This window comes from Pseudomonas sp. DrBHI1, assembly GCF_002205115.1.
In the GTDB taxonomy this organism is placed as follows: domain Bacteria; phylum Pseudomonadota; class Gammaproteobacteria; order Pseudomonadales; family Pseudomonadaceae; genus Aquipseudomonas; species Aquipseudomonas mosselii.
In genome coordinates this window covers 122,210-174,282 of record NZ_NIBE01000069.1, presented here as the reverse complement: position 1 = coordinate 174,282, position 52,073 = coordinate 122,210, and the positions used below count along the sequence as shown (strand labels likewise).

The 52,073-nt window shown below is 64.3% G+C and carries 48 protein-coding genes, 1 tRNA gene and 1 pseudogene (1 of these 50 cut by a window edge); 27 read left to right on the top strand and 23 right to left on the bottom strand.

The features are described 5' to 3' along the window. From CC207_RS16230 to CC207_RS16215, 4 genes are all read left to right on the top strand, one after another. A partial coding sequence (locus CC207_RS16230; protein WP_088852392.1) for an efflux transporter outer membrane subunit occupies positions 1-1,440 on the top strand: 1,440 nt, incomplete at its 5' end. Continuing rightward, on the top strand, positions 1,437-3,614 hold the full coding sequence (locus tag CC207_RS16225) for an FUSC family protein (protein WP_028689550.1): 2,178 nt from the start codon (positions 1,437-1,439) through the stop codon (positions 3,612-3,614). The genes CC207_RS16230 and CC207_RS16225, both read left to right, overlap by 4 nt. Next, a complete protein-coding gene (locus CC207_RS16220) occupies positions 3,604-3,804 on the top strand; it encodes a DUF1656 domain-containing protein (protein WP_028689551.1) in 201 nt (66 codons plus the stop codon). Before CC207_RS16225 ends, CC207_RS16220 begins: the two co-directional genes overlap by 11 nt. 10 nt (positions 3,805-3,814) lie before the next feature. After that, positions 3,815-4,675 (top strand): HlyD family secretion protein, encoded by an 861-nt coding sequence (locus CC207_RS16215; RefSeq protein WP_028689552.1) that lies wholly within the window; start codon positions 3,815-3,817, stop codon positions 4,673-4,675. A 101-nt stretch (positions 4,676-4,776) separates the two neighbouring features. Here the strand turns inward: CC207_RS16215 and CC207_RS16210 are convergent, their stop codons facing one another. Continuing rightward, a complete protein-coding gene (locus tag CC207_RS16210) occupies positions 4,777-5,235 on the bottom strand; it encodes a universal stress protein (protein WP_028689553.1) in 459 nt (152 codons plus the stop codon). Positions 5,236-5,430: 195 nt separating this feature from the next. Here CC207_RS16210 and CC207_RS16205 point away from each other — a divergent pair, with 195 nt between their 5' ends. The 4 genes from CC207_RS16205 to CC207_RS16190 all read left to right on the top strand — a co-directional run bounded on the left by CC207_RS16205 (position 5,431) and on the right by CC207_RS16190 (position 10,723). Beyond that, complete coding sequence (locus tag CC207_RS16205) at positions 5,431-6,366, top strand: LysR family transcriptional regulator (protein ID WP_028689554.1); 936 nt, start codon at positions 5,431-5,433, stop codon at positions 6,364-6,366. 294 nt (positions 6,367-6,660) lie between these two features. Continuing rightward, positions 6,661-8,202, top strand: a complete 1,542-nt coding sequence (locus tag CC207_RS16200) for an MFS transporter (protein ID WP_028689555.1) — start codon at positions 6,661-6,663, stop codon at positions 8,200-8,202. Between the two features lie 26 nt (positions 8,203-8,228). Continuing rightward, positions 8,229-9,290 carry an HlyD family secretion protein gene (locus tag CC207_RS16195; RefSeq protein WP_088852391.1) on the top strand — a complete coding sequence of 354 codons (1,062 nt, stop codon included), beginning with the start codon at positions 8,229-8,231 and terminating at the stop codon, positions 9,288-9,290. Continuing rightward, the gene (locus tag CC207_RS16190; protein WP_088852390.1) at positions 9,287-10,723 is read left to right on the top strand and encodes an efflux transporter outer membrane subunit; all 1,437 of its coding nucleotides are present in this window, start codon (positions 9,287-9,289) and stop codon (positions 10,721-10,723) included. Before CC207_RS16195 ends, CC207_RS16190 begins: the two co-directional genes overlap by 4 nt. 71 nt (positions 10,724-10,794) lie before the next feature. Here CC207_RS16190 and CC207_RS16185 read toward each other — a convergent pair whose 3' ends face one another. From CC207_RS16185 to yaaA, 15 genes and pseudogenes are all read right to left on the bottom strand, one after another. Beyond that, the gene (locus CC207_RS16185; protein ID WP_088852389.1) at positions 10,795-11,607 is read right to left on the bottom strand and encodes an SDR family oxidoreductase; all 813 of its coding nucleotides are present in this window, start codon (positions 11,605-11,607) and stop codon (positions 10,795-10,797) included. A 29-nt stretch (positions 11,608-11,636) separates the two neighbouring features. Beyond that, positions 11,637-12,101: a hypothetical protein gene (locus CC207_RS16180; RefSeq protein ID WP_028689559.1), complete on the bottom strand. Its 465-nt coding sequence runs from the start codon at positions 12,099-12,101 to the stop codon at positions 11,637-11,639. A 156-nt stretch (positions 12,102-12,257) separates the two neighbouring features. Then, positions 12,258-13,712 (bottom strand): mannose-1-phosphate guanylyltransferase/mannose-6-phosphate isomerase, encoded by a 1,455-nt coding sequence (locus CC207_RS16175; protein ID WP_028689560.1) that lies wholly within the window; start codon positions 13,710-13,712, stop codon positions 12,258-12,260. 35 nt (positions 13,713-13,747) lie between these two features. Next, on the bottom strand, positions 13,748-14,395 hold the full coding sequence (locus CC207_RS16170) for an alginate O-acetyltransferase AlgF (protein ID WP_028689561.1): 648 nt from the start codon (positions 14,393-14,395) through the stop codon (positions 13,748-13,750). 20 nt (positions 14,396-14,415) lie between these two features. Further along, the gene (locus tag CC207_RS16165) at positions 14,416-15,567 is read right to left on the bottom strand and encodes an alginate O-acetyltransferase (protein ID WP_028689562.1); all 1,152 of its coding nucleotides are present in this window, start codon (positions 15,565-15,567) and stop codon (positions 14,416-14,418) included. Positions 15,568-15,577: 10 nt separating this feature from the next. Further along, entirely contained in the window at positions 15,578-17,035 is a 1,458-nt protein-coding gene (locus CC207_RS16160) for an MBOAT family protein (protein WP_062364582.1), read from the bottom strand. 119 nt (positions 17,036-17,154) lie between these two features. Further along, positions 17,155-18,255: a mannuronate-specific alginate lyase gene (locus CC207_RS16155; protein WP_062364580.1), complete on the bottom strand. Its 1,101-nt coding sequence runs from the start codon at positions 18,253-18,255 to the stop codon at positions 17,155-17,157. Between the two features lie 7 nt (positions 18,256-18,262). Then, positions 18,263-19,708: an alginate O-acetyltransferase gene (locus tag CC207_RS16150; RefSeq protein WP_028689565.1), complete on the bottom strand. Its 1,446-nt coding sequence runs from the start codon at positions 19,706-19,708 to the stop codon at positions 18,263-18,265. Positions 19,709-19,721: 13 nt separating this feature from the next. Next, on the bottom strand, positions 19,722-21,278 hold the full coding sequence (gene algG / locus CC207_RS16145; protein WP_062364575.1) for a mannuronan 5-epimerase AlgG: 1,557 nt from the start codon (positions 21,276-21,278) through the stop codon (positions 19,722-19,724). An 18-nt stretch (positions 21,279-21,296) separates the two neighbouring features. After that, positions 21,297-22,775: an alginate export family protein gene (locus CC207_RS16140; RefSeq protein ID WP_028689567.1), complete on the bottom strand. Its 1,479-nt coding sequence runs from the start codon at positions 22,773-22,775 to the stop codon at positions 21,297-21,299. Next, entirely contained in the window at positions 22,772-24,214 is a 1,443-nt protein-coding gene (gene algK, locus CC207_RS16135) for an alginate biosynthesis TPR repeat lipoprotein AlgK (RefSeq protein WP_028689568.1), read from the bottom strand. The genes CC207_RS16140 and algK overlap by 4 nt, the downstream gene beginning before the upstream one ends. Positions 24,215-24,227: 13 nt before the next feature. Next, positions 24,228-25,394 carry an alginate biosynthesis protein Alg44 gene (locus tag CC207_RS16130; RefSeq protein WP_028689569.1) on the bottom strand — a complete coding sequence of 389 codons (1,167 nt, stop codon included), beginning with the start codon at positions 25,392-25,394 and terminating at the stop codon, positions 24,228-24,230. A gap of 34 nt (positions 25,395-25,428) precedes the next feature. Then, positions 25,429-26,910 (bottom strand): glycosyltransferase family 2 protein, encoded by a 1,482-nt coding sequence (locus tag CC207_RS16125; RefSeq protein WP_062364571.1) that lies wholly within the window; start codon positions 26,908-26,910, stop codon positions 25,429-25,431. A gap of 71 nt (positions 26,911-26,981) precedes the next feature. Further along, positions 26,982-28,299: pseudogene (locus tag CC207_RS16120) on the bottom strand (nucleotide sugar dehydrogenase). A gap of 775 nt (positions 28,300-29,074) precedes the next feature. Beyond that, a complete protein-coding gene (yaaA, locus tag CC207_RS16115) occupies positions 29,075-29,854 on the bottom strand; it encodes a peroxide stress protein YaaA (protein WP_028689572.1) in 780 nt (259 codons plus the stop codon). A 149-nt stretch (positions 29,855-30,003) separates the two neighbouring features. Between yaaA and CC207_RS16110 the strand changes: the two genes are divergently transcribed. Then, the gene (locus CC207_RS16110) at positions 30,004-31,122 is read left to right on the top strand and encodes a polysaccharide deacetylase family protein (RefSeq protein WP_088852397.1); all 1,119 of its coding nucleotides are present in this window, start codon (positions 30,004-30,006) and stop codon (positions 31,120-31,122) included. 15 nt (positions 31,123-31,137) lie between these two features. On the opposite strand, the gene CC207_RS16105 is transcribed toward CC207_RS16110, so the two are convergent. From CC207_RS16105 to CC207_RS16080, 6 genes are all read right to left on the bottom strand, one after another. Then, complete coding sequence (locus tag CC207_RS16105) at positions 31,138-32,028, bottom strand: bestrophin family protein (protein ID WP_088852388.1); 891 nt, start codon at positions 32,026-32,028, stop codon at positions 31,138-31,140. Positions 32,029-32,227: 199 nt separating this feature from the next. Continuing rightward, positions 32,228-32,707 (bottom strand): GNAT family N-acetyltransferase, encoded by a 480-nt coding sequence (locus CC207_RS16100; RefSeq protein ID WP_062364569.1) that lies wholly within the window; start codon positions 32,705-32,707, stop codon positions 32,228-32,230. A 137-nt stretch (positions 32,708-32,844) separates the two neighbouring features. Next, positions 32,845-33,390 (bottom strand): type IV toxin-antitoxin system AbiEi family antitoxin, encoded by a 546-nt coding sequence (gene abiEi / locus CC207_RS16095; protein WP_088852387.1) that lies wholly within the window; start codon positions 33,388-33,390, stop codon positions 32,845-32,847. A gap of 502 nt (positions 33,391-33,892) precedes the next feature. Further along, positions 33,893-34,954, bottom strand: coding sequence for a hypothetical protein (locus CC207_RS16090; protein WP_247283588.1), 1,062 nt, complete (start codon positions 34,952-34,954; stop codon positions 33,893-33,895). 312 nt (positions 34,955-35,266) lie between these two features. Beyond that, positions 35,267-36,025 carry a hypothetical protein gene (locus tag CC207_RS16085; protein WP_028689578.1) on the bottom strand — a complete coding sequence of 253 codons (759 nt, stop codon included), beginning with the start codon at positions 36,023-36,025 and terminating at the stop codon, positions 35,267-35,269. 190 nt (positions 36,026-36,215) lie between these two features. Beyond that, positions 36,216-36,300, bottom strand: a tRNA-Leu gene (locus CC207_RS16080). A 109-nt stretch (positions 36,301-36,409) separates the two neighbouring features. On the opposite strand from CC207_RS16080, the gene queA reads away from it, so the two are divergent. The 6 genes from queA (at position 36,410) to CC207_RS16050 (ending at position 42,481) form a co-directional block, all read left to right on the top strand. Next, a complete protein-coding gene (gene queA / locus CC207_RS16075; RefSeq protein WP_028689579.1) occupies positions 36,410-37,459 on the top strand; it encodes a tRNA preQ1(34) S-adenosylmethionine ribosyltransferase-isomerase QueA in 1,050 nt (349 codons plus the stop codon). A gap of 14 nt (positions 37,460-37,473) precedes the next feature. After that, on the top strand, positions 37,474-38,589 hold the full coding sequence (gene tgt, locus CC207_RS16070; RefSeq protein ID WP_023629281.1) for a tRNA guanosine(34) transglycosylase Tgt: 1,116 nt from the start codon (positions 37,474-37,476) through the stop codon (positions 38,587-38,589). 43 nt (positions 38,590-38,632) lie between these two features. Beyond that, positions 38,633-38,968 carry a preprotein translocase subunit YajC gene (gene yajC / locus CC207_RS16065; protein WP_050704350.1) on the top strand — a complete coding sequence of 112 codons (336 nt, stop codon included), beginning with the start codon at positions 38,633-38,635 and terminating at the stop codon, positions 38,966-38,968. A gap of 63 nt (positions 38,969-39,031) precedes the next feature. Beyond that, on the top strand, positions 39,032-40,894 hold the full coding sequence (gene secD / locus CC207_RS16060) for a protein translocase subunit SecD (protein ID WP_028689582.1): 1,863 nt from the start codon (positions 39,032-39,034) through the stop codon (positions 40,892-40,894). A 10-nt stretch (positions 40,895-40,904) separates the two neighbouring features. Beyond that, on the top strand, positions 40,905-41,813 hold the full coding sequence (secF, locus tag CC207_RS16055) for a protein translocase subunit SecF (protein WP_028689583.1): 909 nt from the start codon (positions 40,905-40,907) through the stop codon (positions 41,811-41,813). Positions 41,814-41,932: 119 nt separating this feature from the next. Beyond that, entirely contained in the window at positions 41,933-42,481 is a 549-nt protein-coding gene (locus CC207_RS16050; protein WP_028689584.1) for a glycine zipper 2TM domain-containing protein, read from the top strand. A 90-nt stretch (positions 42,482-42,571) separates the two neighbouring features. On the opposite strand, the gene suhB is transcribed toward CC207_RS16050, so the two are convergent. Further along, positions 42,572-43,390 carry an inositol-phosphate phosphatase gene (gene suhB / locus CC207_RS16045; RefSeq protein WP_028689585.1) on the bottom strand — a complete coding sequence of 273 codons (819 nt, stop codon included), beginning with the start codon at positions 43,388-43,390 and terminating at the stop codon, positions 42,572-42,574. Between the two features lie 151 nt (positions 43,391-43,541). Here suhB and trmJ point away from each other — a divergent pair, with 151 nt between their 5' ends. The 12 genes from trmJ to rlmN form a co-directional block, all read left to right on the top strand. Continuing rightward, positions 43,542-44,297: a tRNA (cytosine(32)/uridine(32)-2'-O)-methyltransferase TrmJ gene (trmJ, locus tag CC207_RS16040; protein ID WP_062364557.1), complete on the top strand. Its 756-nt coding sequence runs from the start codon at positions 43,542-43,544 to the stop codon at positions 44,295-44,297. A gap of 3 nt (positions 44,298-44,300) precedes the next feature. Beyond that, complete coding sequence (cysE, locus tag CC207_RS16035; protein WP_028689587.1) at positions 44,301-45,089, top strand: serine O-acetyltransferase; 789 nt, start codon at positions 44,301-44,303, stop codon at positions 45,087-45,089. Between the two features lie 168 nt (positions 45,090-45,257). Continuing rightward, positions 45,258-45,749: a Fe-S cluster assembly transcriptional regulator IscR gene (gene iscR, locus CC207_RS16030; RefSeq protein WP_028689588.1), complete on the top strand. Its 492-nt coding sequence runs from the start codon at positions 45,258-45,260 to the stop codon at positions 45,747-45,749. A 44-nt stretch (positions 45,750-45,793) separates the two neighbouring features. Beyond that, entirely contained in the window at positions 45,794-47,008 is a 1,215-nt protein-coding gene (locus CC207_RS16025) for an IscS subfamily cysteine desulfurase (protein WP_046854251.1), read from the top strand. A 46-nt stretch (positions 47,009-47,054) separates the two neighbouring features. Then, complete coding sequence (gene iscU / locus CC207_RS16020) at positions 47,055-47,441, top strand: Fe-S cluster assembly scaffold IscU (RefSeq protein WP_011532337.1); 387 nt, start codon at positions 47,055-47,057, stop codon at positions 47,439-47,441. A 28-nt stretch (positions 47,442-47,469) separates the two neighbouring features. Then, the gene (gene iscA, locus CC207_RS16015) at positions 47,470-47,793 is read left to right on the top strand and encodes an iron-sulfur cluster assembly protein IscA (protein ID WP_023630636.1); all 324 of its coding nucleotides are present in this window, start codon (positions 47,470-47,472) and stop codon (positions 47,791-47,793) included. 8 nt (positions 47,794-47,801) lie between these two features. Further along, on the top strand, positions 47,802-48,323 hold the full coding sequence (hscB, locus tag CC207_RS16010) for a co-chaperone HscB (protein ID WP_062575680.1): 522 nt from the start codon (positions 47,802-47,804) through the stop codon (positions 48,321-48,323). A 43-nt stretch (positions 48,324-48,366) separates the two neighbouring features. Further along, positions 48,367-50,229 (top strand): Fe-S protein assembly chaperone HscA, encoded by a 1,863-nt coding sequence (gene hscA, locus CC207_RS16005; protein WP_062364553.1) that lies wholly within the window; start codon positions 48,367-48,369, stop codon positions 50,227-50,229. Between the two features lie 3 nt (positions 50,230-50,232). Next, positions 50,233-50,574 (top strand): ISC system 2Fe-2S type ferredoxin, encoded by a 342-nt coding sequence (gene fdx, locus CC207_RS16000; RefSeq protein ID WP_028689592.1) that lies wholly within the window; start codon positions 50,233-50,235, stop codon positions 50,572-50,574. Between the two features lie 10 nt (positions 50,575-50,584). Next, positions 50,585-50,785, top strand: coding sequence for a Fe-S cluster assembly protein IscX (gene iscX, locus CC207_RS15995; RefSeq protein WP_028689593.1), 201 nt, complete (start codon positions 50,585-50,587; stop codon positions 50,783-50,785). Positions 50,786-50,874: 89 nt separating this feature from the next. Next, on the top strand, positions 50,875-51,300 hold the full coding sequence (gene ndk, locus CC207_RS15990; protein ID WP_023630072.1) for a nucleoside-diphosphate kinase: 426 nt from the start codon (positions 50,875-50,877) through the stop codon (positions 51,298-51,300). Between the two features lie 28 nt (positions 51,301-51,328). Further along, on the top strand, positions 51,329-52,073 hold the 5' portion of the coding sequence (rlmN, locus tag CC207_RS15985; RefSeq protein WP_028689594.1) for a 23S rRNA (adenine(2503)-C(2))-methyltransferase RlmN. 398 nt of this gene lie beyond the right edge of the window; only the first 745 of its 1,143 coding nucleotides appear in the window; the start codon lies at positions 51,329-51,331; its stop codon lies beyond the right edge, outside the window.

Here is a 52,073-nt window from a genome sequence, read left to right as displayed (position 1 = left end):
ATCGCCCCGCAAAGCAATACCCTCCAAGCCAACCAACTGACCACCGACGCCGCGATCCGCGAGGCCGCGCGCGACGCCCACTGGCCGGCCCAGCAATGGTGGCGCGACTATGGCGACCCACAGCTCGACGCCTGGATCGCCCAGGCGCTGGCCGGCAGCCCGAGCATGGCCATGGCCGCCGCGCGGGTGCGGGAAGCCAAGGCGATGGCCGGCGTGGTCGAGTCGGCGGAAAAACTGCAGGCCAATGGCAACGCCACGCTCAAGCGCCACAACTGGCCCGAGGATCAGTTCTACGGCCCGGGCGCGCTGTCCGGCGCCAACACCTGGGACAACAACGCCGCCATCGGCTTCAGCTACGCCCTGGACCTGTGGGGCCGCGAGCGCAATGCCAGCGAGCAGGCCGTGGACCAGGCACACATGAGCGTCGCCGAGGCACGCCAGGCTCAACTGGAGCTTGAGAACAACGTGGTGCGCGCCTATATCCAGCTCAGCCTGCATTACGCCCGGCGCGATATCGTCCAGGCCGAACTTGCGCAGCAGGAGCAGATCGTCGCCCTGGCCAAGCGTCGCCTCGACGGCGGCATCGGCACCCATTTCGAGGTCAGCCAGGCCGAGGCGCCGTTGCCGGAAACCCACCGCCAGATCGACAGCCTCAACGAGGAGATCGCCCTGACCCGCAACCAGCTGGCCGCCCTGGCCGGCAAGGGGCCGGGGGAGGGTGCCAAGCTGCAACGCCCGACTCTGACCCTTGGCGCGCCGCTGAAACTGCCGTCGAACCTGCCCGCCGAACTGGTCGGCCAGCGTCCCGACGTGGTCGCCAGCCGCTGGCAGGTGGCGGCCCAGGCCCGTGGCATTGACGTGGCCCACGCCGGCTTCTTCCCCAACGTCGACCTGGTCGGCGGCCTTGGCTTCATGGCCACTGGCGGCGGCCCGCTGGAGTTCCTCACCGGGCGCAAGTTCAACTACAACGTGGGGCCGGCCATCAGCCTGCCGATCTTCGACGGCGGCCGGCTGCGCTCGCAATTGGGCGTGGCCTCGGCGGGTTATGACGTGGCCGTGGCGCGCTACAACCAGACGGTGATCGGCGCGTTGAAGAACATCTCCGACCAGCTGATCCGCCGCGAGTCGATGAAGGAGCAGGCGCACTTCGCCGCCGAGTCGGTAGCCGCGGCGCAGAAGACCTACGACATCGCCACCGTCGCCTTCCAGCGTGGCCTGACCGATTACCTCAACGTGCTCAACGCCCAGACCCTGCTGTTCCGTCAGCAACAGGTGCAGCAGCAGGTGCAGGCCGCGCGCCTGGCCGCCCACGCCGAGCTGGTCACCGCCCTGGGCGGCGGCCTGGAGGCGGGCAAGGACGTGCCGGATGAGCAGCGTCAGGCCGCACCGAAAACCCCGGCCACCCTGGCCATCTTCGATCAGCCGGACCACGCCGAATGAGCGCATCGAGCTTGCCCCTGCGCTGGCTGCGGAGCCTGGAATGGCGCCGGGGTTTCTTCGCCTGGGCGCGCACCGACGGGGTCACCTGGGTCTACATCTTCAAGGTGCTGGCCGCCGCGTTCATCACCCTGTGGCTGGCCATGCGCCTGGAGCTGCCGCAGCCGCGCACGGCGATGATCACTGTGTTCATCGTCATGCAGCCGCAGAGCGGCCATGTGTTCGCCAAGAGCTTCTACCGGGTACTCGGCACCCTGGCCGGCTCGGCGATGATGGTCGCGCTGATGGCGATCTTCCCGCAGAACACCGAGCTGTTCCTGCCCAGCCTGGCGTTGTGGGTCGGCCTGTGCTCGGCGGGGGCCATGCGCTACCGCACCTTCCGCGCCTATGGCTTCGTGCTGGCCGGTTACACGGCGGCGATGATCGGCCTGCCGGTGTTGCAGCACCCTGACCAGGCGTTCATGGCGGCGGTGTGGCGGGTGTTGGAGATCGCCCTGGGGATTCTCGTCTCGACCTTCGTCAGCGCCGCGATCCTGCCGCAGTCGGCCAGTGCCGCCATGCGCAACGCCCTGTACCAGCGCTTCGGCGTGTTCGCCGGGGTGGTGGTCGAGGCGCTGCGCGGCGACAGCCAGCGCGACCGCTTCGAGACCAGCAACGTGCGCTTTGTCGCCGAGGCGGTGGGCCTGGAGAGCCTGCGCAACGTCACCGCCTTTGAAGATCCGCACATGCGCCGACGCTCCGGCCGCCTGGTGCGGATGAACAGCGAGTTCATGGCCATCACCACGCGCTTCAACGCCCTGCACCGGTTGCTCGAGCGCCTGCGCGCCCGTGGCCCGCTGCAAATCGTCAGCGCCATCGAGCCTGGCCTGGGTACCCTGGCCGAGTTGCTGCAGCCCTATGTAGGCCGGGCGTTGACCGATGCCGACGCGCTGCGCCTGGCCCTGGAACTGGGCACCTACAAGGAAGGCCTGCAGGCCCAGGTGCGCGGCCTGCGCGCCGAGTACCTGCAGACCAACCCGAGCGAGTCCGATCTGCTCGATTTCCACACCGCCTTCGAGCTGCTCTATCGCTTCGTCGACGAGATGTACAGCTATGCCGAGACCCATGCCTCGCTGGCCGTGCACAAGCACGAACGCGAGCAGTGGGACGAGCCCTACGTGGCCCAGACCAGTTGGCTGGTATCGCTGGCCGCTGGCGTGCGCGCCTCGGCGGTGCTGCTGTTGCTGGGCAGCTACTGGCTGCTCAGCGACTGGCCCAGCGGCGCCATGATGACCCTGATCGCCACGGTCACCGTGGGCCTGTCGGCGGCCTCGCCGAACCCCAAGCGCATGTCGTTCCAGATGGCCTGTGGCACGGCGATCGGCGCCTTCGTCGGGTTCTTCGAGACGTTCTTCGTGTTTCCCTGGATCGACGGTTTTGCGCTGCTGTGCATGGTGCTGGCGCCGGTGTTCGTGCTTGGGGCGTTCCTCGCTTCGCGCCCGGCCTATGCCGGTTACGGCCTGGGCCTGCTGGTGTTCTTCGCCATCGGTTCGGTGCCGAACAACCTGACGATCTACGACCCCTACACTTTCATCAATGACTACATCGGCATGGTCATCGGCATGTTCGTCTGCGCCGCGGCCGGGGCGATCATCCTGCCACCCAACAGCCGCTGGCTGTGGAGCCGCCTGGAACAGGAACTGCGCGAGCAGGTGCTGTTCGCCATCGGCGGGCGCCTGCGCGGGTTGGGCTCGGCGTTCGAGAGCCGCACCCGCGACCTGCTGCACCAGGCCTATGGCCTGGCCGCCGGCAAGCCGCAGGTGCAGAGCGAGTTGATGGGTTGGATGTTCACCGTGCTGGAGATCGGCCACGCCATCATCGAACTGCGCAAGGAGCAGGATCGCGCGCCGATCCATCCGGCCTACGCCGAGTCGCAGCCCTGGCGCCAGGCCATCCGCGTGATGGGCCGGGCCCTGGCGCGGCTGTTCCTGCAGCCCAGCGCCAGCAACCACGAGCGCGCCCTGGTGGCGGTGGACCACGCCATCAGCCGCGTGCAGGCCACCGACGAACCCTTCGCCCGGCACTTCGACACCTCGGTGCTGCGCCGGGCGCAGAGCTACCTGCACTTCATCCGTTCCTCCCTGCTTGACCCACAGTCGCCGCTGGCACCGGCGAAAGGAATGCACCATGCCCCGTGAGATCGCCTTCCATGGCGTGTACATGCCCACCATGACCTTGATGTTCCTGTTCGCCCTGGGCCTGGCCTGGGGCCTGGACCGGTTCATCGCAAGCGTTGATGGCTATCGCTTCTTCTGGCACCCGGCGCTGTTGCGCCTGTCGCTGTTCGTCTGCCTGTTCGGCGCCCTGGCGCTGTCGCTCTACTGGTGAGAATCCTGCAATGAAAAAGTTCTTCAGCCTGATCGCCACCCTGCTGGTGCTGGCCGCCGCCGTGGCGATCGGCCGCCAGTTGTGGCTGCACTACATGACTACGCCATGGACCCGCGATGGCCGGGTGCGCGCCGATATCATCAACGTCGCCGCCGATGTGCCGGGCTATGTGGTGGACGTACCGGTCAAGGACAACCAGCGGGTGAAGAAGGGCGACGTGCTGATCCGCATCGACCCCGAGCACTACCAGCTGGCGGTGGACCAGGCCAAGGCGCTGGTGGCCTCGCGCAAGGCCACCTGGGAGATGCGCAAGGTGAATGCCAAGCGCCGCGCCGATCTGGACAACCTGGTGATTTCGAAAGAGAACCGCGACGACGCCAGCAATATCGCCAGCTCGGCACTGGCCGACTACCAGCACGCTCAGGCCCAGCTCGCCGCTGCCGAGCTGAACCTCAAGCGCACGCAGATCGTCGCCACCGTCGATGGCTACGTGACCAACCTGAACATCCACAAAGGCGACTATGCTCGCACCGGCGAGGCGGTGATGGCGGTGGTGGATGAGCAGTCGTTCTGGGTGTATGGCTTCTTCGAGGAGACCAAGCTGCCCCACGTGAAGGTGGGCGATGTGGCCGAGTTGCAGATGATGAGCGGCGAGCGGATCAAGGGGCATGTGGAGAGCATTGCCCGTGGCATCTACGACCGCGACAACCCGCAGAGCCGTGAGCTGATCGCCGACGTGAACCCGACCTTCAACTGGGTGCGGCTGGCGCAGCGGGTGCCGGTGCGGATCCATATCGATGAAGTGCCGGATGGGTTCCTGCTGGCGGCGGGGACCACGTGCACGGTGGTGGTCAAGGCGAGCGCGGAGTGATCCAAGCAGACCATCGCGGGGCAAGCCCGCTCCCACGAGTATGAGGATGCTCTGGGAGCGGGCTTGCCACGCGATGGTGGCGGTGAGCTTATCGCGAGACTTCAGCCAACGTCAGTCGGCACGCCTACCAGAACGGGTACATGTGCCCGATCAATCACCTTGGCACTGATCGACGGATCCAGCAGCCTTCCGACCCGCGACAAGTGGCGGTGGCCGATGATGATCAGCTCGCATTCAAGCTCCCGGGCCTTGGTGATGATCGCCTCCACCGGCTGGCCGGCGACCATGCAGCCCAGGCTTTCGAAGCCGGCTTCGCACAGGATGCCCACGGCGCTGTTCACGGCGTGCTCGGCCAATTGCTGTTCGTCGCAGGCGGCGGGGTACTCCTCCAGCTCCTCCTCAGTGTAGGCCGTGCGGTGATCGTGCACGGCGAAGGTCGAGTCGATGGCCAGCAGCACGTGCAGGGTGTGTTCGCCCGGGCGGCAGTAGCGGCGGGCTAGGTCGAGCAGGGCGTGGCTGGCGGGGGAGGCGTCGATGGCGATCAGGACCGGGTGGGGCATGGGCAATCCTTTGGAGAATGGATGGCAGTGTTGGCCTCATCGCCGGCAAGCCGGCTTGCCGGCGATGAGGCCACACCATTCTCGGTTCATTCGCCCACATGGATAAATGGCCGCCCACGCACGGTGCCATTGCGCCTGACGCAATCCACCAACCTGATACCATCGCGTTTCCCACAGCTGTCACGGAAAACGGCCATGCAACTCCCGGACATGAACCTGCTCGTCGCCCTCGATGCCCTGCTCGACGAAGGCAGCGTGGTCGGCGCCGCCCAGCGCATGAACCTGAGCCCGGCGGCCATGAGCCGCACGCTGGGGCGCATCCGCGAGGCCATGGGCGACCCGATCCTGGTACGCGCTGGCCGTGGTCTGGTGCCGACACCACGGGCACTGGCCCTGCGCGACCAGGTCCGGGCGCTGGTGGAGCAGGCCGGTCTGGTGTTTCGCAGTGGCGACGAGGTCGACCTGCCGAACCTTGACCGGGCCTTCAACATCCGCACCAACGACCTGTTCATCGCCCTGTATGGCGCGCGCCTGCTGCACATGATGCTCGAGCAGGCGCCGAACACCGTGCTGCGCTTCGTCCCCGAGCACCAGGGCGACGATGACCTGGTGCTGCGCCACGGGCAGATCGACCTGGTGGTCAGTTCGAGTATCGACATGGGGCCGGAGATCAAGGTGCAGAGCCTGTTCGACACCTGGTTCGTCGGGCTGGCGCGGGCCGACCACCCGATCTTCGACGCCGAGATCACCCCGGAGCGCTTTGCCCGCTATCCGCAGATCAGCGTGTCACGACGCGGACGGGCCAACGGCCCCATCGATGTGGAGCTGGGCACCCATGGCGTGCAGCGCAGGGTGGCGCTGATCACGCCGAGTTTCCATTCGGCGATGTTCTCGTTGCCAGAGTCGGACCTGATCCTGCCGATGCCGGCGAACATCCTCGGCAGCGTGACCAAGTTCGGCCTGCCGCTGCGCTCGTTCGAGATCCCGGTGCCGCTGGAGCGGGTGCGGGTGATGCAGGCCTGGCATCCGCGTTTCGACAACGATCCGGCGCATCGCTGGTTGCGCCAGACCATGCGCGCCTGCTGCGCGGGCGAGCCCACGCCGGCCTCAAACCCTGCGCGTTCCCTGTAGGAGCGGCCTTGTGTCGCGAAAGGGCCGCAAAGCGGCCCCGACGATCTTTGCATGAACGCTGAAATCCTGGGGCTGCTGCGCAGCCCTTTCGCGACACAAGGCCGCTCCCACAGAGTCCCAGCAAGGCTCGAGTGCAACGGTGAACCGGTGGGAGGGGGCCCACGAAGCGGGCGCCGCCGATCTCCATGGATTGCGTCTGACGCAACATAAACCTGCCAACAAGTCAGTTTTCGTCAGTATTCGACCTACTTAGACTTGCTCCAGCCCTGAATTTGTTGCTGGAGATGTCTATCCATGAGTTCCCTGACCGCGCCCTGCGCCGCGCTGGCCGCCGCTCCCGCACCGGCCGCCCCCGCGCAGACGGCGTTCGGCCTGCGGGTAGTGGTCGGGCTGTTCGGCGTGTTGCTGGCGGTGCTGTGCGCCGGGCTAAACGAGGCGGTGACCAAGATTTCCCTGAGCGACATTCGTGGCGCCATGGGCATCGGCGCCGACGAAGGTGCCTGGCTGTTGGCGGTGTATGCCGCCGCCTCGGTCTCGGCCATGGCCTTCGCGCCCTGGCTGGCCACCACCTTCTCGTTGCGCCGCTTCACCATGAGCGCCGTCGGCGTGTTCGCCGTGCTTGGCCTGATCCAGCCCTTCGCCCCCAACCTGCATAGCCTGATGCTGCTGCGTGTGCTGCAGGGCTTCGCCTCGGGCGCCTTGCCGCCGATGCTGATGAGCGTGGCGCTGCGTTTCCTGCCGCCGGGGATCAAGGTCTACGGCCTGGCCTGCTACGCCCTGACCGCCACCTTCGGGCCGAACCTCGGCACGCCGTTGGCGGGCCTGTGGACCGAGTACGTCGGCTGGCAGTGGGCGTTCTGGCAGATCATCCTGCCCTCGCTGCTGGCGATCGCCTGCGTCGGCTGGGGCCTGCCCCAGGATCCGCTGCGCCTCGAGCGCTTCAGGCAACTGGACTGGCGCGGCGTGTTGCTCGGTCTGCCAGCGATCAGTTGCATCGTCCTCGGGCTGTCGCTGGGCGACCGCTGGGGCTGGTTCGACTCGCCGCTGATTTGCTGGCTGCTCGGCGTTGGCGTGTTGCTGCTGGCGCTGTTCATGTTCAATGAATGGTCCGAGCCGCTGCCGTTCTTCCAGTTGCGCATGCTCACGCGACGCAACTTGAGCTTCGCCCTGGTAACCCTGGCCGGGGTGCTGGTCGTGCTCTCGGGCGTGGGCAGCATTCCGTCCGCCTACCTGGCGCAGATCCAGGGCTACCGCCCGGCGCAGACCAGCCCGCTGATGATGCTGGTGGCCATGCCTCAACTGATCGCCCTGCCGTTGACCGCGGCGTTGTGCAACATCCGTGCGGTGGACTGCCGCTGGGTGTTGGCGATGGGCCTGGCCATGCTGGCGGCCTCGTGCGTGGGCAGCAGCCTGCTGACCTCGCAGTGGATCCGCGGCGACTTCTACCCGTTCTACCTGCTGCAGGTGTTCGGCCAGCCCATGGCGGTGCTGCCGCTGCTGATGCTGTCGACCAACGGCATGCCCCCGCAGGAAGGCCCGTTCGCCTCCGCCTGGTTCAACACGGTCAAGGGGCTGTCGGCGGTGATCGCCGGTGGTCTGCTCGATGCCCTGGGCACCCTGCGCCGGCATTTTCATTCCAACCACCTGGTCGACAGTCTGGGCAACGCGCCGCTGATCGACGACAACGCCGCTGGCCTGGCCAAGCGCATCCATGAACAGGCCCTGGTGCTGACCTCGGCCGACCTGTACCTGGTGATGGCGGGTATCGCCGTCGCCCTGATCTGCCTGATCCCCTTCGTGCCTACCCGGATTTTCCCGCCGCGTGCGGTGGCCTGATCCGTGGATGAATCCGAGACCTTGAAATGACCAACAAGCGCAAGACAATCCTTATCGGCTCGGTGCTCGCCGTGGCCGTGCTGGCCGCCATCGTCGGCCCCTGGATGTTCGGCAGCGACCATCGCCAGAGCACCAACGATGCCTATGTAACCGCCGACTACACCGTGGTCGCGCCGAAGGTGGCGGGCTTTATCAAGGAGGTGCTGGTGGAGGACAACCAGCAGGTGAAGGCCGGCCAGTTGCTGGCGACCATCGACCCGCGTGACTACCAGGCCGCCCTCGACGCGGCCCAGGCCCAGTTGCTGGTGGCCAGGGCGCAGAGCCTGGATGCCCGCGCCACCCTCGAGCGCCAGGCCTCGCTGATCGCCCAGGCCGAGGCCGCGGTGAAGGCGGCCCAGGCCGAAGCGGCCTTCGCCGATCATGAGGTGACCCGCTACAGCCGCCTGGCCGAGCAGGGCGCCGGCACTGTGCAGAATGCCCAGCAGGCGCGAAGTGGCGTTGACCAGGCCAGCGCCCGGCTGGCCAACACCCAGGCGGCGCTGGTGGCGACGCGCAAGCAGGTGGATATCCTCGGCGCCCAGGTGGCCAGTGCCGATGGCCAGCTGAAACGGGCCGAGGCCGGCCTGGAGAAAGCCCGACTGGATCTGTCCTACACCCGCATCACCGCGCCGGTGGACGGCATGGTCGGCGAGCGCGCCCTGCGTGTAGGCGCCTACGTAAACCCGGGCGCGCGGCTGTTGTCGGTGGTGCCGCTGGCGCGCGCCTACATCGTCGGCAACTTCCAGGAGACCCAGTTGACCCATGTGCAGCCGGGCCAGCCGGTGAGCATCAGCGTCGATACCTTCTCCGGCGAGAAACTCCACGGCCGCGTCGAGAGCATCGCCCCCGCAACGGGCGTGACCTTCGCCGCTGTAAAGCCGGACAACGCCACCGGCAACTTCACCAAGGTGGTGCAGCGCATTCCGGTGAAGATTGTCTTCGACGACGGCCAGCCGTTGCTGGAGCGCTTGCGGGTGGGCATGTCGGTGGAGGCGGTCATCGACACCCAGGGTGACACGCTGGCCGGTAAAGAGGTGACTGCGCGATGAAAGCGGCATCACGCTTGAGTCCTTTGCTGCTGGCCATGTTGCTTGCCGGCTGCACACTAGGACCGGACTTCCAGAGCCCGGCCAGCGAAGCGCCTCAGGATTGGGCCTCGTTGCAAGGAGAGGCCGCGGCCAGCCAGCCGGTCGCCGAGCCAATGGAACTGCGCTGGTGGGACAGTTTCCACGACGCCCAGTTGAGCGCGCTGATCCAGAAAGTCACCGAGCGCAACCTCGACCTGCAGATGGCCAGTGCCCGCCTGCTGCAGAGCCGCGCCTTGCGCAGCACCGTGGCGGCTGACGAGATGCCCACGGTGGATGCAAACGCAGGTTACAGCCGGGCGCGCAACAGCGCCGAAGGGTTGAACGACCCCTCCGGCAAGGCCGGCAAGTCGGCGTACAACTTGTGGCAGGGTGACCTGGTCGCCGGTTGGGAACTGGACCTGTGGGGGCGCGTGCGCCGCCAGGTCGAGGCCGCCGACGCGAGCGTGGCGGTGGCCGAAAACGACCGCCGAGGCGTGCTGTTGGCGCTGTTGTCGGAGACTGCCGGCAACTACATCCAGCTGCGGGCCGTGCAGCACACCCTGGATATCACCCAGGACAACCTCAAGGTCGCCCGGCACAGTCTGAAACTGTCCGAAGGCCGCCAGGCCGAAGGTGTCGCCACCCGGCTCGATGTCGCCCAGGCCGGCGCCCAGGTGGCATCGATCGAGGCGCGCCTGCCGACTCTGGAGGCGCGTCGCGACGACCTGATCAATGCCCTGAGCCTGCTCGCCGCCGAACCGCCGCGCAGTTTGCAGGCCCAGCTGCTGCAAGGCGGTGAGCTGCCCGCGCCGCAGCAGCGTTTCGCCATCGGCGTGCCGTCGGAGTTGGCCGAGCGCCGCCCGGATATCCGCCAGGCCGAGGCCCGGCTGCATGCGGCCACCGCCAGCATCGGCGTGGCCAAGGCCGATTTCTATCCAAGCATCCGCCTGTCCGGGAGTGTCGGTTTCCAGGCCATGCAACTGTCCGATTTCGGGGCCTGGGACTCGCGCCGGTTCGCCTTCGGGCCGCAGCTGTCGTTGCCGATCTTCGAAGGCGGTCGGCTCAAGGGCCAGCTGGAGCTTCGCGAGGCCCAGCAGCAGGAGGCGGCGCTGAACTACCGCAAGGTGGTGCTGGGCGCCTGGCATGAGATCGACGATGTGCTGCGTCTGTACAACGCCAGCCAGTTGCGCCGTGATCACCTGGCCGAGGCGGTGCGGCAGAACCGCATCGCCCTGGAGACCGCGCAGCGCCAGTACGTGGAAGGGGCGGTGGACTTTCTCAACGTGCTGACGGTGCAGTCGGCGTTGCTGGCCAGCGAGGAGCAGTGGATCGACAGTTCGGCGGCGGTATCGCAGGCGCTGGTGGGGCTGTACAAGGCGCTGGGTGGCGGCTGGCAGGCGTTCGATCAGGTCTGAGCAGTATCGCGGGGGCTCCCAGGTATGCGTAGGAGCGGCGGTGCGCCGATGCGACTTGCCCCGCGATGACGTCAGAGCGGTCGCAACAATCCAAAGCGCTTGCGCAACACCCAATCCAGCAGGCGCTGCGGCAACAGCCGGGCCATCAACGGCAAGGCCGTGCTGCCATTGCCGATACGTACCAGCGCAGGCACCGGCGACTTGCGCGTCGCCGCCAACAATCCCTGGGCAAACACCGCCGCCGGTGTCGGCCGATCCTGCGAGGCCTTCGCCCGGGCCTGAACTTGCTCGCGCAGCGGCCACCACGGCGAACTGCTGGCCAGCACCTGCTCGGCCTGCTGTTGCGCATTGCTGGCGAACTGCGAGGCGATCGCGCCCGGCTGCACCTCCATGACCCTGACCCCGAAAGGCGCCAGCTCCAGGCGCAGGGCATCGCTCAGCCCGTGCACGGCAGCCTTGGAGGCACAATAGGCACCGGCAAAGGGCGTCACCAGCACACCCGACACGCTGCCGATGTTCACCACCAGCCCCCGGGAACGGCGCAGCAGCGGGAACAGTGCCTGGGTCACTCCGACCAGGGCGAAGACATTGGTCTCGAATTGCTGGCGCATGGCCTCGATGCCGCCGTCGAGCAGCGGGCCCATGGCGCCGTAGCCGGCGTTGTTGATCAGGATGTCGAGGCTTTGCAGCTCCTCGGCCAGACGGGCGAGGGCTTCTGCGTCGTTCACGTCCAGTTGACGGGCATTGAAACCGGCGGCGGCCAGTTGTTCGACATCCTGTGCCTTGCGGGCGGTGGCCCAGACTTCATGGCCGGCATCGCGGAAGGCGTCGGCCAGGGCGCGGCCGATGCCGCTGGAACAACCGGTGATCAGGACGGTGGGCATGGGGCGGGCCTGTGTTCGGAAGAGAGGATTCAGTTGGCGAATGTACCTTGCAGGTGCTCGGCACGGAACTCCAGTGTTTGTGGCCGATAGCCCGAGCGCAGCGGTGGCAATGGCAGGCAATCGGTCCATTCGGCGCCCGGCTGCAGTTCCCCGGGGCCACGATAGCGCGGTGCGGCGTAGGTGTTCTCGGCCAGGTTCACGGTATCGCCCGGCGCATAGGCGCCGACGCGCCAGCGCAGTTCACTGAGCGGGACTTGGTTGCCGTTCTTCATGCGCACCTGCAGGGCGCGGTCGGCGGGGCACTGGTCGGGGGCGTAGACCAGGCGGATATCGAGGCGGGCCAGTTGCGAGGCTTCGCGGGTGTCCTGCCAGACCACGTACAGCGCCACCAGCCCCAGGCCACAGACGCCAGCCATGGAAATCGGCAGGGCCTTGGCCGGGTAGCGCAGCAGCAGGACCAGCCAGGTGAGAACGAGCAGGGCGCCGATGATCATGGTGGGGCAGGCCTTGGTGGCGGGGGTTCGATTATCTTGGAGCGCCGAGCTGCAAGCTGCAAGCCACAAGAAAAAGCGAAACGGCGGCGAATCGAACATTTCGATTCACCGCCGTTTCGCTTTTTCTTGCCGCTTGCAGCTTATGACTTGCGGCTGTTACTGCGCGATGGTCTTCACCGAAACCCCACGCTCCACTGGCGTCGAAGTCCGCCCATACACATCCTCGAACCGTTCGATATCATCCTCGCCCAGGTAGCTCCCGGACTGCACCTCGATGATCTCCAGCGGGATCTTGCCCGGGTTGCGCAGGCGGTGCACCGAGGCGATGGGAATGTACGTGGACTGATTCTCGGTGAGCAGGAACACGTTCTCGTCGCAGGTTACTTCGGCGGTGCCGGACACCACGATCCAGTGCTCGGCACGGTGGTGGTGCATCTGCAGCGACAGGCTGGCGCCGGGTTTGACGGTGATGTGCTTGACCTGGAAGCGCCCGCCCATGTCCACCGAGTCGTACGAGCCCCACGGGCGGTACACCTCCAGGTGGTTCTGGGTTTCCGTGCGGCCCTGGGCGTCAAGGGTGTTGACCAGCTGCTTGACCCCCTGAACCTTGTCCTTGTGGGCGATCATCATGGCGTCCTTGGTCTCGACCACCACGATGTTCTCAAGGCCAATCACCGACACCAGCTTGCCGTTGCCGTGAATCATGCAGTTGCGGCTGTCCTGCACCACCACGTCGCCCTTGGTGACGTTGCCGTCGGCATCCTTCTCGTGCACGTCCCACAGCGACGACCAGCAACCGACGTCGCTCCAGCCGGCCGACAGCGGCACCACGCAGGCGCGCTGGGTCTTCTCCATTACCGCGTAGTCGATGGAGTTGTCCGGGCAGCAGGCGAAGGTGGCTTCGTCGATGCTCAGCGCATCGGTGTCCTCCTGGCTGCGCTCCAGGGCCAGCAGGCAGGTGTCGTAGATGTCCGGGTCGTGCTTTTTCAGCTCTTCGAGGAAGCGGCTGGCGCGGAATAGGAACATGCCGCTGTTCCAGAAGTAGCCGCCGGCGCGGACGAACTCGTTGGCGCGCTTCTCGTCGGGTTTCTCGACGAACTGCGCGACCCGCGCCACGCCCTCGGGCAGCAGCGCGTCCTGGCTCGAGCGGATGTAGCCGTAGCCGGTCTCGGGCTTGGTCGCCGGTACGCCGAACAGCACCATCTCGCCGCGCTCGGCGGCCACGGTGGCCAGGGCCAGGGCGCGTTGCAGGGCCTTCTGGTCCTCGATCACGTGGTCGGCCGGCAGCACCAGCATCAGCTCGTCACGGCCTTCGTTGACCAGTTTCATTGCAGTCATGGCCACCGCCGGCGCGGTGTTGCGGCCGAACGGCTCCATGAGGATGGCCTGGGTTTGCAGTTGCAGTGCGTTCAACTGCTCCTGGACGATGAACTTGTGGTCCTTGTTGCAGACCACGATAGGCGTGTCCATGCCATCGAACACCAGGCGTTCGATGGTCTGCTGGAACAGGGTGTGTTCGCCGGTCAGGGCCAGGAACTGCTTGGGGAACTGCTTGCGCGACAGAGGCCACAGACGCGAACCGCTACCACCAGAAAGAATTACCGGGATCATCATGTTTCTCCAATAGTCGTTTAGAGGCAGGGGAATCAGTTGCTAGCCACGGGGCGAGTGACCCATACCGGCGACAGGCTATTGCCGGAACCGGTGACATACAGCACGGCGGCTTCGCCGCGCGCCAGGGCGACGGGTTTGACGTCGCCGACTTTCTTGTCGCCTTGATACAGGGCCAGGTTGACCTTGACCGGGTTGATCTCGCGCTCGCCACGGCCCTTGGCGGCCACCGGGCTGACCACTTCGGTCTTGCCGTCGGCGGTCTTCAGGGTCAGCGACTGGTCGCTGAGGTTCTGCACCCGCACCAGGGCCTTCTGCTTGTTCTTGAACGGCGGCTCTTCGATAAGCTGCGGGTTGCCGCTGCTGCTGTTGACCAGGGTGTAGTACTTGTCGGCGGCGAGCTTCACCGGGACGCTCTTGCCGCCGACCTGGGCGGTGTAGTCACCGCCGGGCAGGAAGCTGAAGTCGCTGCTGGCCTGGGCGCCGACCTGCTTGATCTGGGTGTTGCCGACCGACGCGGCGGCGGGGCTGCCGGCGGCGTTGTACAGGCGCACGAAGGTCGAGCCTTTCGGCGCGCTCGGGCCATAGAGGGCGGCATCGGCGCCGGCGAAGGCCTGCAGCGAGGCCAGGGACAGGCCGGCGGCGAGGGTGAGGGCTTTGGCAATGGAAGTCTTGGTGGTCATGTGCGTATTCCTCTCTATCTTCAGTGGTCCGTCCGATTGGACGACAGGGCCAGGTTTTCTTCGGATTGACGGGAGTTCTTCAGCTGCGCGATCCACTGCGGATCGAAGGCGCTGAGGTCGTTCTTCATTGGCAGATACCGTTCGGGGAATTCCCACACCACGACCTGTGGCGGGGCGTTCTTGAAAGCGTCGCTCTGCAGGTACTTGAGCATCGGCAGCAGCGGGCCGTGGCCGTCCTCGGCGTAATTGGCGACGTCGCTGTGCAACGCCTGCTGCAGGGCGCCGAGGAAGTTCCAGTGCGGGTTGGCGCTGTAGCTGGTGCCCACCAGCGCCACCGGGATCCGGCTGTCGGTGAACAGCGCATCGTCGCCTTCGGCCTGCACCGGGTGGGTCTTGCGTTGTTGCAGGGTGTCGGGAGTGGGCAGCAGGTTGCTGAACAGTGGATCCAGCGGCAGGAAGTTGGTCAGGTCGCCCTTGTACGGCGCGCTGGCGCCGGCCTCGGTGATGTACGCCTGGGGCTCGCCGGTGAGCAGCTGCTGGCGATCGACGGCTTCGGCCAGCGATTGCGCGACCACTTCGGCGCCCATCGGCGTCCAGTGGGTGTCGGTACGCAGGAACACCTGGCCGCGGGCCTTGGCCTGCTCCAGCGGCGCCAGCAGGTCGGGGGCGAACACATTGGCCTGGCGCGCCTGGGCGTGGAACTGGTTGAACAGCTCGTCGTGCAGGCTGGCCGGCGCCTCCTTGCCGATGTATTCGGAATAGAGGCGGGCCTTGGCCGGGACGATCGCCAGCACCAGTTGCACGCCCTGGCGTTGCAGTGCGTCACGCACTCCACGCACCAGTGCCAGGTTGTCCTGTATCTGTTGCTGCGCGCCGGCGGTGGGCTTGAACTCCTCGTCGGTGAACAGCCACTGGTCGCGGCCCAGCACCACGCCGGGGCGGCCTTCGTTGAACAGTTTGAAGTCCAGCGCGGCCCACAGGTTGGTGCCAACGCGCTTGATCGGGAACTGCTCGTCGTAGTGGGTCTCGGCGGCCTTGGCCAGCTTGCCGTCGAGCAGGGTCATCTGCCCTGTGCGGTTGAAACTTTCCAGCCCGCCGACCGACCATGCGCCCAGCCCGACCAGCAGGCCCATGAACGTCAGCGAATAGGTGATGCGAAGTGTCCGGTTCATGATTCAGGCCTCAGAACTGGAAGTACAGGAACGGTGAGTAGCTCTGCGCCGAGAGCTTGAGCACCGAGGCGGCGAACAGCAGCAGGACCAGGGCGCGGGTCATGATCCGCGTCCAGTCCAGGCCCACCGAGCCGTCGGCGTTGATCTGCACCGGGGTGGCCTTGGGAGCGGGCGTTGCATTGCGGTAGAAGTCGCGCAGGCCGAAAAACGCCAGGCTCAGGTAGGCGACGATCAGCGTGGCCACCTGCAGGCCGGTGAGGTTGGCGCGGTTGAGTTCCGACAGCTGCCAGTCGCCGAAGCTGAACATGGCGCCGTACATGCGCGCCGCCACGTGCAGGTTCTCGGCGCGGAAGATCACCCAGCCGACCACCACCAGGAGGAAGGTGAAGGCCCATTTCACCGGGTTGAAGCGCTGCGGGTTGGTGTCCAGCCCCAGTGCGCGCTCGATGGCCAGCCACAGGCCGTGCCAGGCGCCCCAGATGATGTAGGTGAAGTTGGCGCCGTGCCACAGCCCGCCCAGCAGCATGGTCAGGAACAGGTTGCGGTAGGTGTTGAAGGTGCCTTTGCGGTTGCCGCCCAGGGTGATGTACAGGTAGTCGCGCAGCCAGGTCGACAGGCTGATGTGCCAGCGCCGCCAGAACTCGGTGATCGACTGGCTGATGTAGGGCTGCTTGAAGTTCTCCATGAAGCGAAAGCCCATCATCAGGCCCAGGCCGATGGCCATGTCGCTGTAGCCGGAGAAGTCGAAGTACAGCTGCGCGGTGTAGGCCAGCGCGCCGAGCCAGGCGTCACCGGTGGTTGGGTTCTCGAGGGCGAAGCAGTGGTCGGCGACCACCGCCAGGGTGTCGGCGATGAACACTTTCTTGATGAAGCCCTGCATGAAGCGGGTGCAGCCTTCGGAGAACTTGTCCAGGGTATGGGTGCGGTTGTTGAACTGGTCGACCAGGTCCTTGAAGCGCAGCACGGGGCCGGCGATCAGGTGCGGGAAGATCGCCACGAAGGCGGCGAAGTCGATCAGGTTGCGGGTGGCCGGGGTGTCGCCGCGGTACACGTCGATGATGTAGCTGATCGACTCGAAGATGTAGAACGAGATGCCGATCGGCAGCAGCACGTGGGTGAGGATGAACGGCTCCAGCCCCATCGAGGTCATGATCGCGTTGAGGCTGTCGACGCCGAAGTTGGCGTACTTGAAGTAGCCGAGGATGCACAGGTCGACGCCCACGCCCAGCAGCAGCCAGCGCTGCGCGGGCTTGGTGCGCACGCCGGCGGCGCCGACCTTCAGGCCGATCCAGTAGTTCCACAGGGTGACCCCGGCGAACAGGGCGAGGAAGTCCACCCGCCACCAGGCGTAGAAAATGTAGCTGGCAACCAGCAGCAGCAGGTTGCGATAGCGGTTCCCGCTCACGTAGTACAAGCCGAGGAAAACCGGCAGGAACAGGAACAGGAACACGTTGGACGAGAAGACCATCCCGGTTCTCCTAGTTATGCACAGCACCTGGGGCACAGCGCCCCCCAAACCCCCCGCGAAAATGCAGGGGAAACCTTTGTTGCCTAAACCATTGATGGGCCGCAAAGCGGACCCTGGCCTTACTTCTTTTCTGCGCCCGGGTCATAGACCCGCGTCACATCGCCCCCCAGCCTGAAACTGTTGAACGGCTGCATGTCATGCTTGCGCTCGAGGGTGTCGCCGACGCACTGGTACAGCGCGCACCACGGCTCGAGCCAGGCGTACTTGCTGTCGATCTTCAGGTCCTTCAGGTCCTGCTTCACACCGGCGCGGGTGTTGAAATGAACAGGGTCGCGGGCACCGGCCAGCACGCCTTCGCCAAGCCGTTGCAGGGCGAAATTGTTTTCCTTGCGCAGGTCCACGCCGTTGGCCTGGGCGAAGCTGGCGATCATCGCCAGCGGCGGCAGGGCGTAGTTGTGGTAGGCCAGGGCGCGTTGCTTGCGCTTGACCTCGTTGGGCAAGAAGCCCTGCTCGTCGATCTGGTTGACGCCGACCTTGTATTCCTTCACCGCCCAGTCGAACAGATCCTGCTGGTCGGTGGCGACGGCGGTGGCCATCACCGACCAGGCCGCCCAGTAACTGTGGTTGTTGATCTTGTCCAGCGGCAGGTCGCTCCAGTCGCGCACGGTCTGGCGCGCCAGGCGCACGAACCATTTCTCGATCTGCTCGGCTTCGGCGCGGTGCGCCGCCAGTGGCTGCGAGTTGGAGAACTTCAGGCGCAGCCACGAGCCGCTCATGCTGCCCAGGGCCCATTTGCGCATGGACTTGCCGGTATGGTTGTAATCGGTGGACATCAGCGCATCGGCGCGTGCCCAGGTGTCGAGCCAGGTCAAGGCGCAGTCCAGTTGTGCCGGGCGGCCGTCGCGCATGTACTGGCCTACCATCTTGCTGACGCCTTTCTCGAGGGTGGTGATGTCCTCGGTGGATTTGCGGAAGGCTTTTTCCGAGGCGACATTGAGCGTCGCCCGGGCCTTGTCCGAACCTTCGTACTTGCTGCGAAACTGCAGCGCGCCGGTATAGGGCTTGGGCGCGGCTTCGCAGCGGAAATTGCCGTCGCCTGTCTTGAGCTTTTCGATGCCCTCGTAGTAACCCTGGGGCGGTACCAGCGCGGCCTGCGCCGCGCCGCCGAACAGGGCGAGGGCGAGCAGGGCGGGAGCGGTCTTGCTGCTGATGGTGGTCATGGTCGCCTCACTGGCCAGCTTGCGCGGTGTGCTGCGCGGGGCTGGCGAAGTTGTTGCGTTTGCAGAGTTTGGCTTCGACTTTCTGCGTGCCGCTTTCCGGCCCCTGGACCTCCAGGGCTAGCAGGTTCTGGCCTGCCCAGTCTTCGTCCTCGCGCATCTGGAAGACGAAGCGCCCATCGGTGTCGGAGGTCTCGGGCTTCTCGATCTTGATGTCCTCGTGGCGGCCGTTGAGGTACCACAGGGTGGCCTGCAGCACTTTCACCGAGGTGTCCTCGAACTTGATGTCGAGCTGGTGGTTGCGGTTGACCAGGTCCTTGATCACGCCGTTCTTGCCGTTGACCATCAGCTCGTTCTTGCCGGGCTTGAGGGTGGCGCTGGCGCTCATCTGGGCCGGTCGGTCGTCGCAGCCGTCGTCGAGCAGGCCGAGGATCTGCCGCCAGATGGTTTCCTGGTCGAGACGGTAGAGCGGGGAGAACTCCCAGATCAGGATCTTCGGCGGGTTGTTCTGGAACTCCTCGCTGCCCAGGTACTGGATCATCGAACCTTCCAGGCCGCCGCCGGGGAAGGCGACGTTGAGCACATCGGCACCGATGTACTGCTCGAGGAAGCCCGAGAAGTTGTAGTTCTTGCCGCTGTGGCTGGTGCCGACCAGGGTGATCTGCGCGTTGCCCGAATCGCCGAACAGGTCGTCGCCGCCGCTGGCGCCGCCCTTGGGCTCGGTGGCGAACTGGTCCATGTACTGCACCGCATAGCTGGTGCCGCACAGCTGGCCGGCGACGTTGTGCAGGGTGCCGGTCTTGCCCATGCGGCCGGACTTCTTGGTCTCGAATTCCTTGCGCGGGATGCCTTCGAAGGCCGGCATCTGGTGCACGGTGTCGGCGACGATCTTCGCCGCGCGCTCGGCGCCATAGGGCGTCCAGTGCTGGTCGCCACGGAAGTAGAAGTCCTTGCCCTGGTCGGCCGCGGCCAGCTGCTCGTTGGTCAGCGGCGACAGGTCGGGCACGTTGTAGCCCATCTTGGCGAAGCGCTGGAGCATGGCCTGGTAGTTGCGCAGTGCCTTCTGGTAATCGAAGGCGGCCTTCTCCTCGGGGTTGAGCATGTTGCGGTTCACCAGGCCCCGGGTCGGCTGGTACACCACCACCAGCTCGACGCCGCGCTTCTTGAAGGCGTCGTGCACCTGCTGCAGGCGCTTGTAGCCGCCCGGGGTGGTGTCGAACTCGGTGCGCAGGTCTTCGCGGGTACGGAACAGCCAGTCGCCCTGGGCCTGCACCAGGGTGGTGAAGTTCTGCTGGTAGCGCGTGGTGTAGCGGCTGGCGTCGTGGGCCTCGGGGCACAGCTGGCAGCAGGGCTCGGCGCTGAAGGTCGGCGCCTTGACCTCATCGGCGCGCACGCCCTGGCTGATGGCCAGGAGGGCGGCGGACAGGCCCAGCAGTTTCATCAGGTGTGGAGTCATGGTCTGGGCTTCCTTAGTCGATCATTTCGGTCTGGCGTTCGACCGGGTCGATCAGCACGGCCTTCTGCTGGCGCACCAGCAGGTCGAGGATTTCGTCCTGGCGCTCGCCGAGCACGCCGTTGAAGCTGATGCCGTTGGCCTTGCGCGGCATCAGCATCGACACCTTGTACAGCTCCACCGACAGGGGCGAGTCGATCGACAGCGGGCCGGAGCCGTTGGCCGCCAGCTCGCCGCCGACCACGATCAGCGACACCTTGGTGTCGAACGGGTCGAGGGCGATGTCGCGGTCGGTGTCGGAGAGGTCCTTGATGTGCCCGTACACGCCCACCAGGCCGTTGGCCATGGCGACGTTTTCGTACAGGCGGATGTTCACGCTGTTGCGCACGCGGATGCCGTGGCGACGGTTGTTGATCAGCTTGTTGCCCCAGATCAGGTTGTCGCCGCTCTCGTACAGGGTGATGCCGTCGGTGTGGTTGCGGTAGATCTCGTTGTAGGCGATCAGGTTGTTGACGCTGTTGCGGTCGATCACCACCCCCGAGAGCTTGTTGTCGTAGCTCTTGTTGTTGATGATCCAGCTGTCGTTGACCTCGCGCGAAACGATGATCCCGTGCTTCTTCTTGGTGCCGTACACGGTGTTGCCGGCGATGATCAGGCGGTGCGAGCGGTCGTGGGGGTCGATGCCGTAGACGATGTTGTCGCGGTAGGTCGAGTCCTTGATCACGAAGTCCTGGGTCTCGTAGCAGTAGAAGCCGTACCACATGTCGCTGAACTCGGAGCCGATGATCCAGCCGGTGGGTTCCGGGCGGCCCATCTGCTTGGCCATGTTCGGTGTGTACTGCGAGATGCTCACCCCGTACGACTTGGACTTGGCGTAGCCGAAGCTGGCCATCTTGCTGTTGACGATATAGGTCTCGGTGCCGCCCCAGCTGAGCAGGAACGGGCGGAATTCATCGGGCTTGCGGAAGGTCGCCGGGCCATTGGCCTGCTCGCGCCAGCCGGTCACCTGGGTGTCGCTGACAAACAGCTTGCCGTCGTTGACGATGAACGACCCACCTTCTTCGGACAGGCGCAGCTCCTTGACCTTGCCGTCGATCTCCAGCACGCCCTTGCGCCCGACCACGATCGGCAGGCGGGCGAGGTAGACACCTGGCGCGGTCTCGCGCAGGTACTGGTCGGGTACCTTTTTGCTCAGCTCCACCAAGTCGACATGCCCGTCGTCGACGAAGATCGCCTGGGGAATGCCGTGCTGGCGACGCACCCACTCGGCGCCCTTGTTGTCGCCGCCGATGAACTCCTTGAGGGTGTCCTCCTGGAGCATGCGGCGCACGCTGACCTTGCCCTTGTGGCGGCGGTCGATCTTCTTCTGCACGGCCTCGGCGGTGTAGCCGGACAGGTCAGGCAGTTTGGGCGGGGCCATCTTCAGCGGCTCGATTGGCGCGCTGGACACGGTGTAGGTCTTGGCCTGTTGCAGCCCCTTGGCCATCTCGGGCTCGGCGGCCTGGGCAAGGCCGCCGGCCAGCAGCAGGGCGCTGGCGAGCAGGCTGTGGCGAAGGTTCGGGTGCAGGTTCATGGCTATCCTCTCCCGGCCTCAGTAGCGCCAGATTACGTCGACGAAGGCGCGGTGCATGTACGAGTCGGCCTCTTTGCCATAGGCGTCGCCCGGCTTGAACACACCGGCGCGCAGGCGTACCAAGGCCGACGGTTCGTCGATCGACTGGCTGATCGAGGCCGGCAGCAGGCCTTGCTTGAAGTACTTGGTGACGACCACGTCCATCTCCTGGCCCAGGTCTTTCTCGCCCTGCACCAGCGGGCGGCTGATGCCGCCGTCGTCGACCACCGCGTTGATGCCGCTGGAGCCGATGTTCTGCTTGCCGTCGACGCGCCAGAACTTGTGGTAGATGAAGCTGGCGTCGTAGTCGTCGCGCAACTGCCAGGAGGCGAACAGGGTGGCCGCCTGCAGGTTGCCCAGCTCGCCGCGGAACGCTTCGCCGAAGCGGTGCACGCGCGAGCGGGTGCCGGTGAAGTTGGAGCGGTTGCTCTCCAGGCCGGTCTGCTCGAAGTTGTTCGAACCGTCGCTGCCGCCACCACCGCTGCCCCGGGCATAGGCCGCGCCGACCTGCCATTGCGGGTCCAGGCGCAAGCGGATGCCGAGGTCGGTGGCCCAGGCGTTGACGTCGCCGCTCTGTTTACCGGTGGCGACCTGTTCGTTGCCCACCGCCTGGCTGCTGAGGGTGTCGCGGTCGCCGGTCAGCCAGGTGACGCTGCCCCAGTAGTTGACGGTGTGGTCGTTGCGCCAGTTGTAGGCGTCGCTGTTGGCTTCCAGGCCCAGCCAGGTCAGATCGCCCGTGCGGGTCTTGTCGAGGGCGTCGACGGTCTCGCCGGGGCTCTTCAGGCTGCCGCCATCATGAGTGTGGTGGGCGCGCAGGCCGACCCAGTGGCCGGGTGTCCACTGCGTGGCGACGTTGCCGTAGACGTGGGTGCGGTCCTTGTCCTCTGGAGCTAGCTCGGTGAGGTCGGTGCGGTATTCGCTGAAGCGCTGGGCCACGCCCAGGTCGGCTTTGAGCAGGGTGGTATCGAAGGTCCAGTTCAGCGCCTCGATGTTGGTGTCGCGCCACATGCCGTCGTCGCTGCGCAGGCGCTGGCGACCGAAACGCAGCTGCTCGCCGGGGTAGGGGGTCAGGCCGCTGTAGCCGATCCAGAACTCGCGCATGGCCAGGTAGCTCTTGTCCGGCTTGCGGCTGTCGTCGCCGTTGTCGATGGTGGTGCCGTCGTCGTTCTGGCGCAGGGTGTCGGTCTCGATGATGTCGGTGGCGGCCACCGCCTGGCCCATGGCGAAGGCGCTCCAGTGTCCGCGCTCGCCGTACACCCAGGGCCGCAGGTCCAGGCCCAGGCCGTTGACGTCGCCGCCGGAGCGGGTGCCCAGGTCGCGGTCGTCCTCGGACTGGCCGGTGATCTTCACGTCGAGACCGAAGTTCTTCTGCGCGGTTTCGGCCGCCAGGGTCGGCATCGACCACAGCAGGGCGAAGCCCAGGCCGATGCCGGCTTTCACGAAGGGGTTGAGCGTCATAGCGAATCCTCGGCGTCTACGTCGTCTTTCTCGTCCTGCAGCGCTTCGATGGCCAGGGTGCTGTTGGCGCCCCGGGCCATGCTGCCGCGCGCCTGCTTCTCCTGCGCCAGCAGGTTCTGCGCCTGGTTGCGCTGGTCGGGCGTGAGCTGCTGGTCGAGCTGTTGCAGCAGTTCGGTCGACTGCGGGGTCGGGTTGACCTGTGAGAGCTGGGCGAATACCCAGGCATTGGTCGGCGCCGGGCGGATGCCGTGGCCTTCGCTGAACAGCTGGGCCAGGGCGTAGTCGGCGCTGTTCTGGCCACCGCGGGCGGCGGCCAGCAGGTGGTCCACGGCTTTCTGCGGCTCGACCTGGCCCAGGTAGCCACGGCGGTAGAGCTGGCCAAGGTAGTAGTCGGCGCTCACCTCGCCGGCATCGGCGGCGGCCTGCAGGTGCTCCTGGGCCTTCTGCGCGTCGGCGGGCACGCTCTTGCCTTCGTAGTAGAGCCGGCCCAGCAGCAGTTCGGCGCGGGGCTGCTCGGCCTCGCGGCCCTTGTCGATGTAGGCCATCAGCTGGTCGGTGTCGCCCAGCTCGGGGAAGTCGTAGAGCAGTTGCGCCAGGCTTACCCAGGATGTCGGGTTGGCCGGTGCGACCTGCTCGAGCAGGTCCTTGGCAGTCTTCTCGTCGGTCTGGCCGAGGCTGCGGTCGGCCAGTACCCGGGCGACGCTGTCGACCCGGGTGGCCGGCACGGCGCCACGGGCATGAGCGGCTTTGAGTTGTTCGAGCAGGGCAGCCTGCTGGTCGGGCTGGGCGCGTTTCTGGTAGACGGTGGCCAGTTCGACATAGCAGATGTCGGTGCTGGCCAGTGCCGCCTTGCAGATCTTCTCCACATCGCCCAGGTGCTGGTCGTAGGTGTCCTGGGTGCGGTACAGCAGGACCTGGGCCAGGCCCGCCTCGGGGTTGCCGGCGGCGCGCCACTGGTCGATCTGCTGCTGGGCGTTGACCTTGGGGAAGCTCTGCGGGTACTGCAGGTAGAGCATCGCCAGGGGGATCAGGGTGTTGCCTTCGCCCTGTTGCGCGGCGAGTTTGAGCAGCGACTCGGCTTCTTCACGCTCGGCCTGGGTGCTGTCGGGCTTGGCCACCAGCAGGCGGCCGAGACGCGCCTGGGCACGGGGCGAGGTGGCGGCTGCGGCGCGGTAGGTGGCTTCGGCTTGCTTGAGCTTGGCCGGGTCGCGGGTACCGACCTGGATGTCCGCCAGGCCGATCTGGGCGTCGCTATAGCCGAGGTCGGCCAGAGCCTTGTAGTTGCGCTCGGCGGTGGCGGTGTCGCCACGCTTGAGCGCTTCATTGGCCAGGCGCTGGTCGGGCAGGCCGGCGCAGCCAGCCAGGGTGATGGCCAGGGCCAGGGTGCATAACCCGAGGCTGAAGGCCTCACTGTGGGAGCCGGGGTGTCTGCTGGTCATCGGCATGATCCTCTTACAGCCCACGGGCCACGGCCTTGTCGATCAGCCAGTTCAGCGACGGGCCACGGTCGCTGTTGACCGCGGCCGGGCGCCCGGCGAGCTCGGCCGGCAGGCTGCCGTCGGGCTTGATCTGCACGCGGATGTCGGAGGCCAGGTTGTCGGTGTCCAGGCTGGAGCTACCGGTGATCCGCCCGGTGCGCACTTCGTCCTCGCCGGCGATCTGGAAGTTGACCTGGGTACCCGGCTTCACTTCGTCGAACTGGCGATAGCTGAAGCGCGCCTCGATGGTCGGGACGCTGGTGCGCGGGATCAGCGCGAACACCGGCTGGCCCTTGCTGGCGTACTGGCCGTCATCCACCAGCTGGCGCGAGACCACGCAGTCGCACGGGCTGGTGAGGGTGCCGGAGAGCTGCTTGCCGAACAGTTCCTCGACCTTGGCCGGCTCCAGCTGAGCGTCGTCCAGATGGCCCTTGAGCAGGTCGAGCATGCTGGTGTTGAAGGTCGCCAGCGGCGCGCCCTTGGCCACGGTCGCGCCGTTCTCCACCAGGCTTTGCAGACTGCCGTCGCGGGGCATGGTGACGTTGGTGGTGGGCACCGCGACCACGCCGGCCTCGGCATGGCTGACGAAATACAGGCCGTACAGCGACTTGGCGACGAAGCCGAAGGCCACCAGGCCGACCACGAACACCCCGGCTGTCACGGTGACCGCACGCAGGCGGCCGAAGGCGGAAAGACCGGAGCCACCGTCCTTCTGCTTGCGCGCCTTGGTGAAGTTGTCGCGCTGCAGGGTACTGAGCACATCGCCGACGCTGATCAGCTCGCCGGACAGGTGGCTGGTGATGATGTGGCGCAGGGTGGCGATGTCGCGCGGCTCGAGGTTCTGGAACTCGGTACCGGTGCGGCCGGTCTCGCGGCTGCTGGTACGCACCAGCAGTTCGACGTCCATCGACAGGCCGAGGTTGTCGACCACGAACTGCAGGCGACCGCGCAGCACTTCGCCTTCCGGCAGTGGTTTCTTCGCGTGGAAGGACAGGCCTCCGGCGGACAGGTCGTCAACCTTCACCTCCTGCGCTTCGCGGTTGCCATCCAGGTAGCGCAGCTTGGCGGGGATGCGCACCCGGGCGTGCTGGCGCTGCGCTTCGGATTCATGCACGACATTGACGTTCACGGCGGTATTCATGGCGATATTCGTTCCTGTTGTCCGATCCGGGGGCTCACACGACCATGAACAGCACGGCGACGAAGATGCTCGCGGCCGAGAAGGTCATGGTCCGCGAGGACCAGGTGTTGAACCATTGTTGAAAACTTGCGAGGTCGCGCTTGAGGGCAGTGGGCTGGCGGGTCCAGGACTGCTTGTCGAGGCGGAAGAACACGTAGATCTTCATCACCGCGCCGACGATCTGGTTGTAATAGAGGATCAGCGGGTAGGCCGGGCCGACGTTGTGGCCCGAGCACAGCAGCATGACGGTGAGGATCAGCCGGGTGATGCCGATCCACAGCAGGTACACCAGCAGGAACTGCAGGCCGAACTTGAAGCTGGCGATCACCGCCACGGTCAGGCCCAGCAGGCTGGTCCACATCGACACGCGCTGGTCGAGCAGCACGATGCTGGTGAACAGCCCCAGGCGCTTGAGGCCCAGGCCCAGGGCGCGGGAGTTCTGCCGCAGGTTGTTGCCATACCAGCGGTACATCAGCTTGCGGCTGGCCTTGATGAAGCTTTTTTCCGGCGGGTGCTCGACCGTGTTGATCGCGGCATCGGGCACGTAGAAGGTGTCGTAGCCCAGGCGCATCAGGCTGAACCAGCTGGACTTGTCGTCGCCGGTGAGGAACTTGAAGCGGCCCAGGCGCCAGTGCATCAGCGAGTCGCTCTCGACGTCGGCGATGAACTCGGGGTTGGTCACCACGCTTGCGCGGAACATCGACATGCGCCCGGTCATGGTCAGCACGCGCTTGCTCAGTGCCATGGAGCACATGTTGATGTGGCGCTGGGCGAAGCGCAGCTTGTGCCACTCGCTCATGATGTAGCCGCCGCGCACTTCGCAGAACTCGTTGGTGGTCAGGCCACCGACGTTGGGGTACAGGCCGAACCATGGCACGGTCTTGCGCACCACGCCCTCGGCCAGCACAGTGTCGCCGTCGATCACCGCCACCACGGCGTTTTCGTCCGGCAGCATCCGCGAGATGGCGCGAAAACCATAGGCCAGGCCGTCACGCTTGCCGGTGCCGGCGATGCGCACGATGTCCAGGGTCACGTGGGACGGTGGGTTGTACTTGGCCCACAGGCTTTTCACCAGCAGCTCGTCGGACTTCTCCACCAGCGAGCAGACCACGGTGGTGGGGAAGCCGCAGTCGATGGCCTCGCGGATTACCGAGCTGTACACCTGGGCGGTGGTCAGGGCCTCGATACGAAAGCTGGTGACCATCAGGTACACGTGCGACGGGTCGGCCGCCTGGCCCAGCTTGCGCACCTTGCGGCGCAGGTAGGGGTACACGATGTACAGGAAGATCATGCCGCGGATGAAATGGGTGGCGCCCATGGAGTAACGCCAGATGCCGACGGCACCGACCAGGAAGATGAAGTGCTTCGACTGCGAGTCGAAGATGTCGCTGGGCAGGGCCAGGGCGATCAGCATGAGCAGGCTCATGTAGAGCAGCCAGCCGGCGCATTGCAGCAGCATGGTCTGGAACCTTTGCATGTTCGGCATCCGTCGAGAATTCGGGGGAGGTCGAGCGGCGCGCTGGGGAGGGACGCGCCGCCCGGCCGGGTTTACCAGCAGATACCTTCGGTGCGGCTGGTGGCGCAGGTCGGCTTGCTCATGAAGCCGACCAGGTCGATCACCTGCTTGCCTTCCGGTGCCTGCTGGGCCAGGGCGCGGAACTGCTCGTCACGGTTGCCCAGGATGATGATCTCGGCGTTGTCCACCACCTGCTCGAAGTTGGCGTTGAGCAAGGAGGAAACGTGGGGGATCTTCGACTCGATGTAGTCCTTGTTGGCGCCGTGGACACGGGCGTACTCGACGTTCTGGTCGTAGATGTCGAGCTGGTAGCCCTTGCCGATCAGGCGTTCGGCCAGCTCCACCAGCGGGCTTTCGCGCAGGTCGTCGGTGCCGGCCTTGAACGAAAGGCCGAGCAGGGCGACCTTGCGCTTGTCGTGGCTCTCGATGATGTCAAAGGCGTTCTGCACCTGGGATTCGTTGCTGCGCATCAGCGAGTCGAGCAGCGGGGCGCGCACGTCGAGGCTGGCGGCGCGGTAGGTGAGGGCGCGCACGTCCTTGGGCAGGCACGAACCGCCGAAGGCGAAGCCTGGGCGCATGTAGTACTGCGACAGGTTCAGCGCCTTGTCCTGGCAGACCACGTCCATCACCTCGCGGCCATCGACGCCGACGGCCTTGGCGATGTTGCCGATCTCGTTGGCGAAGGTGACCTTGGTCGCGTGCCAGACGTTGCAGGTGTACTTGATCATCTCGGCCACTTTCGACCGGCTTGCGGATGATCGGTGCGTCGAGCTCTTCGTACAGGGCCTGCAGCACGTCGCCGCTGGCGCTGTCCAGTTCGCCGATGACGGTCATCGGCGGCTGGTCGTAGTCCTTGATCGCGGTACTTTCGCGCAGGAACTCCGGGTTGACCGCGACGCCGAAGTCGACGCCGGCCTTCTTGCCCGAGCAGTCTTCCAGAATCGGGATGACCACGTTCTTCACGGTGCCCGGCAGCACGGTGCTGCGCACCACCACGGTGTGACGGCTGGCCTTGTCGCGCAGCACGTAGCCGATCTCGCGGCATACCGACTCGATGTATTCCAGGCCCAGGTCGCCGTTCTTCTTGCTCGGCGTGCCCACGCAGATCATCGACACGTCGCTGGCGCGGATGGCTTCGGCGAAGTCGGTGGTGCCGCGCAGGCGGCCGTTGGCGATGCCCTGTTGCAGCAGTTCCTCGAGGCCCGGTTCGACGATGGGCGACTTGCCCTGGTTGATCAGGTCGATCTTGGTGCTGGAAACGTCCACACCAATCACGTCATGGCCTCGTGCCGACAGGCAACCTGCACAGACTGCACCCACATAACCCAAACCAAAGATGCTGATACGCATCGCATTCACCTCATGTGTTTATCACGTCAGCCCTTCAGCGAAGAGCCGACTGGGTTGATTGACCAGCAGTTTTCGGGCGCACGGATCCATGGCGAATTGACACTTCACCGAACGCAGGCATGAATAAATCCGGAGCGCAGAAAGTTATGCACTCAAAGTTGGCAGTCAAAGGCCAGTATTAAAAATGGCGTGCCCTGAAATGCAGCCGTCGTTATTGCAATTCACCGCTGGTGAAGTGCTGTGCTTGTTTTTTCAAGTGGATAAATCCTTTGAAATCAACCACTAGGACGAATTTTAGGGGCGCTTGTCTCCTGCATGGATAATGGCTTTTGGCACTTCCTGTACCGCCGTTGAAGTTTTCGGGTCGGTTGAGAATGGCGGCCCTTTGTCATCTGTAAGTCATCTCTCACGCCGGGCGCTTGAAACGCGTTACGGGTGCTATGAGCCATCTCCCTTGGCAGAAGTTCCGGGGGCGGTTTCGTCACCATGAAAGATTTCTAAATATTTTTTCAGAGGGAAATACTTTCAATCTGATAGCACGCGGCAGTTTCGTCCCCGTATATAAAGGGCGAAATCGCAGGGGGATGGTTTTAGGCCATCATGCGAAAATTTTTTTCAATTTTCGTCAAAAAACTACGAACGGTCTTATGGCGTTTTGCAATATGGATAGGGCTGGTGGTTTTTTGGCGTCTGTAATTTGGCGAATTCAAGGGTGAGCGCGTGCCCCGTTGCAGGGCAAGGGTGGGGTGGGGCTGCGAAGCAGCCCCCGGGGCCATCAACCCTCAGCGTGATCGCGCAGGAACACCAGATGATCCGGCTTCGACTGCTCGGCGCTGTAGTAGTACCCCTGCACATCAAAGCGCTTGAGCTGCTCCGGATCGTTGATCCGCTCCTGGATCACAAAGCGGCTCATCATTCCGCGGGCCTTCTTGGCGTAGAAGCTGATGATCTTGTACTGGCCGTTCTTCAGGTCCTTGAAGTCGACATCGATCACCCGCGCCTTGAGCGCGCTCTTCTTCACCGCGCTGAAGTACTCGTTGCTGGCCAGGTTCAGCAGCACGTCGTCACCCTGGTCGGCCAGGGCCTGGTTCAGCCACTCGCTGATGCGCGTACCCCAGAAGGCGTACAGGTCCTTGCCACGGGCATTGGCCAGCTTGGTACCCATTTCCAGGCGGTAGGGCTGCATCAGGTCCAGCGGGCGCAGCAGGCCGTACAGGCCCGAGAGCATGCGCAGGTGGTCCTGGGCGTAGCTGAAGTCATCCTCGCTAAGGCTCTCGGCGTCGAGCCCGGTGTACACGTCGCCCTTGAACGCCAGCAGTGCCTGCTTGGCGTTGGCCGGGGTGAAGTCCGGGGTCCAGCTGCCGAAGCGGGCGGCGTTGAGGCCGGCGAGCTTGTCGGAGAGGTGCATCAGCTCGGCGATCTGCGCCGGCGCCAGTTCGCGCAGTTGCCCGATCAGTTCCTGGGAATCGTCCAGGTACTGGGGCAGGGTGTGGCGCTGGGTTACCGGCGGGGTGTCGTAGTCGAGGGTCTTGGCGGGGGAAATCACCGTCAGCATCGGGTCGGCTCCTGGAATCGTCGGGCGAATTCTACGGGGCCGCTGGCACAACGCCAAACTATGGCGACGATAGTCACCGAACATCGCCACATTAAACCGCGGGTGGTCGCGTTATAGTGCGCGCCATGCCTTCAAGGAGATTGCTCATCGTGCGTATCGCGTTTGCCCTGTTCGCCGGGCTGCTCAGCCTGGGCGCGCAGGCGGCCCCGGCGGATTTCGTCAGTTTCGATCGAGCGCTGTGGCCTGAGCAGCTGGACAGCCCAACGCTGTTCGACGTGGCATCGCGGGCGGAGATCCTGTCGTTCGCCCGGGTGCTGCACGAAAGCGAGATGCTCGACGAGCAGGCGTTGACGGCCCGGCTCGGCCTGCGCCAGGTCAACCTGACCGTCGTGCGGGCCGTAAGGGCACGTCTGTGGCAGCGCCTGTGGACAAGTTATCAACAGGCGCAGAAGAGTTGCGAGCAGGATGCCTCGTTCTGCTACCCGGTTGAGTCCATGGCCGACCTGCGCACGCAGTCCGCCGTTTTCGCCGATGATGTCGGCACGTTCTATGCAGGATGGGTCGAACCTAGTCACCAGTTCCACACGCGGTACCTGGATGAGCAGTTGCGCAAGGCCGCGCTTTTCCCGCAGACCACCAGCGAGGTGGCCAAGCTATCCAGCCGCGAGCGCAATGGCGAGGCACTCAACGACCGGATGTTCCTCCTGACCTTCGTCGGCGGCCCGGGGCCGCAGGGCGGCAGCACCGATGCGGTGGCCGACTACCTGAGGCGGCAAAAGCTCGACGGGATTTTCTTCGTGCTCGGCAATCGTCTGCAGCAACGTCGCGACGCCGGCCCGGTGGATGAGCTGTATGCCGGCCAGTGCGTGGGTATCCAGGGTTGGGAGTACCGCTCCCACGCTCAGTGGCAGGACTGGCAGGATTCGCTACGACGCAGCCAGGCACGGGTCCAGGCCGGCCTGGCGGAGCAGTACGTGCCCTTGTTCCGCCCGCCCTATGGCCAGCGCCGCGCCGATGGCGAGGCGTTCATGGACAGCCAGCAGTTGCGGGTATCGTTGTGGGACATCGATGCCCAGGATGACGGGCCACTGACCGCCGAGGCCTCGGCACAGCGGGTGCTGACGCTGATGCTGCTGTGGCGCAAGGGCGTTATCCAGTTCCGCGACAACCAGCCCAAGGCGCAGCCGGCGCTGGAGTGGCTGCTGCAGCACACGGCCCAGAGCGGAATCGGCTGGGAGGATTGCCGGGAGTACGCCCGGCGGGAATAAAGAAGGGCGGGCGGATCAGTGCGCCAAGGCGCCGCATTGCGCCTCCCGTTGCATCGACTCCAGGTTGCGTTCGATCGTCTCGCAGATCGTGTCCATCGGGATCTGGTGCTCGCTGAAGCGGAACGGGCTCTGCAGGTCCGTGCCGATCCGCTCGATGGCCAGCAGCATGAAGCCGACCACCGTCGAGGCCAGCGGCGTGAACCAGCCTAGCGACTCCACCAGACCCACCGGCACGATCAGGCAGAACAACGTGATGAACAGCCGCGGGAAGTACACATAAGGGTAGGGCAGCGGCGTATTGGCGATCCGCTCCATCCCGCCCTGGGCGTTGGACATGTCCACCAGGGTCGATTCCAGCCGCGCCAGGCGAATGCTGTCCAGCCGACCGGCCTGGTACTCCTGGGCCAGCAAGGCCGCCGAGCCGCCGAGGATATCATTGGCGAAATTGTTCGAACGATTGCGCCGCTCGAACTCCCCGGGCGGTATGAAGGCCATCAGCTCATCCGGGCACTGCTCGCCCTTGAGGTGCGCCGCCAGGCAGTTCACGTAGGCGATATGCCGGCGCAGCAAGGTCGCCTTCACCGGGTTCGGCCCATCGACCGGATCATCGACCAGCGTCAGCACCTGCCGGGCGAAGCTGCGCGAGCTGTTCACCAGCGCCCCCCATAGCGTGCGCGCCTCCCACCAGCGGTTGTAGGCGCTGCTGTTGCGAAAGCTCACCAGCACCACCAGCGCCGAGCCCAGCAGGGTGAGCGGGATCAGCGGCAGGCTGAACTTGCTGTTGAAGAACAGCATGAAGTCGATGGTGACCAGCACGTCCCAGATCAACAGCCAGAACAGCGACCAGCCGATGTAGCCGAAGGTCTTGACCACCAGGCGGAATTTGCGGGCGAGGAGGGCTTTCACGGGGGGAACCTCGATGCGGGGGATGCAGGTTCCGACGTCGCGGGAGGGGCAAGGTTCGGTGGGATTCGTCGCAGGGTGTAACGGGAATTTACCGATCGCTCAAAGGTTGCGCGGGCGATTTTAGGCGGACTTGCCCCGCGAAGGGCTGCAACGCAGCCCCAATCCAGGCCACACCGCACACACGTAAATCACCTCAACCTCAGCTCAACACCTGCTTCATCTGCACCAGCGCTACCCGGGACCCATCCGGCGCCCGCCGCTCCTGGATCCCGAACGGCACAAAACCCAGCTGTGGATAAAGCAGCAGCCCTGCGGTGTTGTGATTGAAACACGACACCCAGACCTCCCGCGCCGCAAAGGCTTGGAGAGCCAAGTCGATCATGCACTGCACCAGATAACGTGCCACGCCCTGACCCCGCGCAGTTGGGGCTACAACCACATTACCCAGTGCGCAGACGCCTTCATACTCGGCCTTGTAGAAATTGGCGAAGCCAACGATCACCCCGTCGATTTCGACCACCGTCGAGCCGCTGCGCTGGGCGATGGCTTCGCTCAGTTGCGCGGGAGTGAGCGGGTAGGTGGCTTTGGGGAACATATAGAACAGTTCGTCCGGGCCTTGAGGGAAGTCGCAGAGCGTGGCGATGTCGGCAGGGCGAACGGGTCGATGGCTAAGTGGCATGGATGATGTTCCGCAGTTTTGAGAAATTGCCAACCCTGTGCAACTGATAGCGGGATGTCAATTCTGGGCAGGCTGCTTACAGTGAAGCGACCTCAGGTGTGTTGCCCAGGGCGTGCAGGACAAGTCGATCAAACAAGTTAATTGGCCGTTTTCCAGTCGATCAGCTCCAGATTGCGTCTGGTCCGCTTCATGTCGGCCAAGGCCAGCGAGGCTTTGGCGCGCCATAGGCGGCAGCGGTCGGCGTAGTCGAGTTGGCCGTTGAGTTCGAGAGCGGTACGGGTGGTATGGACGAACTCGACCGTGCCGAAAGCTGCGCAGCTTATGGTCTGGCTTCGTCCTGACGACATGATAGTCAGCCAGTTCTGTGGTACCTGAGAGATCACTCCGATATCGCTGAGGGCGCACTCGAGGCTGATGTAGTTGAGGTTGTCAGCTCGCAAGCGGGCCGCGGTGTGATAGAGCACGAGCCCAGGGTTGGGTTTGGCCGGAGTGAAGAGGTAAAGCCCCCTGCACGCCCTGATCAGGATGCTGTCGCTGGACGCCCTGCTCAGCAGCGAGCGATAGGCGCGGTCGGACAAGCCGGGCACCAGGGCACGCATATCCGCTGGCGTGAACAGATAGCGCTGGGGCGTGGCGAGGTGGTGCAGGCTTCGATAGAGGTACTGAAGCGGCTGCGCAGGCATGGATCGATCAACAGAAAGTCACGGTTTGTGAAACTTAGTGTAGAGCGGCAGCTCTGGCTACACAGTAAGTTGTACCTTGTGTGATTTTCTGTGCAGGAAGGGGGCTAGCGGCGAAGGTTTTCTGGGCTGTTGTAAGGGGCACTCAGAAATTCTCACTTGGTTGCAGCCCTGTTCCCCTCGCTCACCCGTGTAGTCAGCTTAGAAAAAGGCGCTGGCGGCTATTGCGTACCTGGTCGAGTTTTGAGTTGCTACGCGGCAGTGAACAAATCAGCCATGGAACAGGCTTCTGCGATCATTATCTGAGCTGCCGTGTAGGTAGCTCAGATAATTCTCTCCAAGGCTGCTTGAAATTGTTCCGGGTTCACTGCCGTATAGGCAGCTTAAAAATCCATCGGCGGATGAGCCGGGCATAGCCAGTGGTTCTCTGCCGTACAGGCTGTGGGTCACTGCGTCGCTACTGTGAGCAAGGCTTCATGCCTCTTGGCGCCCTGGCATACAAGACCTACTGCGTTGGCGCGAGGTTGATGACACTGTAGGTAAACTCGTAGTCCTTGCGCACGCTGCCGTTTTCGTCGTCCTTCACCTTGACCCGATCATCATCGTGTACGACCAATACTCGGTGCTGATCGAGTACTTCGACACCTTCCGGCTTGTTGGCGAACTTTATCGGTGCTCCATCCTTGCCTCTGACGGGTTGTGGCTGTCCTGCAGCGCCTTTTTCCAGAGGTAGCATCCACAGGTAACCACCGAGGACATCGCCTTTTTCGAAGCTGGTGACGGCATAGAAACGGTCATTGTTGTAACGGTCGAACTCGATGCCTGACAGTCCAAGCTCCGCAAGCGAGCCGTCGGGCAGTCCCAGTTCACGCGCGAGTTTGTCGGGTGTGAGGTCCAGGATGACCTTGAACGCATCGCCCAGCATCAGTTCTCCATCGAGCTGCTTCAACGAAACCGAGAGCAGCAGGAATGAGAAAGTGGCCGTCTTGCTGTCCTGACCGTACTTGCGCAGGCCGATCAACAAGGTGTCGTCGGGGGCGGTTGTCAGTGCTTCGACCTGGAAATAAGACGTGGCGGGCGAATGGGCGCCTCCTTCCTGCTGTTTGTGCAAGTCGATCGCCTTGAAGATCTTTTCCCGCAGTTCGCGCGAGCTGGTGATACCGCCTCGCGTTGAGGGTGACAGGACCTTGGCCTGGTCCGGCGCGATTACAGGCCAGTACACCAAGGTATTGAGCACATCGAGCCCGGGATTATCGAGGGTGCCTTCCTTGTTGAATGCAGTACTGGCGATGACGAATTTGCCGTCCAGGGTGGTGGTCAGGGCTTCGTATTTGTCGGCCTGGCTCAAGACCTGGTTTTCCAAGTAGGTAGGAGGGCCGATGGCCCGGTCGTCCTTGAGCTGCATCGTGAACACTGCGGAGCCAGCGGGGGTGGGCATGCGCTTGTCATTCACGAGGATCAACCCGGCACCGCTGCGCACAACTCCGGACACCTCGCAATTGACCTTCTGTACAGGGCTGAAGCAGGGGGCGATAAAGTGTTGTACCGACTCGGCGGTGGCGGCCATGACGCTGGTCGTGGACAGGCAGCACAGCACGCCTGCTAACAGGATGGATACGTTCCGTGTACACATGCGCTTGATACCCTGGCAGTTGGGCGCCTGATTGCGTCCTTCACGGTCAACATACTCATGGTCTCGAGCCGGGGTAACTGGCATTTTTGCCAGGTGCGAGGCAATGGCGAGAGCTGAGGGAAGGGCAGCTGCCAATTGCAGGCGCAAAAAAACCGACCATAAGGTCGGTTCTTTGCGAGTCCTGATGTCCGAGAGAGCCTACCTACAGGTATATCGCATCACTCGTACGGCTATCAGCCGCCTGATTCACTTCAGCGAAACTTCATTGAACTTGAGTGCCTGCTCTTCATTCATGCGAGTACGGAAGATGAGCTTGATGGATGGCGAGCGCTCGATCTTGCGATCAGCTTCCTGGAAAACCAACGTGACACGGGTGGGCACAGTACGAATCAGCTGGAACTCACCCCATGGATTGTTGCGTTGCTGGCCTACGCGCATTTCGCCGACACGCAACGGGGCGCCAGCTTCGTCGAACAGGCGGGAAGCGTTATCGAAGCGGAAATCACGGTCCATGCCCTGGTTGGTCAGCTCGAAGGTGCAGTTGGGGAAGCGGCCAATGTTCTCGCAACCGATCAGTTCGAACCTGACGTCATCCACCACCTCAAGGCGCTTGCCAAGCAGGTTGTTGCCTTCGTTTTCGACCACGGTCGATTGCACCTTGGCGAACTCGAAGGAAGGCTTCGCATACTCCGTACCCAGAATGAAGAAAATGAACGAGACCGCGGCGATCAGGAAGGTCAGCAGCGTGCCGTGCAGTACTTTGGGCAGGTTGCGCATCTGCCAGCAGATCGACAGGCTGCCAAGCAGCGTGAAGGTACTCACCAGCAGCACGATATTGCGCCAGTTGATGAAGCCAAAGCCAAACACGCTGGGATCAGGCACCAGGTAAGTGATGACAGCCCACATGCCGCCGAGCAGTACACCTATCCCTGTCATTACCTTGGCCACGAGAGATGTGATTCGGCTGCTACGTGTGGAAGGCAAGGTCTGTTCTGCCTGGATCATGCGAACTCCGTTTCGAGGCTGGGATAAAGCGCTAGGCTGATTGCAAACTGACATTATCGGCATCTGAAACGGTTTTGGTAAAGCGCATGACCGAGGGAGGGGATGAAAAGACGAGGGATCGAGCACATCGACGGATGCACTGATTTGCAGGCACAAAAAACCGACCATAAGGTCGGTTTTTTCTGGATCTTGGTGCCCCGAGGGAGACTCGAACTCCCACTCCTTTCGAAAACGGATTTTGAATCCGCCGCGTCTACCAATTCCGCCATCAGGGCTTGTGGCGCCGCAGTATAGAGAGGTCGCCCAAGGTGGTCAATCGGCTTTCATGGTCAATTTTCACGCATTGGGCTAAACTTCCCGGCCCTGTCGAACCCGAACATCATCATGCGCGTCGCCGATTTTTCTTTCGAACTCCCCGATTCCTTGATCGCCCGCCATCCACTGGCCGAGCGTCATGGCAGCCGCCTGCTGGTGCTCGATGGCCCCAGCGGCGAACTGGCCCACAAGCAGTTCACCGACCTGCTCGACTACCTGCGCCCCGGCGACCTGATGGTGTTCAACAACACCCGGGTGATTCCGGCGCGGCTGTTCGGCCAGAAAGCCTCCGGCGGCAAGCTGGAAGTGCTGGTCGAGCGCGTGCTCGACAGCCACCGCGTGCTGGCCCACGTGCGCGCCAGCAAGGCGCCGAAAGAAGGCACGCAGATCCTCATCGACGGCGGAGGCGAGGCCGAGATGGTCGCGCGCCACGACACGCTGTTCGAACTGCGCTTCAGCGAAGAGGTGCTGCCGCTGCTCGAGCGCGTCGGTCACATGCCGCTGCCGCCGTACATCGACCGTCCCGACGAGGGCGCCGACCGCGAGCGCTACCAGACCGTCTACGCCGAGCGCGCCGGCGCCGTGGCCGCGCCCACCGCCGGCCTGCATTTCGACGAAGAGCTGCTGGCGAAGATCGCCGCCAAGGGCGTCGAGCGCGCCTTCGTCACCCTGCATGTGGGCGCCGGCACCTTCCAGCCGGTGCGGGTCGACAAGATCGAAGACCACACCATGCATAAAGAGTGGCTCGAAGTGAGCCAGGACGTGGTCGACGCCGTGGCCGCGTGCCGCGCCCGTGGCGGCCGGGTGATCGCCGTGGGCACCACCAGCGTGCGTTCGCTGGAGAGCGCGGCGCGCGATGGCGAGCTCAAGGCCTTCAGTGGCGACACGGACATCTTCATCTTCCCGGGCCGGCCGTTCCATGTGGTCGATTGCCTGGTCACCAACTTCCACCTGCCGGAGTCCACGCTGCTGATGCTGGTCTCGGCCTTCGCCGGTTACCCCGAGACCATGGCCGCCTACGCGGCGGCGGTCGAGAACGGGTACCGTTTCTTCAGTTACGGTGATGCCATGTTCATCACCCGCAATCCGGCGCCACGCGGCCCAGAGGATCAAGCATGAGTCGCACCTGTCGAATGTCGTTCGAACTGCTGGCCACCGACGGCAAGGCCCGTCGTGGCCGGCTGACCTTCCCCCGTGGCACCGTCGAGACCCCGGCCTTCATGCCGGTGGGCACCTACGGCACGGTCAAGGGCATGCTGCCGCGTGACATCGAGGCCATCGGCGCCGAGATCATCCTCGGCAATACCTTCCACCTGTGGCTGCGCCCGGGCACCGAGGTCATCAAGAAACACAACGGCCTGCACGATTTCATGCAATGGAAAGGCCCTATCCTCACTGATTCCGGTGGTTTCCAGGTGTTCAGCCTGGGCGCCATGCGCAAGATCAAGGAGGAAGGCGTGACCTTCGCGTCGCCAGTGGACGGTTCCAAGGTGTTCATGGGCCCCGAGGAGTCCATGCAGGTCCAGCGCGACCTGGGTTCGGACATCGTGATGATCTTCGACGAGTGCACGCCGTACCCGGCCGAGCACGATGTGGCGCGCACCTCCATGGAGCTGTCGCTGCGCTGGGCCCAGCGCTCGAAGAACGCCCACGGCGACAACACCGCGGCACTGTTCGGCATCGTCCAGGGTGGCATGTACCAGGACCTGCGCATGCGCTCGCTGGAAGCACTGGTCAACATCGACTTCGACGGCCTGGCCATCGGCGGCCTTTCGGTGGGTGAACCCAAGCACGAGATGATCAAGGTGCTGGACTACCTGCCCGCGCAGATGCCGGCTGACAAACCTCGTTACCTTATGGGGGTAGGCAAGCCGGAAGATCTTGTAGAGGGTGTGCGCCGCGGCGTCGACATGTTCGACTGCGTGATGCCCACGCGCAATGCGCGCAACGGCCATCTGTTCGTCGATACCGGGGTGATCAAGATCCGCAACGCGTTCCATCGCCACGATGAATCGCCGCTGGATCCGACCTGCGATTGCTATACCTGCACCAACTTCTCCCGCGCCTATCTGCACCACTTGGACAAGTGCGGCGAAATGTTGAGCAGCATGCTGAATACCATCCACAACTTGCGCCATTACCAGCGCTTGATGGCCGGTTTACGCGAGGCTATTCAACAGGGTAAATTGGCCGCCTTTGTCGACGCCTTCTACGCCAAGCGCGGGCTGCCTGTGCCGCCCTTGGACTGACTGTTCGCATCCATTATTAGAAAATATTCATTAGGAGTGCCCAATGAGCTTCTTGATTCCCGCCGCCTACGCGGACGCTGCAGCCCCAGCCGCCGGCCCAGCCGGTACCGGCTTCGAGTGGATCTTCCTGGTTGGTTTCCTGGTCATCTTCTACCTGATGATCTGGCGCCCGCAGGCCAAGCGTGCCAAAGAACAGAAAAACCTGCTGAGCAACCTGCAAAAAGGTGACGAAGTAGTCACCACCGGTGGCATCGCCGGCAAGATCGTCAAGGTTGCCGACGACTTCGTGGTCCTGGAAGTGTCCGACAACGTCGAGCTGAAGTTCCAGAAGGGTGCCGTGGCGGCGACCCTGCCGAAAGGTACGCTCAAGGCTATCTGAGTTACCGGTTTTCTTTTCCAGTCGGGGCGCGCAAAGCGCCCCGCGTCTTGAACGGGCGGCGTGATGCTGAACAAATACCCTCTGTGGAAATACCTGCTGATCGTGGTGGTACTGGCGATCGGCTTCATTTATTCCGCACCCAACCTCTATCCGGATGATCCGGCGGTGCAGATCAGTGGCGCCAGCTCCGCCCTGCATGTCAGCCAGGCCGACCTCGATCGCGTGACCAAGGCCCTGACCGATGCCGGCATCACCGTCAAAGGCGGCAGCCTGGGCGAGAAGGGCAGTGCCCTGGTGCGCCTGACCAATCAGGAAGACCAGCTGCCGGCCAAGGATGTGGCGCGCAAGGCCCTCGGCGACGACTACGTCGTGGCCCTGAACCTGGCCCAGACCACCCCGCAGTGGCTGCGCAACCTGGGTGCCAGCCCGATGAAGCTGGGCCTGGACCTGTCCGGTGGTGTGCACTTCCTGCTGGAAGTGGACATGGACAAGGCCATGACCGCTCGCATGAAAGTCTACGAAGGCGAGGTCAAGACCTTGCTGCGCAAAGAGCGCGTCCGCTACCGCAGCCTGCCCCAGCAGGACGGCGGCATCATGCTGGGCTTCGCCGACGATGCTACCCGCGAACAGGCCCGCAGCCTGATCCGCAAGAATTTCAATGATTTCGACCTGACCACCACCGAGCGCAACGAGCTCGCCGTGCTGCGTCTGGCGCTGACCCAGGCGAAAGTCGCCGAGATCCGCGAATACTCGATCAAGCAGAACCTGACCACCGTGCGCAACCGGGTCAACGAGCTGGGCGTGGCCGAGCCGCTGGTCCAGCGCCAGGGCGCCAACCGCATCGTGGTCGAGCTGCCGGGCGTGCAGGACACCGCCGAAGCCAAGCGTATCCTCGGCAAGACCGCCAACCTGGAGTTCCGCTTCGGTGCCGAGCCGGGTGCGTCCAAGGCCACCACCGAGGTGTTCGAGTTCCGCGAAGGCGGCCGCTCCGCCCCTGTAGAGCGCGGCCTGATCATCACCGGTGACCAGGTCACCGACGCCCAGGCCAGCTTCGACGAGCACGGTCGCCCGCAGGTGAACATTCGCCTAGACGGCCACGGCGGCGAGCTGATGAGCCGCGCCACCCGCAGCAACGTCGGGCGCAGCATGGCGGTGATCTTCATCGAGCAGAAGCCGGTCACCCGCTACCAGAAGCAGGTGGTCGACGGCGTCGAGAAAGAAGTCGCGGTGCAGACCTTCCAGGAAGAGAAGAAGATCATCAGCCTGGCGACCATCCAGTCGCCGCTGGGCAGCCAGTTCCGCATCACCGGCCTGAACGGCCAGGGCGAATCGTCCGAACTGGCCCTGCTGCTGCGTGCCGGTGGCCTGGCCGCGCCGATGTACTTCGCCGAAGAGCGCACCATTGGTCCGAGCCTGGGCGCCGACAACATCACCAAGGGTATCGATGCGTCCCTGTGGGGCATGCTGTTCGTCTCGCTGTTCATCATCGCCATCTACCGCGCCTTCGGCGTGCTGGCGACCATTGCCCTCGCAGGCAACATGGTCCTGCTGCTGGCGCTGATGTCGCTGCTGGGTGCCACCCTGACCCTGCCGGGCATCGCCGGTATCGTGCTGACCATGGGCATGGCGGTGGACGCCAACGTGCTGATCTTCTCGCGTATCCGCGAAGAGATCGCCGCCGGCATGTCGGTGCAGCGCGCCATCCACGAAGGTTTCAACCGCGCCTACTCGGCGATCGTCGACGCCAACCTGACCACCCTGCTGGTCGGCGGCATCCTGTTCGCCATGGGTACCGGCCCGGTCAAGGGCTTCGCGGTCACCATGTCCCTCGGGATTTTCACCTCGATGTTCACCGCCGTCATGGTGACCCGCGCACTGGTCAACCTGACCTGTGGCGGGCGTGACATCAAGAAGCTGTGGGTTTGAGGGAGCTGCGATGAAAACCATCAACTTCATGGGCGTGCGCAATGTCGCGTTCGCCATTACCGTGCTCCTCACCGTGCTGGCGCTGTTCAGCTGGTGGCACAAGGGCCTGAACTTCGGCCTGGACTTCACCGGCGGTACGCTGATCGAGCTCACCTACGAGCGTCCGGCGGACCTGGAAAAGGTCCGTACCGAACTGGTCGGTTCCGGCTTCCACGATGCCGTGGTGCAGAGCTTCGGCGCCACCACCGACCTGCTGGTGCGCATGCCGGGCGATGACCCGCAGTTGGGCAACCGCGTGGCCGAGGCGCTGCAGAAGATCGGCGGCGACAACCCGGCCACGGTCAAGCGCGTCGAGTTCGTCGGCCCGCAGGTGGGCGAGGAACTGCGTGACCAGGGTGGCCTCGGCATGCTCCTGGCCCTGGGCGGCATCCTCATCTACCTGGCGTTCCGCTTTCAGTGGAAGTTCGCCGTGGGCGCGATCATCTCGCTGGTCCACGACGTGGTGGTCACCCTGGGTATCCTGTCGTTCTTCCAGATCACCTTCGACCTGACGGTGCTGGCGGCGGTACTGGCGATCATCGGCTACTCGCTCAATGACACCATCGTCGTGTTCGACCGGGTGCGCGAGAACTTCCGCGTGCTGCGCAAGGCCTCGCTGATCGAGAACATCAACATCTCGACCACCCAGACCCTGCTGCGGACCGTCGCCACCTCGGTGTCGACCTTGCTGGCCATCGCCGCGCTGCTGTTCTTCGGCGGCGACAACCTGTTTGGCTTCTCCCTGGCGCTGTTCATCGGTGTCATGGCGGGTACCTACTCGTCGATCTACATCGCCAACGTGGTGCTGATCTGGCTGAACCTGAGCAGCGAAGACCTGATCCCGCCGGTCAAGACCGAGGGTGTGGACGACCGTCCGTAAGGCTTGTTCCGCGCCATTCGGCGCAAAGAGAGGCGCGAGTGTTGAACTCGCGCCTTTTTTTTTGCTCCAAGGCAGGGAGAAGGCGGGCCGGAGTCCGCGGGTACGATCAGGAGGTTCACGTGAACAAGTCAATGCTGGTGGGTGCGGTTCTGGGTGCTGTCGGTGTGACTGCCGGAGGTGCTGTGGCGACCTACAGCTTGGTGAACAAGGGGCCTGAGTACGCCCAGGTCACCGACGTGCAGCCGATCAAGCAGCAAGTGAAAACGCCGCGTGAGGTCTGCAAGGATGTCACCGTGACGCGCCAGGCGCCGGTCAAGGACCAGCACCAGATTGCCGGTACGGTGGTCGGTGCCATCGCCGGTGGCCTGCTGGGCAACCAGATCGGTGGCGGTACCGGCAAGAAGATTGCCACCGTGGCCGGTGCGGTCGGTGGCGGCTATGCCGGCAACAAGGTGCAGGAAGGCATGCAGGAGCGTGATACCTACACCACCACGCAAACCCGTTGCAACACGGTCAACGACATCAGCGAGAAGGTGGTTGGCTACAACGTGACCTATTCCATCGGCGACCAGGTGGGCAAGGTGAAGATGGACCACGAGCCGGGCTCAACCATCCCGCTGGACAAGAATGGCAAGCTGGTCTTGAGCCAGAACCAGCCAGGTCAGTAAACCTTTCGCAGGCCGCCCCCACAGAAGGCGTCGATCGCAGATACAAAAAAAGCACCCCGAGGGGTGCTTTTTTGTGCTCGCAATCAGCGCTTAGCGCTTCATGTGCTCTGGCAGGTGCGGCTGGATGGCGGTCAGCACGGCCTTGAAGCACTTGATGTTGCCCGCGACGATGTGGCCCTTCTCGAGGAAGTCGTGGCCACCGTTGAAGTCGCTCACCAGGCCACCGGCTTCCTGGATCAGCAGCACGCCCGCGGCCATGTCCCACTCGGACAGGCCCGACTCCCAGAAGGCGTCGAAGCGGCCGGCGGCGACGTAGGCCAGGTCCAGGCTGGCGGAGCCGGCGCGGCGAATGCCGGCGGTCTGGCCGGTCAGGGCGCGGAACATGCCCAGGTAGTTGTCCAGGTCGGCCATCTGGTTGTCACGGAACGGGAAGCCGGTGCCCAGCAGTGCGCCTTCCAGGCTGGTGCGCGAGCTGACGCGCAGGCGGCGGCCATTGAGCTGGGCGCCACGGCCACGGCTGGCGGTGAATTCTTCCTGGCGAACCGGGTCGACGATCACGGCGTGCTCGAGGCGGCCGCGGTATTTGCAGGCGATGCTGACGGCGAAGTGCGGAACGCCACGCAGGAAGTTGGTGGTGCCGTCCAGCGGATCGATGATCCACAGGTAATCCTTGCCTTCTTCGCCGGTGCCGGCGTGCAGGCCAGTCTCTTCGCCCTGGATCGAGTGGTTCGGGTAGGCCTTGCGCAGGGCCTCGACGATGACCTTCTCCGCGGCGCGGTCAACCTCGGACACGTAGTCCTTGGCCTGCTTTTCGTCGACTTTGATGCTATCCAGGCGTTCGATGGAGCGGAAAATCAGTTCACTGGCGCTGCGAGCGGCGCGCAGGGCGATATTCAGCATAGGCTGCATGGGAAGGTCACCTGGAGATGTTAAAGAGGAAAGCCGATCATTCTAGCAGAAATCTTTCACGACAGAAGTGTCACATTTGCTTTCATGGCGTTACGCTGGTCGGTTCTGTAAGATCGAACCCTCCTGTTTCCGCATCCGAGAGCACGACACCTTGCTGCAAAATATTCGTGTTGTTCTGGTCAATACCAGCCACCCCGGCAACATCGGCGGCGCTGCGCGAGCCATGAAAAACATGGGCTTGTCGCGTCTGGTGCTGGTGCAGCCAAAAGAGTTTCCGGCCGCGGACGCCAGTGCCCGCGCCTCGGGCGCCGACGACGTGCTGGACAACGCCCAGGTGGTCGACAGCCTCGAGCAGGCACTGGTCGGCTGCAGCCTGGTCATGGGTACCAGCGCCCGTGAGCGCAGCATCCCCTGGCCGCTGATCGACCCGCGCGAGTGCGGGGCCAAGGCCGTGGCCCAGGCCATGGGCGGCGAAGAGATCGCCCTGGTGTTCGGGCGCGAGCACGCCGGCCTGACCAACGAAGAACTGCAGCGATGTCACTTCCACGTGCACATTCCCTCGAACCCCGACTTCAGCTCGCTGAATCTGGCCGCCGCCGTCCAGGTGCTCTCCTATGAGGTGCGCATGGCCTGGCTGGCAGGGCAGGGCAGTGCGGCGAAGGTCGAGAAGGTCGACGCCAGCGAGCTGGCGACCATGGACGAAATGGAGCTGTTCTACGACCACCTGGAAAAGACCCTGGTGGACATCGGCTTCCTCGATCCCGAGAAACCCAAGCACCTGATGGCGCGCCTGCGCCGGCTGTATGGGCGAAGCTCGGTGGAGCGTCCGGAAATGAGCATTTTGCGCGGCATCCTTACCGAGACCCAGAAGGTCGCACGGGGCGAGCCGCATAAACGGAAGGACTGACAGATGTTCGAACGTCTGCGTGAAGATATCCAGAGCGTTTTCCATCGTGACCCGGCGGCGCGCAACGCCTTCGAGGTCCTGACCTGCTACCCGGGGATGCACGCCATCTGGCTGCATCGGCTGGGCAATGCCCTGTGGCGACGCGACTTCAAGTGGCTGGCGCGGCTGGTGTCGAACTTCGGTCGCTGGATGACCGGCATCGAGATCCACCCGGGCGCGACCATCGGCCGGCGCTTCTTCATCGACCACGGCATGGGCATCGTCATCGGCGAGACCGCCGAGATCGGCGACGACGTGACCCTGTACCAGGGCGTCACCCTCGGTGGCACCAGCTGGAACAAGGGCAAGCGTCACCCGACCCTGGAAAACGGCGTGGTGGTCGGTGCCGGGGCCAAGGTGCTGGGCCCGTTCACCGTCGGCGCCGGGGCCAAGATCGGCTCCAACGCCGTGGTCACCAAGGCAGTGCCGGCCGGCGCCACGGCGGTGGGCATTCCGGGGCGGATCATCGTCAAGACCGAGGATGACGCCGTCGAGGCCAAGCGCAAGGCCATGGCCGAGAAGATCGGCTTCGATGCCTATGGTGTCAGCGGCGACATGCCGGACCCGGTGGCCCGCGCCATCGGCCAGATGCTCGACCACCTGCAGGCCGTCGACGAGCGCCTGGAGGGCATGTGCGGCGCGCTGACCCGGATGGGCAGTGACTACTGTGCCAAGGAGCTGCCGGCGCTGCCCGACGACGACTTCGCCGCGGCCTGCGCCGAACTCAAGCAGGGCGACACTCAGTCGCATTGATTGCGCCGGACCGACACAAGGGGCGTGTGCTTGCGCCCCTTGTCTGCTACACTCGCGCCCGCCTCCCGCATGCATACCCGACTAAAGCACTAGGTCTAATAGTTGACTTAAATGCTCGGGAATCGCATACTCGCACACATCCTGTAACTCCCGTGGTACCCATACGCCATGCGACTGACTACCAAAGGCCGATACGCCGTGACCGCCATGCTCGACCTGGCGTTGCACGCGCAGCAGGGGCCGGTGTCTTTGGCCGACATTTCCGAGCGCCAGGGCATTTCCCTCTCTTATCTGGAACAGCTGTTCGCCAAGCTGCGCCGCAGCAGCCTGGTATCCAGCGTTCGCGGTCCGGGCGGCGGCTACCAGCTGTCGCGGGGCATGGAAACCATCCAGGTGGCCCAGGTCATCGACGCGGTCAACGAATCGGTCGATGCCACCCGTTGCCAGGGGCTGGGGGACTGCCACGCCGGTGATACCTGCCTGACTCACCACCTGTGGTGCGACCTGAGCCAGCAGATCCATGAATTCCTCAGTGGCATCAGCCTGGCCGACCTCGTCATGCGCCGCGAGGTGCAGGAAGTCGCCCAGCGCCAGGACCTGCGCCGTGTCGCAGGCCGAGTTGCCCAGTTGGACAAGATTGAGACGTCCGCCGTCGACTGAAACCACAGCGACGAGCGACGCCACCGCCTGATAGGAGATACTCAATGAAGTTGCCGATCTACCTCGATTACTCCGCGACCACGCCGGTCGATCCCCGTGTCGCCCAGAAGATGGCCGAGTGCCTGCTGGTTGACGGGAACTTCGGCAACCCGGCCTCGCGCTCCCACGTGTTCGGCTGGAAGGCCGAGGAAGCAGTCGAGAACGGCCGCCGCCAGGTCGCCGAACTGATCAACGCCGACCCGCGCGAGATCGTCTGGACCAGCGGTGCCACCGAGTCCGACAACCTCGCCCTGAAAGGCGTGGCGCACTTCTATCAGACCAAGGGCAAGCACATCATCACCTCCAAGATCGAGCACAAGGCGGTCCTGGACACCGCTCGCCAGCTCGAGCGTGAAGGTTTCGAAGTCACCTACCTCGAGCCTGGCGAAGACGGCATCGTCACCCCAGCCATGGTCGAGGCCGTGCTGCGCGACGACACCATCCTGGTCTCGCTGATGCACGTGAACAACGAAGTCGGCTCGATCAACGACATCGCCGCCATCGGTGAACTGACCCGCTCGCGCGGCGTCTTGTTCCACGTCGATGCCGCCCAATCGGCCGGCCGTGTCGAGATCGACCTGCAGAAGCTCAAGGTCGACCTGATGTCGTTCTCCGCGCACAAGGTGTATGGCCCGAAAGGCATCGGCGCGCTGTACGTCAGCCGCAAGCCGCGTGTGCGCCTGGAAGCCATCATCCACGGCGGTGGCCATGAGCGCGGCATGCGTTCGGGCACCCTGCCGACCCACCAGATCGTCGGCATGGGCGAAGCCTTCGCCATCGCCAAGCAGGAAATGGCCGCTGAAAACGTGCGCATCAAGGCCCTGAGCGACCGCTTCTTCAAGCAGGTCTCGGACCTCGAAGAGCTGTACGTCAACGGCAGCCAGACCCAGCGCGTGCCGCACAACCTGAACCTGAGCTTCAACTACGTCGAGGGCGAGTCGCTGCTGATGTCGCTGAAGGACATCGCCGTTTCGTCCGGTTCGGCCTGCACCTCCGCTTCGCTCGAGCCGTCCTACGTCCTGCGCGCCCTGGGCCGCAATGACGAACTGGCGCACAGCTCGATCCGCTTCTCCTTCGGTCGCTTCACCACCGAGGAAGAAGTCGACTACGCCGCGCAGAAAGTTTGCGAAGCCGTGAACAAGCTGCGTGAATTGTCGCCGCTGTGGGACATGTACAAAGACGGCGTCGACATCTCCAAGATCGAGTGGGCCGCCCACTAAGCAGTCGCCGGCAAGAGCGGCTCCCTGATGAGGAAGGAATTGCACCATGGCATACAGTGAAAAGGTCATCGACCACTACGAAAACCCGCGCAACGTCGGCAAGATGAACGCCGACGATCCGGATGTCGGCACCGGCATGGTTGGCGCCCCGGCCTGCGGCGACGTGATGCGCCTGCAGATCAAGGTCAACGAGCAGGGTGTCATCGAAGACGCCAAGTTCAAGACCTACGGTTGCGGTTCGGCCATCGCCTCCAGCTCCCTCGCCACCGAGTGGATGAAGGGCAAGACCCTGGACGAGGCCGAAACCATCAAGAACACCCAGCTGGCTGAAGAGCTGGCACTGCCGCCGGTCAAGATCCACTGCTCCGTGCTCGCCGAAGATGCCATCAAGGCAGCTGTTCGCGATTACAAGCAGAAGAAAGGCTTGATCTAAGTCGACTGTCGCGAGGTAAGGAGTTCCGATGGCTATCAGCATGACAGAAGCCGCCGCCAACCACATTCGCCGCTCCCTCGACGGGCGCGGCAAGGGTGAGGGCATTCGCCTGGGCGTGCGCACCACCGGCTGCTCGGGCCTGGCCTACGTGCTGGAGTTCGTCGACGAGCTCGCCGCCGAAGACCAGGTGTTCGAGAACCATGGCGTGAAGGTCATCATCGACCCGAAAAGCCTGGTCTATCTCGACGGCACCGAGCTGGACTTCGTCAAGGAAGGGTTGAACGAAGGCTTCAAGTTCAACAACCCCAACGTGCGCGGTGAGTGTGGCTGCGGCGAAAGCTTCAACGTTTGAGGCTGGCCGTGGGTACTCCTTGTCATTTCGCCCTGTTTGACCTGCAGCCTGGTTTTCGTCTGGACCTCGACAAATTGGCCGTTCGCTACCGCGAGCTGGCCCGCGAGGTCCATCCGGACCGTTTCGCCGACGCTTCCGAGCGCGAGCAGCGCGTAGCGCTGGAAAAGTCGGCGGCCCTCAACGACGCCTACCAGACCTTGCGCAGCGCGCCGCGCCGGGCCCGCTACCTGCTGGCCATCGGCGGCCATGAGGTGCCTCAGGAAGTCACGGTGCACGACCCGGACTTCCTGCTGCAGCAGATGCAGTGGCGCGAAGAACTCGAAGACCTGCAGGACGAAGCCGATCTCGACGGTGTCGCCGTGTTCAAGAAGCGCCTCAAGGTCGCCCAGGACACGCTGAACGAGGATTTCGCCGCCTGCTGGGATATTGCTGCAGAGCGTGAGCAGGCCGAGCGCCTGATGCGCCGCATGCAGTTCCTCGACAAGCTCGCCCAAGAAGTGCGCCAACTCGAAGAGCGCCTCGACGATTAACCCCGGCGTTGCCCGTGATGACGCCTAAGGTACTCAGATAAGCATGGCCCTACTGCAGATCGCCGAACCCGGTCAGAGCCCCCAGCCGCACCAGCGCCGCCTGGCGGTGGGCATCGACCTGGGCACCACCAATTCTCTCGTCGCCGCCGTGCGCAGCGGGCGCAGCGAACCGCTGCCCGATGCCCAGGGCAGTGTCATCCTGCCATCCGCCGTGCGTTATCTCGACAACGCTGTCGAAGTCGGCCTGGCCGCGCGCGAGGCTGCCCCCAGCGACCCGCTCAACAGCATCCTGTCGGTCAAGCGTCTGATGGGGCGTGGCCTGGCGGACGTCAAGCAGCTGGGTGAGCAACTGCCGTACCGTTTTGTCGGCGGTGAGTCGCACATGCCGTTCATCGACACCGTCCAGGGTCCGAAAAGCCCGGTGGAAGTGTCGGCCGATATTCTCAAGGTGCTGCGTCAGCGTGCCGAGGAAACCCTCGGTGGCGAGCTGGTCGGCGCGGTGATCACCGTCCCGGCCTATTTCGACGATGCCCAGCGCCAGGCGACCAAGGACGCCGCCAAGCTGGCCGGCCTCAATGTCCTGCGCTTGCTCAACGAACCGACCGCGGCTGCCGTGGCCTATGGCCTGGATCAGGATGCCGAAGGCGTCGTGGCGATTTTCGACCTGGGCGGCGGTACCTTCGATATCTCCATCCTGCGCCTGACCGCTGGTGTCTTCGAAGTGCTGGCTACCGGTGGCGACACTGCCCTGGGTGGCGATGACTTCGACCATGCGATTGCCGGCTGGATCATCGGGCAGGCTGGCTTGTCCGCCGACCTCGATCCGGCCACCCAGCGCCTGCTGCTGCAGACCGCTTGCGCGGCCAAGGAAGCCTTGACCGACAGTGAAGCGGTCAGCGTCCAGCATGGCGCCTGGCAGGGCGAGCTGACCCGTGCCGCCTTCGAAGCCATGATCGAACCGATGATCGCCCGCAGTCTCAAGGCCTGCCGCCGCGCCGTGCGCGACAGCGGCATCGAGCTGGAAGAGGTCGGCGCGGTGGTCATGGTCGGCGGTTCGACCCGTGTCCCGCGTGTGCGCGAGGCGGTCGGCGCGCTGTTCGGTCGTACCCCGCTGACCTCGATCGACCCCGACCAGGTGGTGGCCATCGGTGCCGCCATCCAGGCCGATACCCTCGCCGGCAACCGCCGCGAAGGCGGCGAGCTGCTGCTGCTCGACGTCATCCCGCTGTCCCTGGGGCTTGAGACCATGGGCGGGCTGATGGAGAAGGTGATCCCGCGCAACACCACCATTCCGGTGGCCCGCGCCCAGGAATTCACCACGTACAAAGATGGCCAGTCGGCCATGATGATCCACGTCCTGCAGGGCGAGCGCGAGCTGATCAGCGACTGCCGTTCCCTGGCGCGCTTCGAGCTGCGCGGCATCCCGGCCATGGTCGCGGGCGCGGCGAAGATCCGCGTGACCTTCCAGGTCGACGCCGACGGCCTGCTCAGCGTCGCGGCCCGCGAACTGGGTTCGGGCGTGGAATCGAGCATCCAGGTCAAGCCGTCCTACGGCCTGACCGACGGCGAGATCGCCCGCATGCTCAAGGACTCCTTCGAGCATGCAGGCTCCGACAAGCACGCCCGCCAACTGCGCGAGCACCAGGTCGACGCCGAGCGCCTGCTCGAGGCGGTGCAGGGCGCCCTGGACGCCGATGGCGAGCGCCTGCTCAGCAGTGACGAGCGCGACGCGATCGAATTCCAGATGCAGGAACTACGTGATTTGCTGACCGGCACCGATGGCGCCGCCATCGAGCAACAGACCAAGCGTCTGTCGCAGGTGACCGATGCATTTGCCGCCCGTCGCCTTGATTCGACGGTCAAAGCCGCACTGGCCGGGCGCAACCTGAATGAGATCGAGGAGTAACCGATGCCGCTGGTGACATTCCTGCCGCACGAGAAGTTCTGCCCCGAGGGCTTGACCGTGGAAGTGCCGACCGGGACCAATATCCTGGAGCTGGCCCACGACCATCACATCGAGATGGAAAGCGCCTGCGGCGGTGTCAAGGCCTGCACCACTTGCCACTGCATCATCCGCAAGGGCTTCGACTCGCTTGAAGAAGCCGACGAGCTCGAAGAGGACATGCTGGACAAGGCCTGGGGCCTGGAGGCGCAGTCGCGCCTGGGTTGCCAGGTGGTTGTCGGCGATGAGGACCTCACCATCGAGATCCCCAAGTATTCGCTCAACCACGCCGCCGAAGCGCCGCACTGAGGGCCTGTACATGAGTCTGAAATGGGTTGATGTACTTGAGATCGCCATCCAGCTTGCGGAAAGCAAGCCCGAGGTCGATCCTCATTACGTGAATTTCGTCGATCTGCGCGCCTGGGTCATGGCGCTGCCGGACTTCGATGACGATCCGTCGCGTTGCGGCGAGAAGGTTCTCGAGGCCATCCAGGCGGCCTGGATCGAAGAAGCCGACTGAGCGCACGCTGCAGGTTAGGCAATCCCCTGGAACCCGCGTATAATTCGCGGGTTTAATTTTTCGCAACACTCAATATTCTGGAGTTTTCCATGGCTGTTCAACGTACTTTCTCCATCATCAAGCCTGACGCCGTTGCCAAGAACGTCATCGGCGAGATCACCACTCGCTTCGAGAAAGCCGGCCTGCGCGTCGTCGCCTCGAAAATGAAGCAGCTGTCCAAAGCCGAAGCCGAAGGCTTCTACGCCGAGCACAAAGAGCGTGGCTTCTTTGGTGACCTGGTTGCCTTCATGACTTCCGGCCCAGTCGTTGTACAGGTTCTGGAAGGCGAAAACGCCATTCTGGCCAACCGTGAGCTGATGGGCGCCACCAACCCTAAAGAAGCGGCTGCCGGCACCATCCGCGCCGACTTCGCCGAGTCGATCGACGCCAACGCCGTTCACGGTTCGGACTCCGAAGCCGCCGCTGCTCGCGAAATCGCTTACTTCTTCGCTGCTACCGAGGTAACCACTCGCTAAGCGAAGGCTTACGGGTGAGGGTGAATCCATGACGACATCGACTGACAAGATCAACCTGCTGGGGCTGACCCTGGCGGAAATGGAACAGTTCTTCGACTCAATCGGGGAGAAGCGCTTCCGTGCCGGTCAGGTGATGAAATGGATTCACCATTTTGGCGTCGATGATTTCGCCGCCATGACCAATGTCGGCAAGGTCTTGCGCGAAAAGCTCGAGGCCGTTGCCGAGATTCGGGGCCCGGAAGTGGTCAGTGAAGACATTTCCGCCGACGGCACCCGCAAGTGGGTGGTCCGCGTTGCCTCCGGCAGCTGCGTCGAGACCGTCTACATCCCTACCGACGATCGCGGCACCCTGTGCGTGTCGTCGCAAGCCGGCTGTGCCCTGGACTGCAGCTTCTGCTCCACCGGCAAGCAAGGCTTCAACAGCAACCTCACCGCCGCCGAAGTGATCGGCCAGGTGTGGCTTGCCAACAAATCCTTCGGGACCGTTCCGGCCAAGATCGACCGCGCCATCACCAACGTGGTCATGATGGGCATGGGCGAACCCCTGCTGAATTTCGACAATGTCATCGCCGCGATGAAGATCATGATGGAAGATCTGGGCTATGGCATTTCCAAGCGTCGCGTCACCCTGTCCACCTCGGGCGTGGTGCCGATGATCGACGAACTGGCCAAGCACATCGACGTGTCGCTGGCCCTGTCGCTGCACGCGCCGAACGACGAACTGCGCAACAAGCTGGTGCCGATCAACAAGAAGTACCCGCTGAAGATGCTGC

Excerpts from the sequence above, each read along its gene's own strand:
- CC207_RS16225 (WP_028689550.1), top strand. The coding sequence starts at position 1,437 with ATGAGCGCATCGAGCTTGCCCCTGCGCTGGCTGCGGAGCCTGGAATGG.
- CC207_RS16220 (WP_028689551.1), top strand. The coding sequence starts at position 3,604 with ATGCCCCGTGAGATCGCCTTCCATGGCGTGTACATGCCCACCATGACC.
- CC207_RS16215 (WP_028689552.1), top strand. The coding sequence starts at position 3,815 with ATGAAAAAGTTCTTCAGCCTGATCGCCACCCTGCTGGTGCTGGCCGCC.
- CC207_RS16210 (WP_028689553.1), bottom strand. The coding sequence starts at position 5,235 with ATGCCCCACCCGGTCCTGATCGCCATCGACGCCTCCCCCGCCAGCCAC.
- CC207_RS16205 (WP_028689554.1), top strand. The coding sequence starts at position 5,431 with ATGCAACTCCCGGACATGAACCTGCTCGTCGCCCTCGATGCCCTGCTC.
- CC207_RS16200 (WP_028689555.1), top strand. The coding sequence starts at position 6,661 with ATGAGTTCCCTGACCGCGCCCTGCGCCGCGCTGGCCGCCGCTCCCGCA.
- CC207_RS16195 (WP_088852391.1), top strand. The coding sequence starts at position 8,229 with ATGACCAACAAGCGCAAGACAATCCTTATCGGCTCGGTGCTCGCCGTG.
- CC207_RS16190 (WP_088852390.1), top strand. The coding sequence starts at position 9,287 with ATGAAAGCGGCATCACGCTTGAGTCCTTTGCTGCTGGCCATGTTGCTT.
- CC207_RS16185 (WP_088852389.1), bottom strand. The coding sequence starts at position 11,607 with ATGCCCACCGTCCTGATCACCGGTTGTTCCAGCGGCATCGGCCGCGCC.
- CC207_RS16180 (WP_028689559.1), bottom strand. The coding sequence starts at position 12,101 with ATGATCATCGGCGCCCTGCTCGTTCTCACCTGGCTGGTCCTGCTGCTG.
- CC207_RS16175 (WP_028689560.1), bottom strand. The coding sequence starts at position 13,712 with ATGATCCCGGTAATTCTTTCTGGTGGTAGCGGTTCGCGTCTGTGGCCT.
- CC207_RS16170 (WP_028689561.1), bottom strand. The coding sequence starts at position 14,395 with ATGACCACCAAGACTTCCATTGCCAAAGCCCTCACCCTCGCCGCCGGC.
- CC207_RS16165 (WP_028689562.1), bottom strand. The coding sequence starts at position 15,567 with ATGAACCGGACACTTCGCATCACCTATTCGCTGACGTTCATGGGCCTG.
- CC207_RS16160 (WP_062364582.1), bottom strand. The coding sequence starts at position 17,035 with ATGGTCTTCTCGTCCAACGTGTTCCTGTTCCTGTTCCTGCCGGTTTTC.
- CC207_RS16155 (WP_062364580.1), bottom strand. The coding sequence starts at position 18,255 with ATGACCACCATCAGCAGCAAGACCGCTCCCGCCCTGCTCGCCCTCGCC.
- CC207_RS16150 (WP_028689565.1), bottom strand. The coding sequence starts at position 19,708 with ATGACTCCACACCTGATGAAACTGCTGGGCCTGTCCGCCGCCCTCCTG.
- algG (WP_062364575.1), bottom strand. The coding sequence starts at position 21,278 with ATGAACCTGCACCCGAACCTTCGCCACAGCCTGCTCGCCAGCGCCCTG.
- CC207_RS16140 (WP_028689567.1), bottom strand. The coding sequence starts at position 22,775 with ATGACGCTCAACCCCTTCGTGAAAGCCGGCATCGGCCTGGGCTTCGCC.
- algK (WP_028689568.1), bottom strand. The coding sequence starts at position 24,214 with ATGACCAGCAGACACCCCGGCTCCCACAGTGAGGCCTTCAGCCTCGGG.
- CC207_RS16130 (WP_028689569.1), bottom strand. The coding sequence starts at position 25,394 with ATGAATACCGCCGTGAACGTCAATGTCGTGCATGAATCCGAAGCGCAG.
- CC207_RS16125 (WP_062364571.1), bottom strand. The coding sequence starts at position 26,910 with ATGCAAAGGTTCCAGACCATGCTGCTGCAATGCGCCGGCTGGCTGCTC.
- yaaA (WP_028689572.1), bottom strand. The coding sequence starts at position 29,854 with ATGCTGACGGTGATTTCCCCCGCCAAGACCCTCGACTACGACACCCCG.
- CC207_RS16100 (WP_062364569.1), bottom strand. The coding sequence starts at position 32,707 with ATGCCACTTAGCCATCGACCCGTTCGCCCTGCCGACATCGCCACGCTC.
- abiEi (WP_088852387.1), bottom strand. The coding sequence starts at position 33,390 with ATGCCTGCGCAGCCGCTTCAGTACCTCTATCGAAGCCTGCACCACCTC.
- CC207_RS16090 (WP_247283588.1), bottom strand. The coding sequence starts at position 34,954 with ATGGCCGCCACCGCCGAGTCGGTACAACACTTTATCGCCCCCTGCTTC.
- CC207_RS16085 (WP_028689578.1), bottom strand. The coding sequence starts at position 36,025 with ATGATCCAGGCAGAACAGACCTTGCCTTCCACACGTAGCAGCCGAATC.
- queA (WP_028689579.1), top strand. The coding sequence starts at position 36,410 with ATGCGCGTCGCCGATTTTTCTTTCGAACTCCCCGATTCCTTGATCGCC.
- tgt (WP_023629281.1), top strand. The coding sequence starts at position 37,474 with ATGTCGTTCGAACTGCTGGCCACCGACGGCAAGGCCCGTCGTGGCCGG.
- yajC (WP_050704350.1), top strand. The coding sequence starts at position 38,633 with ATGAGCTTCTTGATTCCCGCCGCCTACGCGGACGCTGCAGCCCCAGCC.
- secD (WP_028689582.1), top strand. The coding sequence starts at position 39,032 with ATGCTGAACAAATACCCTCTGTGGAAATACCTGCTGATCGTGGTGGTA.
- secF (WP_028689583.1), top strand. The coding sequence starts at position 40,905 with ATGAAAACCATCAACTTCATGGGCGTGCGCAATGTCGCGTTCGCCATT.
- suhB (WP_028689585.1), bottom strand. The coding sequence starts at position 43,390 with ATGCAGCCTATGCTGAATATCGCCCTGCGCGCCGCTCGCAGCGCCAGT.
- cysE (WP_028689587.1), top strand. The coding sequence starts at position 44,301 with ATGTTCGAACGTCTGCGTGAAGATATCCAGAGCGTTTTCCATCGTGAC.
- iscR (WP_028689588.1), top strand. The coding sequence starts at position 45,258 with ATGCGACTGACTACCAAAGGCCGATACGCCGTGACCGCCATGCTCGAC.
- CC207_RS16025 (WP_046854251.1), top strand. The coding sequence starts at position 45,794 with ATGAAGTTGCCGATCTACCTCGATTACTCCGCGACCACGCCGGTCGAT.
- iscU (WP_011532337.1), top strand. The coding sequence starts at position 47,055 with ATGGCATACAGTGAAAAGGTCATCGACCACTACGAAAACCCGCGCAAC.
- iscA (WP_023630636.1), top strand. The coding sequence starts at position 47,470 with ATGGCTATCAGCATGACAGAAGCCGCCGCCAACCACATTCGCCGCTCC.
- hscA (WP_062364553.1), top strand. The coding sequence starts at position 48,367 with ATGGCCCTACTGCAGATCGCCGAACCCGGTCAGAGCCCCCAGCCGCAC.
- fdx (WP_028689592.1), top strand. The coding sequence starts at position 50,233 with ATGCCGCTGGTGACATTCCTGCCGCACGAGAAGTTCTGCCCCGAGGGC.
- iscX (WP_028689593.1), top strand. The coding sequence starts at position 50,585 with ATGAGTCTGAAATGGGTTGATGTACTTGAGATCGCCATCCAGCTTGCG.
- ndk (WP_023630072.1), top strand. The coding sequence starts at position 50,875 with ATGGCTGTTCAACGTACTTTCTCCATCATCAAGCCTGACGCCGTTGCC.